The following is a 41762-nucleotide window of genomic DNA, read 5'->3' on the forward strand; positions in this document are numbered from 1 at the left end:
AAGAGCCGCTGACCTGCGTGTACAGGTCAGCGGCTCTTTTGCTTTCAGCCCATGGGGGCACCCACGGGGGCACGGTGGCGCGTCACCCCTCCTACCGAAGGAGAGACATGGCATCGATCGAGGAGCGCGTCAGCAGCAAGGGCGTCAAGAGCTGGCGGATCGTCTGGCGCGAAGGCGGCGCCCGCACCGGCGCCCGCGACAGTGAAACCTGCTACGACCGGCGCACGGCTCGCCGCTTCAAGGGCCTGGTGGAGGCGGCGGGCGACCGCCGACCCGAGGGCTACCCGAAGGGCTGCCACGGCATGGGCATCGGCGAGCGTGCCCCCCAGGAGGACGCCGCCGCCCCGCCGGCTCCCAGCATCCCCACGCTCACCGCGGTGGTCGAGGCCTGCTTCGCGCAGAACAAGAAGGCCGACGCCCGCCAAGTCGCCGACTATCGGCGGCTGTACGTCAATCACGTCCAGGCCGCGATCGTCACCCTGCCCGACGGGCGGAAGGTCGGCCCGCTCGGCGGCCTGACCATCGACCAGATCGACGAGGACGTGCTCCAGGCGTGGGTCACCTGGATGGGCAGCCGAACCTACGCCTGGCGGGGCCAGAAGCGCCGCTACAGCCCGAAGACGATTCACAACATCCACGGCTCTGTGATCGCGCCCGCGCTCGCCTACGCCGTGCGCAAGCACAAGGAGCACATGCCGTCCAACCCGTGCCTGGACGTTCGGCTGCCGAAGCTGGTCGGCCGGAGCGTGTCCCTGGACCAGGTACCCACCGGCGAGGAGATCCAGGTGTGGATCGCACTCGCCTACCAGGTGTCCGCCCTCGCCGGGGACATCGTCACCCTGGCCATGGGCACCGGCCTGCGGTGGGCGGAGATGACCGCGCTGCGCCCCTGTGACGTCGACCTGGAGCGGCGGCTCCTCACCGTCGCCGGGGCGATCAAAGAGGACGCGGCCACGCGGCGGCCGTACCGCGCCACCTACGGCAAGAGCGACAAGGCCCTGCGGACGATCCGCATCCCTGCCAGCGTCGTGATGATGCTCACCCGGCGGCTGCGCGGCGTCGACCCTAAGTCGAAGGAGCTGATCTTCCGTGGTGCGCGCGGCGGCATCCTGAACTCCTCCGGTTGGAGCCAGACCCACTGGCGGAAGGTCGTGGCGCTGGCCGAGGAGCACGCGCTGGAGACGGCGGCGACTCCGCACAAGTTCCGCCACGCGCACGCCACCGAGCTCCTGGCCGCCAACGTGAGCCTGGACACGGTGTCTAAGCGGCTCGGCCACGCGAGCATCGCCGTGACGAGCGACATCTACGGGCACCTGACCCCGGAGGCCGACCAGCGGGCCGTCGACGTCGTCGACCAGGTGATGAGCGGCCGGTCGGCCTAGTCCACGTCGAGGACGTAGACGAACTCGACACGATCCCCCGGCGCGACGATGTCCGTGGTCTCCACTGGCCGATCCTCGGCGAAGTAGGTCCTGCGGAGGACGGTGACGATCGCGCCGGGAGCGATCCCGAGGTCCCGGGCCTCCTCCACCGTCGCGCCGCGAGAGTGCAGCCCCTCGCGGCGGCGCGTGATCTCGATGCCGATCAGCCGCATGCGGTTCTTCACTCCGCGGCCGGCGTGCGGGCCGTCTTCGGGCAGCGCGATCGGCGTGCCCCGGGTCAGCTCGTACGGCTCGTAGGACACGGCGCGCTGCACCGGTAGCCCGTCGGCGGTGTACACGTAGACGGTCCGCATGACCGGGTCGCCCTCGGCGATCGCCAGGCGCTGCGCGAGGTCGGCCGAGGCGACGTCGGTACGGGAGTGCACCCGCCAGCTCGGCGTCTTGCCCTGCGCTTCCATGTCGCCGGCGAACGGGCTGCCGCCGCGCACCTCCCGGTACCACGCCCGGGACAGCTGCAGCCGCTCCGGCGGCGGCAGCACGTACGCACCCGCGCCGGGCCGCGACTCGACCAGGCCCTCGGCCACGAGGATCTGCAGGACGCGCGTGGCCACCGGCGGCGCCACCTCGTAGTGCCTGGAGAGTTCGGCACGAGATGGGATCTTCGCGCCGGGCGGGAACTCGCCGGCCTTGATCCGCCGACGCAAATCGTCGGCGATCTGGAGGTATCGGGCTTTGCTCTCCACGCTGCTCCTGCTCCCCGGGGGGCGAATCGTCCGTACAGCTTGACCGGCTAGCCCTTCGTGAGACAAGCTGCATATTCAGGAGACAGTGATGTCAGTGCGTCTCCTTGAGTGGTCAGTACAGGCTATGTGTCCGAGGACGGTGGTCGTGGACTACCCCATGGCGATGCCGCCAGTGCCCGCCGCGGCTACGGCTGCGCGGCTGCTGGCGCGCGACGTCGTCACCCGGGCCATCGGGCCGGACAGCGCTGCGGAGGCCGAGCTCGCCGTCAGCGAGATGGTCACCGCCGCTCTCGCCGGTGTCGACGGGGCACCGGACGGGCCGCCCGTACGCCTGGCCATCCATGTGGATGGCGCGCACGTGGCCGTCGAGGTCGGCGTCGACGTCGCCGAAGACGCCCGCCTTGAGCAGGTGGCCGGCTACGGCATGCAGCTCCTCAGCGCGGCCGCGCCGCAGATCGAGATGCGCGTCGACGAGTCGGGGATCACCCGCCGGATCGAGATCGGGGAACCCGGCAGCACCCACACATAAATCGGGCCCGGAAGGCGCTGGAGACGCCGTACCGGGCCCTTGATCAGGAAGTAGGTCCTGACCCGATGAACAACCCTAGCGCCCCCATCGCGGCGGCCGCCCCCGTCCGATGGGCCGACGGCACCACCCGCCGCACCCGGGTCCGTCACACCGCCGGACGCCCGCCCTTGCCGCTCGGCTGCCGCTGGTGCGGGCACCCGCCGTACGCCCACGAGGCCGACAGCGTGCCGTCGCGCCCCCGCCACGTGTACGAGCCGCCCACGACCGCGCAGATGCGCCGCCGCGCCGACGTCCGGCGCGGCCTCGGCCTCGTCGGGCGGTTCCCCGCGCCGGTGCCGGCCCGCTGCGTTCGCCCGCCGATGCTGCCGATCGAGGCCGCCGCCGCCCGCGCCGTGCAGGCCGCCCGCCCCGCCGCCTCGCCGCCGGGACGTCGGCAGCCGTACAACGCACCACTGCTGAGGGGAGTGGCCTGACATGAACCTGGACATCTACACCGACCTCGAGCACCGCCGCGAACTCGAGCACGACTTCCCCGAGTGGGGTGTGTGGCGGGCGACGGACTCGCTGGGCGAGTCGGGCGACTGGTACGCATCCCGCCGGAAGAGGATCAGCCCCGAGCAGCTGCGCGCCGGGCTGTGGGCGACGGTGCACGCCGCCTCGCCGGAGCAGCTGCGGGAGCTGCTCGCCGAGCAGACCGAGAAGGCGTCGAGGGCTGCGAAGTGAGCGCGCCGGCGATCCCCATCCCCTACGTCCTGGCCTACGCCGACGAGGCCGTGCCGCAGCCGCTCATCTTCACGGAGCCCGGCCTGTCCGGCGAGGTGCGGCTGGAGTTCATCGACCCGCGCCCATCCGACCGCATCAACGGCGTCCTGCGCGTCCGGGTCCGCACCAACATGCGCGGTGCCGTGCGGTGGCGGAAGCTGAACGCCCGCCGGCAGTGGGAGTGCCTGCGCAAGAACCTGTGCCAGGTGTGCAAGCGGCCCGCGACCGACGCCGACGGGCGTCTGCCGTGGCTGCTCACGGAGAAGGTCTACCAGCCGATCGCCGATGACCGGTACGGCACGACGGCACCGCCGACCTGCCGTGAGTGCATCCCGCTCTCGCTGGCCCACTGCCCCCAGCTCAACGGTGCCCCCACGCTGTGCACCGCGGCGTATGCCGAACCGGTCGGCGTGCTCGGCGACCTGTATCGGTGTGGCCCGCGAGGTGAGGCGTTCTTGGCTCGGGAGAACGTCTACGCGGATTGGGGCGCGGCCGCGCTGCCCCGGATCCTGGCTCGGCTCGCGGTCGTCGAGCTCCGCGATATGGAACCAGAGCCGCTTCCCTGAGCCGCCCGCCTGCGTTCGTCGGCCCACGTAGCGCAGGCGGGTCACCCTGCCGGGGCGGGTCAATTAGGTCTGTCCTCCCCGGCAGGGCTCCATATTTATTTGTGTCAACTTTTCGCGTCTGTCACGCGTCCCCCTTTGACGCTGTCGAATTCCGATTTACCCGAAACGGGACATTCATGAGCGATGCATTCTTACGCGACCGGAGCGCCCAGCACAGGCAGACCGGCGGCTCGGGCATAGCAATCCTCGCGCTGGTCCTCGCGGTCATCGCGCTGGCGGGCTCGGCACTGTCCGTGGTGCTCGTGCTCAACGGGGGCGCCCAGGCGCAGCCGGAGGCCTCCGCCACCGCGAAAGCCGCCATGGAGGAGACCGTCCGGTCGCGCCCGTCGCCGAGCCCGAAGCCTACGCAGCCTCGTAACCAAGCCGGGGCTCGGGCTGCCGCGCAGCAGATCTTCGACCTGTACTCCGCCGGCTCCTACGGCGCGTATTGGGACCACTGGTCGCGGGCCACTCAGCAGGTCGTCTCTCGCGAGGACTACGTGCGCAGATTCAAGCTGTGCAAGCCAGTCGTCGAGGGTCTGCGGTTCCAGGTATCCAGCGTCACCGTGGCCGGCGCACACGCGAAGGTGGTCGTCGCCCGGTCGATCATGACGTTCACGCACGATTTCGTGTACGAGGACGGCCAGTGGCGGTTCGTGCCCTCAGAGGACGTGCAGAAGGACTATCGAACCAAGAGCATCGACCAGCTCGTGAGCGAGGACCGCGCTCAAAGCCTATGCGGGTGAGCGGCAACTACTGATCACTATGACATCGCGCCGTCCACTTCCTGGGAATCCAGGCTGCCAGACGTCGCGTCTTACTCCCCCCAACTCCCAGACCCTGGAGCCTCTCATGGGTATCCGTATCGGCGGCAGCATCGGCCCGATCAGCGTCTCCAAGCGCATCGGCGGAGGTCGCAAAGGAAAGAGCGACCCCGTCCTCGCTGCCGTCATTTCCGTTTTCGCGATTGCCGCCCTGCCGTACGCGCTGACCCGTTGGCTGGTGGGCCACTTCGGAGGAAGCGACTCCTTCGGCAACATCATCGGATGGCTCGTCGAGGTCCCTTGGCTGGGGCTCCTGCTGTTCGTGCTCGTCCGCATGGCGAAGGCGAAGCGGCGCCGCTGGTAACGGCGGCGGAGCGCGAGCGCTCAGGTCAATGCGCGAGGCCCGGGCCCCGCCTCCGCCGGGAGCTCCCGGAGCCCGCGATGGGCGAGCACGCGCTGGCCATGGTCGCCTGAGACGCGAAAAGGCGCCCCCTCCCCCGGGGAAGCGGGGAGGGGGCGGTGGCGCTCTCGGCGAGGGACTCGAACCCTGCGTTCCGCCGCGGCGGGGAGCGGCGGTCCTGCCTGTTGGATGACGAGAGCACCCGAGGGCCGTGCGGGGGACCCTCAGCTCAGGGGGAGCGGCCGCTCCTCGGACTTGGCCGCGTTCGGGACCACGAACGTGATGCCGAGCGCGCCGAGCACGGCCAGGCCGATGGTGACCCACTCGCCGGTCTCGATCACGCTGTCGCCCATCGCGGTGACGAGCGCGGCGATACCGGCCGAGGCCGCGGCGACGATGGCCTTGGCCATCCTGCCAATGATCATTGCCCCTCCTTCGGGGGGATGGGCCCGCCGTACGCCGGCGGGACGAGCGGAGGTCAGCCCTGGCCGGGCTGCTTGGTGGTGGGGTCGGCGTCGCGGCGGAGCTCGGCGACCTCCTCGCGCAGCGCCTGCAGCTCCTTGAGCACCTGGCCGAGGCGGGTGTAGCTGCCCTTGCCGTACGCCCACGCCTGCCTGATGAAGGTGCGCGGGTCGAGCTTCTGGCCGACGTCGAGCAGCTGCTCCCTCGCGGCCCACACGTCCTTAGTGACGGTGCCGGTCAGCCTGTCGTAGACGGCGTCGGCGATCTCCTTGGGAGACGGCATGTCCTCTCCTTCGTAGTCGGGGTTCCAGAACCCGGCGATCACGCTCGGGCCGCGAACTCGGCGCTTGCAGGCGTCGCCGGTGTTGCCCTCGATCGTCTGCACCCTGCCGTCGCCGAGGTTGACCTCACCGACGCCGACGTGGTCGATATCGCCGATGCGGTCGGTGCCTTCCCAGGCCATGAAGACGATCGCGCCCGGCTTGAGGTGCCGGCGGATGTTCTCGGCCGTCCCCGGGTACCACCGGCCGAGTGCCTGCCCGTCCAGCGCGTGCGTCACCGTGTAGGCCCGATCGCCCTGCGGCAGCACCGCCGCGGCGTTGCCCGAGTGGCGGCCCCAGTACGTGATGCTCATGTCGCACCAGGCCGCGTCGCGGTACTCCGGCCCGTTGCGGGAGGCGTACTCGCGGGTGATGTAGTTCGGGCGGCCGACCAGCCCCAGCGACTTGCGGGCGGTCGCGAGCATCTTCGTGGCGCTCACTGGCCACCACCCGCGCCGGAGCCGTCACCGCGGTAGATCCCGTCGCTGTCCGGCTCGCCGTACAAGGCGCGGAGGACCTCCTCCTCGTCCGACTCCGTCGGGCCCGCGCCCGTCTGCGGCTCCGGGGGCATGGGGTGAGTCATTCAGGTCACGACCTCTCTCGCTCGTGCCGGTCCTTGCGGTAGTCGAGGAACGTGGCCAGCAGCAGGATCAGCAGCCAGTCCGCGGCCGCGCCCAACCCGACGATGATCACGGTGTCGACGGTGCCGGTGTATTTCGGCGTCCAGCCGTTGGTGGCCAGCAGCAGCGCGGAACGCAGGTACACCAGCCAGATCACGCTGACCAAGCCGTTCACGATCAGCGACGGGCGCCGGATCGGCCATGCCGGGCGGAACCTCACCAGGAACCACGAGGTGGGGATAAGCCCGCCGGCGAGGATGGCCCACCAGGTCACCGCGATGAGCGTCATCCTGACTCCCTGATCACCTGACGAATCAACAGTTCGGCGAATCCGTTGCTCGCGTTCAGCTCGCGCAGCACGTCGACGAGCTGCCGCTCAGTCCGCTTGTGCTGCTCCTGAGCCCGCCGCAGCCCCGCCTCCGCCGCGATGCGGGCCTGGCGGGACTGTTCCGCCTCGGCCGCGATCTCCGGTCGTACAGCACGTCGTCTCCGCAGGAACCACCTCATCGCCGCGCCTCCGGCTGGTTACGCTCTCGCAGGTCTTGCAGCAGGTGCGCGGTCGTACGGGCGGCCTCGACGGCGGCCGCGTTCGCGCCGGCGGTCTCCAGCCGGTATACCTCGCGATCGGCCTCTCGCGCTGCTCGCTCGTCGGCGAGGGCCTGGCGGAGGTAGGTAATCTCGCGGTCCGCGCGGTCCATGCTCGGTTTCGGGGCGATCCAGCCGAGGACGAACAGCAGGAGGGCCACCCCAACCGCGCCTCCCTGGACGAGCACGTCTACCAGGGTTGCCCCGTCCACTCACGTCCCCCTCGGTTGTGTGGTCCGCCTGGCGGATGCCAGAGCGGGGGGCGCCGCCCGCTGTTTCCCCACTGACCCATCGCGATCGACAGACGCAGTCAGCGGGCGGCACGTTCATCGGGATCACTCAGATCGTGATCCGGCCGGCGCTCGTGACGGTCTCGCCGACCCGTAGCCACACGCTGACCTGGCGGCCGGACGGGGCGGGCGGGCGGATCTTCGCCACGCGTTCCGTGCCGACGTAGTCCAGATAGGCCGGCCGCCAGTCCTCCTCGGCCGGGCGCTGGGCGACGGCGATGTGCACGGTGGCGAGGTCGTGCCCGGAGTACGGGACGACGAGCCAGCCGTCGCGGATCTCGGTACGCATGCAGGCCCCTCAGAGGATGGTGATGACGTCGATCTTGCGGATGATGTCCTCGGTCGCGGTCTGGAGGAGCACGAACCGCTGCCAGTCCCCGGGGCCGAGCTCGACGTCGCCGTTCTTCGGCCCGATCAGCGACAAGACGTCAACCTTCCCCGCCTCGGCGAGCTCGTCCGGCGGCTGGGCGGTGCCGTCGGCCACCTGCACCGCGGTGAACTCGTCGACCTCGGGCACCACGTTGGGGTCGAGCGAGTGGTAGACGCCCACCGTGGTGATGTCCGCCACCTTGCCCCGGGTGATCGTGATCTGGTTGGCGAACCATTCGGTGCCGGTGCGGTAGATCTCCGCCACGTCACGCTCCTCTGCTGATCCGGGTGGGCCCAACGGTCGTGCTCGTGCGGGTGTCGCCCACCTCGGCGGAGGATCGGGTGGGGCCGACGGTCACGCGCTCGCCCGCACGGGTCGGGCCCACGGTGGCCAACTCGAGCACGCGCGTCGGGCCGACCTCGACGGTGATGTCGACGACCAGGCGGGCGCCCGTCGCGTGGACGGACACCTCGGCGGCCGACCCGCCCTTGAAGGCCGGGATCCCGGCTCCGGTGGCCGCCGTCTGTACGGCCGCCGACGAGCCGCCCACGACGGCCACGGCGCCGTCCCCGGCTGCGGCAACCGCCACCACGGCGATGGAGCCGCCGCCGACGTCGCCCTGCGCGCCGCCGCCGGTCGCGGTCACCGCGATGGTGGCCGAGGATCCGCCGGCGAACGCCGGACGGCCTGAGCCTTCGGTGGCCACCGCCACTTCGGCGGCCGACCCGCTCTCAGCTGCGGGGAAGCCTGCGCCTTCGGTGGCCACCGCCGCGGCGGTCGTCGAGCCGTCGGCGATGCCGGCCAGGCCCGCGCCGGACGCAGCCGCGGTCACTGTCTCTTCGGCGCCGGATGCCGGGCCGGGAGCACCAGCACCTTCGGCGGCCACGGTGACGGTTTCCTCGGATCCGCCTCCGGTGCCCTCGGTGAGGCCGCCGCCGGTCGCTGCGACCATGACTTCGGTCTCGGACCCGCCGGCGTATCCAGCCGCCCCATCACCGGCCGCGGACACCGTGACGGTCGTCTCGGAGCCGTCGGCGAATCCGGCCGTGCCGTCGCCCGTGGCGTCGACGTCGACAGCAGCTTGGTCGCCGCCGGAGAGCCCGGGGCTGCCATCCGCCGTGGCGGTGGTGGCCACCGTGGCGGTCTCGCCTCCGGCGAGGGCTACCACGCCGTTCCCGCTGGCGGCGACGGCGATCGTGACGTCCTGGCCGCCGGCTGCTGCTGGTGCGCCGTCGCCGGTCGAGGTGGTGGTGATGGTGACGGCCTGGCCGCCGCTGACGGCCGCCGTACCCCCGCCGCTGACGGCGGCGGTGATCGAGGCCTGCGCACCGCCCTGGCCGCCCGGGACGCCTCCCGCTGAGACGGCAGCGGTGACGGTCGCAGCGGCGCCGCCCTGGCCACCTGGTGCGCCACCCGCCGACGCCGTGGTGGTGACGGTCGCAGCCGCACCACCCTGCCCGCCGGGGGCGCCCGCACCGGTGGTGGCCACCGTGACGCCGGCGGCCTGGCCGCCGCTGGTGGCAGGTTTACCCACACCGGTCGGGGCCGCGGCGACGGTGGCCGCCGACCCGCCCGAGAATGCGACTAGGCCCTCAGGCCCAAGCCACCCGGTGTCGGCGGCGGCGAGGTCGTCGAGCCAGATGTTGACCGCGTCCTGTACGTAGCTGTCCGCGTACGCATCGCACCAGTCCCACGGGATTACTCCCGCCGGGTGGGATGCGCTGCCGGTCACACTGGTGGTGACCGTGGTGCTGTCCACGCTGTTGTAGAACCGGGCCTCCGTGGTGCTGGTCGTCCCGTTGTCGGCGCGGAGCTCCAAGCGGCACCACGTACCCAACGGGACCGTGATGTTCGCGGTGGCGGCAGTGGTCCAGGTGCTGGTGGAGCCGACGTAGTGGGCCAGCACCAGCGTTGGCGTCCCGGACGCGGGCACGTCGACGCTGGCCTTCCACTGGTAGTAGTCGGCGCCCTCCTGGGTTCCGAGGTCGATGCTGACGCGCTCGCGACCGGTGGGCGGGAGCTTGCCGATCCGGAAGTCCAGCCTGTAGTACAGGGATCCGTTGAGGGCTTCGGTCTCCCACGCCAGTGTCAGTGTGGAGTAGGCGACGCACGCCGCGCTGCGGGTCCCATGCGCCGCCTGAGCAGTGCTGTACGTCGCGGACTGGGTGAAGTAGAACGCGTTACCGCTGGCCCCGCCCGAGTTGCTGGCGCTGATCGCAACGTTGTTGGTCCCGCCCTCGAACGAGTTTTTCAGCAGCACAGGCTACGGCCCTACGCGGCGGTGTGGTTGATGGCCGTCGACGCGGCGAGCAGCGTGTACGTCCCCGCGCTGCTGAACGACTGGCTCGTGAGGTCGGCGCCGCCGTAGTTCGTCCCGGACGTCAACGCCGAGTAGCCGCGCCACCCGGCGACCGTCGCACCGCTGGGGACGTCGAAGACCAGGTCGGCGTTCGGCTTGATCGTCCCGCTGGACGAGGCGGTCCAGGTGATGGCCTTCCGGGCGTATGAGCCTCCGGTGAGTTCGACGCCGGATCCGTTGACGAGGCCGATGTGCGTGATCGCCGTGCGGCCGGCCCCGGCGATGGCGTCGAGGTAGGCGGTGGTCATGGCCATGGTGTTCCTCCAAGGTGAGTGGTTGTCATCCCATGAGCCCGGCGGCCCGCATGGCGTTCTGCAGGTCTCTCACGGTGTCGTGCAGGCGGGCGCAGTCCGCGCGGAGCTGCGTGTACGCGCTCGCGGACGCGAAGTCACCCGTCTGGGTGCTGGGCGAGGTGAAGTTCGCGGGGTTCGCCACGTCGGCCATCGGGATCGTGACCGTCTTGTTGGCCGAGGTCTTCACCGTGAACTTGCCGCCGCCGGAGTAGAGGCGGACGCCCGACCCGGGCGCGGCGGGCGACGCCTCCGGCAGGTCGAAATACTCCGACGCCTTGTTGACCTTGATGGGGGCGACACCACGGGCGATGGTGTTGAGCCGATCGACCGCGTCCTGCAGGCCCTTGACGATCCGCTGCTGCTCGGCGGGGAACTTGTCCACCATCAGACGTGCGCCTCCTCCAGGATCAACTGGGCCTCTTCCCGGCCGGTCGTACGGGAGACCGGGGTGATGCCGACGCCGATCAGCCGCTGGGACTGGTCGAACCCCGCACCCCCGTTGATGCGCGGGTGCCACTCGTTGACCATGACCCGGCGCACGTAGTCCCCCAGACTCGTCGGCGACAAGGTCGGTTTCCCACCCAGCGCGACCGTGCAGGAGTACACCCGCACCGCACCGCCCAGGGCGGCGATCCACCGCTGGGCGTAGAAGTCCAGCTCCGGTTTCCACGTCGACTCGCCGGGATGATCGACCACCTGGCCGTAGCGGGGCCAGCCGGCCGCCAGATGAGCCGTCGCGCTCAGCCAGTCGGACACGACCGGGGTGCTGCCCTCCGAGGCGTCCTCGACTTCCGGTGTGCCGCCGCGGACCATGACCCGGGTGCCGCCGCGCAACGCGTCGATCTCCTCCGACCAGTCGAGGATGTCCCCGCCGTGCGGCGAGTCGACGAACACGTGCTCGCGGTCGCCCTCGATCGTGGGGGCGCCCCACTCCCAGCGCCGTTCGATCCCGCCGTGCTGCCCCACGGTCGGGGTGACCAGCCATTCGAACGAGGGGTACGTCTGCGAGTAGCCGCGCAACGCGTCGCCGTAGGTGGTGGCGTCCGCGGCCTTGACCGCGAGGTTCCGTGGGTCGCCGGCAGTCCCCGGGGCGAGGGTCAGACCGATGTTGGCTCCCGGCCTGCTCATCATGTTGTTGAGCAGGCTGCGGGCGCACGAGATCTGGTCGCCCTCGTATTCCAGGTCCTGCTCGACGGGGACGTGGCTGAGGTAGGCCTCAAGGGTGCTGCCGCGGAGCTGGATCTGAATGCCGCCGCGGCGAGACCGTTGGATCATCGCCCCGGTGATCCAGTACTCCCCCCACAAGTCCCCGGCCCGCCAGACGTGCACGACGATCCGGCCGGGGCCGCTGGTCAGGTCCGAGGCGTGGCGGGGGATGATCTCGGCGACCTGGTCGGCCACCCGGCGGTTGGGGATCGCCAGGGTGCCGCCGAACGCGCCGGCCTCGCCGATCCTTCTGTCGAAGGTGACGTCGCGGGGGTAGATGTCCCCGCGGTAGGCGCCCGAGAGTAGGTCGTGGACGGTGTACCGGTAGAGGGCGCTGCCCCGGGCCGGGCTGAAAGTGGGGAACGACGGCGGGGTGGGCGTGGACTCATCCGTGGTGGCACTGGGCACGATGATCGTGAACCCGTGCATGCCCGTCGCCGACCGGTTGATCCGGAACGTCACCGACCCGACCGAGGCGGACGTGACGAGCGACTTCGATACCACCACCGTTGAGACGGCGCCGACGACCTGCTGCGTCGACCGCGTGCTGTACCCGGACGGGGTGGGCCAAGAGACGGACCCGTCCGGGTCCCACGCGACGGCGACGCGGATGTCCACGCCGGACCCTGAGGGCGGGGACGCGGCCGGGGTGGTGACCTCTTTGAGGTCGAACGTGGGCGGCAGGGCAGTGTCGCCGTCGTTCCGGACGACGGCGAGGCTCTGGTGCCCGCCCTTGATGGACAGCATCACCACGGTGGCCGCGCCCGCGCCCTGCTGCACGGTGTACGAGCCCGACTCGCTGCTGCCCACGGTCTTGCGGTAGATCTTCGTGCCGCCGCCGAGCCCGAAAATCCGGTCGTCATTTCGGGAGCCGATTGTCTGCCACCCGCTGCCCTGGATCCGCATGTCGGACAGAGAGCCCGCGTTGGTGGAGTGGATGCACAGCAGGACGTCGCCGGACGAGGACGACGGGCGCGAGATGCTCACGCTGCTCGCGTTCGTGACGGTCGTGCCTGTGGCGTCCCGGATGCTGGCGACCACGCGCGATCACCCCCGGGTGGTTAAAGGTAGGAGTGGCGCCAGAGCATGGTCGCGGCCGGTGCGCCGCCGCCCGAGCTTCCGTAACCGACCTGCGACTGCCCGGACGGCAGGACCAGGTCGGGGATCGGCACCGAGTTGCCGGCCAGTGTGTCCATCACCGGTTCCTCGCCGACCACGGCGGTGCCGTAGTAGGTGTCGACGAGCAGCGTCTCGCCGGCGTTCAGGTGGAGGTCGAACTCCAACGCTCTCTCGTCGAGGCGGCCGGCCTCGGTGTGCCGGACGAAGATCGTGGGGCCCGTGGCGGGGCCGGGCATGCGGATCGTCGGGTATGCCGGGGCGTTCCCCACGTTGGTGACGGACTGCCAGACACCGTCGGCGATGACCGCGTTGGCCAGGTCCCGCGACTGCAGGATCGGATCGCTGAGGGTCCATTGGATGGTGAGCTGCGCGTGCCCCAGCCGCACGAGTTTGTCGATGGGGATGGATCGGCGGGCGACCTTGCCGTAGCCGACGAGGATGTCGTCCAGGACCCGGATCGCGAGCGGCAGCTCGGTGTCGTCGTCGAGGATCCGGGTCGCGGCCTTCAGCTCGTTGATCACCGCTTGCATGTTCTCGCGGCGGGCCCGCACCAGCGCGGTGTAGGTGACGTGCCGTTCCTGGGTGAGGTCGCGCCCGGCATACGCGCCGTGCCGGGACGGGTGGGCGACGTTCCCGCCATCGAGGTCGGGTAGGTCCCACCAGCCGTCGAGGGTCAGCCACCGGTATTCGGTCGTCGAGCCGAGGAGGAAGCCGTTCCACTCGATCTGCCCCGTCCGGTCGATCTGGTCGCCGGGGTTGACCGGTACGCCGATCGCCGGGGCCGGGATCACCGCGGCGGCGACCAGCGGATCCGGGGTGAGGTAGACGTTCGCGAATGCGTCCACCGTTGGGCTGGGGATCACCGCGGTGGCGACCACCACGCCCGGGTTGACCGCCGTTGTGAGGGCCCCCGTATGGATGCTGGGGGCGGGGATCACCGCGGTGGCGGCCACCACGCCCGGGGCGATGGTGCTGCCGATCGACAGGGCGGGCGAGGGGATGACGGCTGAGGCGGACACCGCGCCGGGGGTGAGCGTGGCGTCAAGGATGTTGCCGGGGCCGAGCCAGCCCACGTCTGACAACGCGATGTCGTCTACCCAGACGTTGGTGCTGCTCTGGTAAGTGTCGGCGGATGCCCCGAAGTAGTTCCAGCCGAAGACCGACGCATGAGAGGTGCTGGCGGTCACGCTGTCGGTGATCGTCGTGCCGTCCATCTGGTTGTACCATCGCGCCTCCGCCGTACTGGTCGGCGCGCTGTTGTCCGCCCTGAGCTCCAATCGGCACCAGGTGGAGTTCGGGAGGGTGATGCTTTTGCTGCCAAGAGTGACGAACCCGCCCGATGTGCTGTAGTGGCCCAGTTCGAGATGTGCGGTGCCGTTCGTGTGCATGACGACGCGTGTCGACCACTCGTACGAGGTGCCGGTGTTCGGTGTCCCCACGTAAAGGGACACGTACGTGTCGTCAATGGTGGGCCGGGTGATCCGGAAGTTGAGCCGCGAGTAAAGGCTCCCGTTGGGCACCGCGAAGGACTGCCACTCCAGGTTCATCGTGGCGTCGGGGGCGCACGCCGCTGAGAAGCTCCCATGCGCCGCCTGCGCGCTCGAATATGTCCCGTTCCCCGCGAAGCTGAACGCGTTCCCCGATGCTCCGCCGGAGTTGGCGACGGTGATCGCCTGACCGTTTACCCCGCCTTCGAGGGTGTTCCGCAGCAGCACCAGCCCACCTCCGAGGGGTTACGGGACGAGGTTCATCAAGGCGATCCCCGACGAATGCCAGGTGATCAGAAACGTCCCGTCCTGAGTCGATTTCGGAGCACCCCACCACAGGCCGAGCCACAACCGGTTCGACTTCGCCGAGGCGTAGATGATGCCGCCCTCGCTGGTGATGGTGGACAGGTCCAACTGGACGTTGTCGGCGTCGAACGCCATGACCCCGGCCGAGCCCACCAAGGTGGGACTGGCCAGCGTGACACCGCCGGCGGTGTAGCCCGCACCCGACGACTCGCCGGAGGCCCACGGAGCGGTGCCGTACGCGGTGTCGGTGTCGAAGTTCGGGGTCACGCTCGACCCCCACAGGGCGAGCTTCATGCCGGACAGCAGGTTGATCCCGAGCGCCGCGGCCCCCCACTGGCCGACCTGCGTCGCAACGAAATACCCGGACTTGGACCACGCCATCAGGACTCCCCTTCACCTTCGCGACGGCGGCCAGACCGGGCGGCCCGGGCCCGGGGCTCCCGCGCCGGGGGCGCTGCTGGGAGCTCGTTGGCCGCCGCCTCCTGCGCGCCCGCCCGCAACCACCCCCGCAGCTCGTACATCGACTGCTGCGCCTCCTCGTAGGCGGCCAGCGTCTCCGGTGTCGGGTCGGCCTCGTACGCCTCCTGCGCCGCGGTGAGCTTCTCTTGCTCGGCGCCGCACAGCTCCAGGATCTCGGCCTGATCCCGCAGCAGAGCCGCCTCCAGGCGTGCCCGTCCCTCGCCACTCACGGCACGATCACCTGCCCGCTGCCCGTGCCGATGCCGACGACGGCCGGGGCGTGGATGTGCACGTCCTGGTGCTCCCCGCCGCGCTCGTCGGTGCGCTGGGTGGTGACGGCGATCGCGCCGGACTCGGTCCGCTCGGTCACGATCCGGCGGCGCCGCCCGTCCTCGTCGAGCGGCTCCCGCGTCCGCGGCACGCTGCGGTCACCGCGGATCTGGATGCCCTTCCGGCGCAACCACGCGCCGTAGGTGATCCCCAGCGAGGGATCGAAACTGGACATGCTGAAACCACCTTCCGTGGTCGGGGGACGAAGGTCAGCCGCGGGCGCGGTACTTGAATGCGAACTCGGCGCCGATCCGGCCGACGTCGGCCTGCTCCCGGATGACCGCGTTCGGCATGTTGACGACCACACCGCCGGGGCCGGCCCCGTACACCTGGCCGTGGCCCTGGCCGTACTCCGCGCCGTACGCCGGCGCCGAGCTCGGCCCGGCCATGGCGCCGGGCACCAGGCCGGGAACGCGGGACGCGGTCGCGGCGGCCTTACCGACGACTCCGGCGACGGCGGACACGGTCGCCTGCTGCTGGCCGAGGACGCCCTGGATGTAGCCGAGCATCGTGTTGTCGCCGATCGACATGAACACACGCGAGGGGGACTTGACGCCGAGTTGCTTCTTGGCGGCGTCAACGACGGCCTTGGCGATCTTGGCCATCATGGACTCGACTTCCGTGAGTTTCCCCTGCAGGCCCTTGAGGAAGCCGTCGCCCGCCTTCTTGCCCACGTCATACAGGGCGTCCGCCGAGGTCTTGCCCATCTGCTTGGACACCTTGTTGATCTGGCCCTGCGCCTTGTTGATCGCCTTGAGTTCGGCCCCGTCAGCGCCGACCAGCATCTCCGCCAGCGACAGACCCTTCTCAGGTCCGGCGTTGATGATCTGGGACAAGGTCGTCTTGTTCAGCCCGCGCTCGGCCAAGACCTTGATGTCGTTCGCGAACTTCTTGATCTGGGTCAGCTTCTCGTTGAGCCCGCTGATCATGTCCTGCGCGCCGTCGCCCTTTTCGAGCCCCAGGTCGGCCACGCTCGCGAAGTCCACCATTTGCTTGGCGATGTCGTTCGCGTACTTCTTGGCGTCGGCGATGCGCTTGATGATCTCCTCGCGCTTGTCCGCCAAGTCGTGCAGGTGGTCGTTGTTGCGCTTGATCCAGTCGACCAGGGGATCGGGCGCGTTCTTGATATCGACCGCGAACGCGTCCTTCATGAGCTTCGCGAATGCTTTGGCGGTCATCTGGGCGCGGGGCTGCTGCTGCAGCATGCCCTGGACGAATCCGGTGACGGTGTCGCCGCCGATGGCCATGAACACCCGGCTTGGGCTGTGGGAGTCGAGGGCCTGCTTCACCCAGTCGGGGACCATTCCGCCGAAGAAGGACGTCACCTTCCCCTTGATCCAGCCGCCCATGGATTGCAGGCCGTTCCAGAATCCGGTGACGATGTCCTTGCCGGTCTTTACTAGCCAGGCCTTCGCGTTTTTCACCGCGCCGAGGACGTCATCCTTCAGGCCCGAGAAATACTTTCCGGCGAGGGACAGTTTCTCGGAAATTCCATCGGTGAATTTGCCTAGCGCGCCGAGGGTCATCGAATTCAGGGTGTCCCACAGGCCGGAGCCGATTGAGAGAATTCCGCTCTTGAATTTCTCCCAGTCGCCGGTCAGCAGCCCGACCGCGGTGTCCCAGATGCCCTTGACCAGTTTCCAGCCGCCGGAGAACTGGCTGGTGACCCCGTCGATCAGCATGCCCGCGCCGTCGAGGATCTGCGATCCCCACTGGTCCCAGAACGCGCGGACGTCGGTGAGGATCCCCTTGACGTCCTCGGCCGCCCCGCCGATCTTCCCCGACCACTCGTCGATCTTGCCCTTGTGGTCCTCGATCCACTGGCCGATGGAGCCGAACACCTCGGAGAACAGGCCCTTGACCTCTTCTAGGGCGGGGCCGACCTTCTCGCCCAGCCCGGCAAGGTCGAACTTGTTGGCGAACTCCTCCACCTTCGGCAGGACGGTCCCGCCGAGGAAGTCCACGAGGTTCTGCTGCAAGCCCCTCTTGAAGGACTCCAGCTTGTTCGCCGCGGTGTCGTGCAGCTGGTCGCCGGCCGACTTGGCCGCCCCGCCGACCTTGCCGATCTCCTGGCCCGCCTTGGACAGGTCGAGCTTGTCGATGGACTTGGCCATGTCCTCGGCCTTGGTGCCGAACAAGGCGACGGCGAGCTGGTAGCGCTCGGTGGGGTCCTTGACCTCGCGCAGCCTCTGCAGGATGGTGCCGAAGGCGTCGTGCGCCTTCTTGCCGCCCGCGCTGAAGGCGTCGGCCATGGTGTGAGCGTTGAGTCCGAGCTTCTGCAGGGCGGGGACCGCGTTGGTGTCCATGCCGCGGACCCGGATGTTGATCTCCTTCAACGCGTCGGCCACGGTATCGCTGTCCCTCGCGCCCGCCTTGAGGCCCTGCGACATCAGGCCGAGGGCTTCCTTGGCGTTCAGGCCGAGGTCGCGGAACTGGGTGCCGTACTCGTTGAAGGTGTCGAGGAGGTCCTCGGACTTGTTGACGCCGTTTTGGGCGCCCTTGACCAGGATGTCGAACGCTTCCTTCGCCGACTTGGCGAGGCCGGTGCGGAGCATCTGAGACACGGCCCGGGTGACGCCGCCGACGTCCTCATCCATGACCGTGGCGGTGTCCATGGCCCTTTCCGCCATGGTCTTGAGGGTGTTCTCGGACGCGCCCCGCATCCCGTCGATGTGCTGCACCACCGCGCGGATCGCGTCGGTGACCTCGCTCAGGTTCTCGCCGTAGCCGGCGGCGTATGCCTTCCCGGCGGCGCCGCCGAGCCGCTTCATCTCCGGCTCGGTCGCGCCGACCTGAGCGAAGAGCTTGGCCTTGGCCTCTTGGGCGTCCATGGCGCCTTCGAGGCCCTTCATCAGCAGGGCGCCGATCGCCGCGCCGGCCGCTGCCCAGCCCAAGCCCTTGAGCGTGGACATGAAGCCGTCGCCGATGCCGGACAACTTGGCCTTACCGCCGTCGCCTACGCCGTCGGTGAAGCCGCGCGAGGCGTCCTCGCCGCCCTTGCGGGCTTTGTCGTCGAGCCCGTCGTACGCGTCGTCGATCGCCTTATCGAGCTCGTCGGCGAACCGGTCTGCCTCGTCGAGCATGGACTTGAGCCCGTCGTCGAGGGCGCGCTCCAGCTTGTCGAGATCCTTGATGGCCGCAGCAGGGTCGAGCCCGTCAGTGATGTCGGCCTCGATCTGCGAGAGGGCCCGGGAGACGGTGCCCTCGATCGACGACATGCTGCTGCTCGTTGAGGACTGCAGCCGGTCAAGGCCTCGCCCGGCGTTCTGCAGCCCGCCGGCGAACCCCTTGTCTTCGAGGTCGATGTAGCCGACCAGCTCGCCGAGTGACAGCGCCACGAGGCCACCTCCCTCACAGGGTGCCGATGAACGACTGCGCCGCCTCGCCGGACAGCTCAACGGGCTGGGAGGAGACGACCCGTCGCCACATGGACTCCGGGGACAGGCCGATCAGGAGGACGGAGAACCGCCTCCAGCTCATCCCGGCCCGCAGCGCGGGCATGAGGTCGAGGCCGTACTCCCGCTGGAAGTCGGCCTCGATCAGCGCCCAGTAGCGGACGATTTGGCCTATGCCCCCGTCGCCGGGGGCTGGGCTTCCCCCTCGCCGTCCCCGCCGTCGTCCTTGGCGAGGTCGTACGCCTTCATGCACCAGTCGACGACGTCCTTGAGGCTGGTGATGCCGATGCCGTCGGCCAAGATCTGGTCGTACCCGGCCGGGGTGAGCAGGCCCTTGAGGATCTGCTCGATGAAGGTCAGGCCATCCTCGCCGGATCGGGCCGCCCGCTTCTGGCGGGCGAGGAGGATGAGCACGCTGGCCGGGACGTCCGGCGGCATCGTGTAGACCTTGCCCTTGATCTTGGCGTACTTGGGCCGGTGCTCGGCCCAAGCCGCGTCGAAGTCCTGGTCGAGGTCGCCGTCGAACTCGTCGGCGTCGACCCACGTCGGCTCGGTCACACGCCGCCCCCGCCACCGGTTGCGACCGCCGCGGTGGTCGTCTTACCCGACTTGGTGATCGTGGCGGACCAGCTCGACTTGTCGTTGGTCGCGCCGCCCTGCTCACCGAGGCTGAACGTGCACGGCCAGATGCGCCACTGCGTGTCCATCGGGTGACGGAACCTCACACGGCCGAGGGAGTCGTAGCCCAGCTTGTCCTCGCCGCACATCTCCTCGACGCGGGCCCGGCCGGGCGGCAGCGCACCGGTCGAGTCGTCCTTCATGAGCAGGCCCTCCAACGCGAGGCTGGCGCCACGCTGCATGACCTCCTGCTCGTACGACCCTTCCGAGTCGTTGTCCGTGACGTCGGCGGTCTCTTCGTTTTCGCCGGGGTTGACGGTGATGTTCTGCAGGTTCTCGACCCGCAACCAGGTGTCGGCGGTGTCGTCCTCGACCTCGACGATCATGTCTCTCGCGTTGATTCGCCTCTTTGCCATGGTCAGCGCCTCCTACGCGCGTTGGGGTGTCTCGTGATCGATGTCGAAGCGGGCGTTGACGACGTACTCGTGCCGCCCGTTCTGATCGGTGCCGATGTAGGCCGGCCCGCCGCCGCCGCAGATGGCCAGCTGTAGCCAGGTGCCGTCGGGGGTGAGCTCTCGCATGCCCAGGCCGTGCAGGGCGTCGTACACGGCCTGCGCGTCGGCCTCCGCCTCGCGGGAGTCGGCCGCGCTGCCCCGGCATCGAATCTGGATGCTGGGCTGATCCCACGGGTTGAGGGAGTCGGACTCGGCCCCGCCGTACCGGGCGACCGCCATGCACCGATCCGGCGCCGTGGGCAGCCGCGTGGTGAAGATGGTTCCGCCGGCCGCCCCGTCCGCCTGGTAGGTGCCGAGGCCGAGCTCGGCGAGCAGCGCGGCGACCTCCTCGAGGAGGGTCAGGGTCATCGCAGGCTCCGGCGGACCTCGGCGGCCACGATGTCGAGCATCGTGCCCCGCTCCTCGTTCATGGGGTCTTCGAGGTACTTCGCCTTGCGGCCCTCGTCGTGTTTCCAGGTCAGCTCTTCGTGCTGCCGCACGGCGTACGGGCCGTCATAGCTCACCGCGGCGCGCAGCTGCCCCTCGTCCACGCTGGCCACGCCGGACCGTTCGAGGGTGCCCTCCTCGATGGGCACCTGCTCGCGGGACACCTCCAAGAGGTGCTCGGCGGCCTTCTTCAGCCCGAGCACGGCGCCCTTCCGCTGCGCTTTCGCGATGGCGCCGACGTTCAGTTTCAAGCTGGCACGCTGCGGCACGGCGTCACCTCCTATGCGAGGTTCACTTCGAGGTGGTCCGGCACGGGCAGGCCGCCGCCGTCGCGCCGTGAGCTGGCCAGCACCGTGGTGGTGCGGTCGTTCACGGTGACCCTGCTGCCGACCGGGCACACGGTGGCCAGCGGCATGAACACCGTGGTGCTGGAGACGACCTCCGCCCCCTCGTTGTCGCGGACGAGGCTGCGTTTCTCGTCGACGAAGCACCGCACCTCGACCGGATCCCCGAACGCGGGCCCGAAAGGTCCCTCGCCGGTCAGCGGCTCGACCGAGACGGTGTGCACGAGGAGGAACGCGGGGATGGCGCCCATCACCAGCTCCTCAGCGGTGTGCCGAGAAGGCCGGCCTCCTCGAGGGCGAGGCGCGCCTGCGGGGCCAGGTCCTCGGCTGCCGGTCGGTCGCCGCCAGAGCCTCCGCTCTTGCGGCCGCCGAGCGTCACGGAGCCGATCGACACGTTGTCGTACTGGGGGGTCGCCCCCGTGCCGGTTTCCCCGCCCTCAGACCACGCGGCGACCTGCTCGCAGGTGGCCTCGCGCAGCGCGTCGATGACCTTCTGGTCGGTCGGCTGGCCGTCGTCGTCGACGTCGTACACCGCGGTGCGGATCGCCCGGGCGATGACGCGTGAGGCGCGGACGAGCCGCAGCTCGGCGTCATCGGGGACCGGGTCGAGGTAGTCGATCAGGTCATCGGCGGTGGCGTACGCCATGGCGACCTCCCCTCGGGTGCGCGGGCGGGCGGACCTCCGACGCCCACCCGCGCACGCTCACTGGCCCGGGCTGGGCTTGCGGGCGGCGGCCGGCTTGTCGGTCTTCGCCTCCTGCTGGCCGCCGGACTCCTCGATCTTGTAGTCGTGCCGCTCGAAGTACGCCCGCGACGTCTCCGGCAGGTCGTCGACGCTGGCCCGGCCCTTCACGAAGGAGACGCCGGCGACCTCGCCGGTGTAGTCCTCGTTCGGCGCGGTGATGTTGACGCTCACGTGATGACTCCTCTTGTCCGTAGGGCCGCGAGCAGGGTGTTGAAGTCGGCCACCAGCTCGTCCACGTCGGTGGCGGTGGAGTCGGCGACCGTTTCCGCGGCGCCGGCCATCAGGCGGTCGCCGCTGCTGAGGTCGGCGAGGACGTCGTCGAGCGGCTGCGGCCCGTCGTCGGTGGCGACGGTGATGGCGGGGGCGGCCGCGACGTTGCGCACCTCACCGTCGGGTGTGTCGTTCACTGGACCTTGATGTTGCGGAGGACGGCCGCCGCCTTCGTCGACTTGAGCGCGACGGCGACGGGGCCGAGCTCGACCTCGCCGGTCTTGACCGCGCCCGCGCTGTTGAAGTCCGGCAGCCACTGGCGCACCAGCTGGCCGCCGACGGTGGACACGCCGTGGAACCCGTCGAGGCCGACCCTGAAGGCGTACAGGTCGGTCAGGCCCGTGGTGGACGAGCCGCCGACGGTCCTCGTGCTGATCGGGATGATCGGGTTGTTGGACCCGGCCTTGTTGCCGGGGTCGGCGAAGATGATTCCGCCGTAGGTCTCCCGCTCGATCGGGCGGCCGCCGGCGCCGATCAGCCCGTCGATCGGGTCGCGGGTGTACATCCCGGAGCGGCGGGCGATCGCACGGACCTTGGCCAGGGCCTTGGTGTTGCCGAGGATGACGGTCGGGGTGCCGTCCATGATCGACAGGAACTCGTCGAGGACGTCGAGCGCCGCGAAGGCGGTGTCGTTGCCGCTGGCGATGGACGTCCAGTCGGTCGTCTTGGCGGCGTTGAACTCGGTGGAGCTGCCCGTGAGGGCCTTGTCCAGGCCGTCGAAGGCGTTCGCGTCGCTCGCGGTGTCACCGTTGATCACGGTGTCCTGGAACAGCGTCTGCGCCGCCTTGATCTTCTGCGTCATGTTCAGCGACACGGTGCCGGACGCGGCCGGGCCGATCTGCGCGATCACGCGGTCCACCTGGAACGACCCACCGAGGACGGCCAGGTCCACGGTGTAGCGCTGGGTGGTGACGTTCTGCGGCGTGTACTCGGTGTTGAGCTGGCGGAACGCGGCGGTCGGCTGGGTGACCAGGCGCCGGTACCCGTAGGTGAGGGTGGCGCCGCCCCCGGCCGGGTTGACGGCGTCATCGAAGATCAGCGCGTCGAGGACGGCGCTGCCCTTGCGGAACTCGTCGATGACGGCCACGTCGATGTCGTCGACGGCGTTGTTCTTGGCCTCGGCCAGGGACACAGCCATGGCGGTTTCCTACCTTCCGAGTCGGGCCGCGATGGCGGCCTCCAGAGAGTTGGGTCTGGGCGGTGGAGGTGTGGTGCCCATGGGCGCCCCGGAGGCCGGCGGAGGTGCCGGGGTCGGGGCTGCGGACTGCTGGGCGGCCATCCACGGGTTCGCCTGCAAGATCTCGTTGATCTTCGCGGCGAGCTGCGTGTTGAAGTCCGGCGCGGCCGGGTCGAGCTCGGCGGCCGCGGCCTGGAACGGCAGCGACTGCAGCAGCGCGTGCCCGTTCACGCCGAGCGTGGGCGCGGCCGCGAACGCGTGCTGTGCGACCACCGCGGTGCGCGCGGCGACCCGCCGGTTGGCGTTCTCCTGTCGGAGGTCGGCGATCTCCTTCTGCGCCCACTGGGGGAGGCGGGAGACGTCCCGGGTGCCGTCGTCGGCCGGTGGTGCGGCCTGCGCGGGCGGCTGGGGGATCGGGGGGACCGGGGGCGGCGGTGTCCAGGACGGAGGTGCGGGCGCCTGGCTCGCGGGATCGGTGGACTGCGGCGCGGCCGTGGGAGCGGGCGTGGTCGCGGGCGCCTGGCCCTGCGGTGCCTGCTGCTGGCTCGGGTCGGACGCCGGCGCGGCGGGCGCCGGTGCGCCTTCGCCGGATCCGCCTGCCATGAGGCGGATGGGGCCTCGGCTGGTGTAGCCGATGATCGCCCCGGGCGTCGTCGACGGGATGAACAGGGACATGCGGACCCTCCAGGGGACTCGCGGGGGTGGTCGCTCGGCGCCTGGCCGAGCTGGGGTGGTGCTGGGGCTCGCACCAGGCGAGCCCATTTCGGTGATGCAGGACGCCACATTTCGGGCGTCCCTCCGGACGGAACCGGACGATTTGGAACGGTGCGCGGCGTAGTGTCCGGCGCATGCCTCCGACTCAGCAGCCGCAGCAGTGGCCACCGCAGCAGCCGTACGCCGCCCCGCCGCCTCAGCAGTGGGGGCCGCCACCCGTGCCGCCGCGGCCGCCGGCGAAGAAGACCAGCCCGCTGACGGTGGTGATCGTCGTCGCGGCCGTGCTCGTCCTGGCCGTCATCGCCACCGTGGCGAAGGTGGCCACCGAGGACGCGCCGGCGCCGAAGGCGAGCGCGACGGCGGCCGCGGTGCCCTCACCGGACGCTGAGCAGCGCGCCGCCTACCTGGCCGCGCTCGAGCGGATCGATCCGGGCCTGGTGGCCAACGAGGACCGCGCGATCCGCCGAGCGTCACGGGTGTGCGAGCGGATCCACAACCCGGCCGGCGGCATGAGCTTGGAGCGGTACACGGTCGAGGAGTTGTCCGGCGGGAACGCGTCGATCACCACGGCGCAGGCCCGTCAGGTCATCAAGGCCGTCAAGGCGTGGTGCCCAGCTCCATGACCTGCTCGGCGAGGCGGTGGAACTCGTCCTCGGCCTCGACGGGCGGGTTCACGTCGAGGTAGTGCTGCTGATAGTCCGAGCCTTCCTTGCGACCCTCCGGGCGGAATGCCGCCTGGTCGAGGTGCCTGCGTTCCCAGTCGGTGTGCAGGTCGGCGAGCTCGGCCAGGCGGGCGATCCGCTCGGCCGAGGGCCTCGTCGGTTTCACCGGAGCCATTTCACTCCCTGCCAGTCCGAGCCCAGCATGTACGCCTTGCCGAGCCAGCTGGTCGCGCCGTCGGTGCGGCCGACTTGGCTCATCTCGTACGGCGTGGGGTACCGCTCGCTGCCGAACGGTTCCTCCCTCGCCCTGCGCAGGATATCCCGGGCGGCCGCCGCGGCAGGGTCGTTACGGTGCTCGTCGAGGAACTCCTCGAAGCCCTCGAACATCGCCTCGGCCGTCTCCTCGTCCGCCCAGTCGAAGCCGTGCCGGGCCCAGGTGTAGCCGCCGACGTCGATGTCGGCGTGCACCTGGATCCGCTCGACGCCGGACTGGCGATACCAGCGTTCGAGGTAGGCGTTGAACTCGCTGGCGAAGCCCTGGCCCCTGACGCTCTTGTGGAGGGTCAGGAGCGAGTGCTCGACCCACAGGGTGCCGGTCTCGCCGTCGCGGAAGAACACCCGCTCGACGGCGCCCACCTCGCGGCCGGCGGCGTCCTTGATGGCGGAGGAGATGATGACCGAGTCGTCGCCGAGCCGCCGCAGCATCCCCATGCCTTCGGGCTCGACGCGTAGACCGGCGTGCTCAGTGCGGAAGACCTTGTAGAACGCCTCTTGTACCCGGGCCCGCTCCTCGGCCGACACGTTGCGGGTGTCGGTGGGGATGAGGTCGCCGATGCGCGGCCGGTTGGCCTCGCGCCGGGCCCGCTCCTCTGCCGCCTTGCGGGCGCGGGCGACTGCGGCCTCGGCGTCGCGTCGCGCCTTGGCTGCCGCCTCCTCGGCTTCGCGTCGGGCTCGCGCTGCGTCCTCGGCCGCGCGCTGCTGCGCGGCCAGGTCGTCAAGCGAGGCCTGCCCAGACGCGGCGCGCGGCCGCGCCGGGGGCTGCTCCGGCACGGACGCGGCCGCGGACCGGGGGGCTGGCCCGCCGTCGAGGGTGGGCTGCACCGGGGGCTGCAGGTCGCCGACGGGTCCGCCGGGCGGGCCGCCGGCCTTCGGCAGGTTGCCGGCGCCGATCTGCTCGCGATACCTGAGCCGCTTGAGCTTGGGGTTCTCGGCCAGGTGGGCGCGTAGCTTGGCCTGCGCCGCCCTGACCTTCCGGTTGGCTTCCTTCTTCGCCTCGGGGGTGAGCGCGCCCTCGGCTTGTTCTTTCGCGGCGCGGATCTCCCGCTCGAGGGCGCGTTGCTTCTGCCTCGCCTTGTCGCCCTCCGGGTCCTCCGTGTTCGTCGGAATCTTCGTGATCCCGGCCTGGTAGGCGGACACGCTGTGCCTGCAGTTGGGGTGCTGGAACCCGGCGGCCCGGGCCTCGTCGAGCGTGGCCACGACGTCGACTTCGACCATGACGCCGTCGCGGGTGGCGTGCTCCACCTGCACCTTGCCGACCTGGCCGCCGAGGGACAGGATCTTGCCCTCGTACGGCCGGCACTTCGAGCACTCCTGCGGAGCGTTGGACACGATGACCAGGTCCATGCCGATGCTCTGCAGCCGGTCGGTCTGCCCCTGGACGGCGGCGCGCTGGATGTTGGTGCGGCCGAGCATCTCCACATAGGAGGAGAGCCGCCAGACGCGGCCGGCCCGGTCCGTGAAGTTGACGATCCCGCGGTCGATCAGCCGCTGCCACGCGGCTTGTGACGCCTCACGCCTGGTGTACGCACCGGACGCGATGCGGGCGGCCGTGCCCGCCTGCACCGCGCGGTACGCGTCCACAGGAGCCCGCAAGATGTTGCCGTCCACCCGGCCGAGGTCGCGGTGCAGCGCCGCGGCGATGTTCTCGATCACCGCGGCGTTGGGCAGCTGCTCGGCGATCGCCTGCCGGGACGCCTGGCCGATGCCGGAGCGGGGGAACCACCTCTCGGGGAGGTCGGCCAGCGCGGCGCCCTGGCCGTGGCGGTAGGCGTCGGCGACGGCCTGTCGGATCACCTTCGCCCGGGTCGCCTGCAGGGCGGCGAGGATCGTCTGCGCCGAGCGGCGCAGCGCCTGGACGGCGTCGAGCTTCGCCTCCTGGAACGGCGACGGCAGCGGCGGATCCTGCCGGAGGCGCTGGGCGACGGATTTGACGAGCGCGGTCTCGACCTCGCGGTAGAGGTCGGCGATGGTGCTGGTGATCTGGTCGACGAGGTCCTGGTCGACGGCCACGACGACCCCCTCGAACTATAAAGCGAGAGTTTATAGTTGGCCCCTGACCAGGCATTACTCCCCGGGCGGGCCGTCCTGCCCGTCGGCCGGCGGCGCGTTCGGATCCTCAGCCGGATCCGGGCGCAGCGCGAACGGGTCGGGGACCGGCTGCGGCCGCTGATCGGCGATCCGCGCCACCTCGGCCATGATTTCCGTCTCGTCCCAGTCCTGGTGCAGCAGGCGGACGAGCGTCTCGTCCGAGGCGGCCTCGGCCTGCCGCATGAGGTTCGCGGTCTGGGCGAGCTGCATGAGGTCCGGCGAGACACTGTCGCCGAACACGATGGTCGGCCGCTCCGGCACGATCTTCGACCCGAACAGCTTGTTGTCGAGCTGCAGCAGCGTCTCGACGGAGCTGGCCAGCTCGGGCGCCGTGTACAAGGCTTTCTTTCCGCGGGTGACGAGGCTGCGGCGTTCTTTCGCGGCGACCTCGGTCGCGGTGATCGCCACGTCGCCGCTCAGCCCGAAGGACTGCGCCGAGTAGCCGGTCGCGCGGAGGATGGCGGAGAGGAGCTCGGCTTGGGTGTCGCGGTGCTCTTGCACGCGGATCGCGAACTGCGTGGCCGTGATGTTGATGCCCTCGCCCGGCAGCGCGCTGTCGATCGCCTCGTACACCTCGCGGTCGAGGCTGAACGCCCCGCCCTGGCCCGGGCCGAGGTTCTGCACGTACTCCTTCGGGACGACCAGCCGGCCCTTGCCGATACGAATGTCGCGCATCCATGACGACCAGGTCTCGTCGACGGCGTCCATGAGGCCGAGCACGGCGCCGGTGAAGTCGGACCGGCCGAGCGGCGCGCCGGCGGGCACCCTGCGCCAGTCCCGGTTGGGCCTCATGTTCGGGATGTAGTTCGCCGTCGCCTGCTTGAGGCCGGTCTCGATCGCGGGCTGCAGTCGCTCGGTCTCCGGGTGCGCGGTGAGTGGCAGTTGGTCGCCGAGCTCGCCCGGGTTGCCCCGGTACAAGCCGTTGTAGATCCACCCGGGTTCGTGGCGTTCGAGGTGCAGCAGGCACTTGCCCTTGTCGTCCTGCTCGATGATCCGCCAGAACGTGACGGCCCACAGTCGGCCCCACCGCCACTCGGGCACGGCGGCGTCGGCGTGCACCGTGCCGAGCCAGGGCCGTTCGGCGATGTCGCGGTCCCACACGGTCCGCAGGTAGTAGCCGCCGAGTGCCGCGCCGACCTCCGCGCCCTCCAACAGGGTGGCTTGGAGGCCTTCCTCGACGAGCTCCTCGATCCGCTTCTGCGTCTCGGGGTTCTCGACGGTCATGGTCGGAGGCTCGGAGAAGAGCAGGTCCGACGACATGGTGGCGAGGTCGCTCGCGATCGGCACGTGCAGCTTCGTGCGGCGCTCACCCTCGGGGGTGGGCTGCCCCCACCAGAACCGGGCGGCCGCGCCGAGCAGGCCGCCGCGGTACTGCGAGGGCCGGTTCGCGGGGCGGGTCTTGTCGGCCTGGCTGCGGTAGATCGTGGTGAGCTGGTCGGCGTCGCCGCGATACCAGGCGTCGAGGACCTCGTATTGGGCGTAGATGTCGGCGAGCGGTTTGGGCGGCCAGTTGCCGCCGCTGGGCAGCGGCATCAGTCCTCCTACCTGCGACGATGCGGACTACTAACATTTCGGCGAGCCATTCCCGGACAATTGAAGGGTCCAGTAATTCGAGCCGAGAAAGGCTTCCGGAAATGCTCAAGTTCGAAATTCTGTGGAGGTCGCCCCGCCGACGGGAGACGGTCGAGGCGGAGCGTGTGGTGCCTGAGCGCGGGTTCCACGTCTTCTACGTCGGCAACGACGTCGTGAAGAGCGTCCGCAGCGCCCTGGTCGAGGGCGTCACGCGTCTGCCGTAGCGCTCCCGCTGTTCTCCGGCTCGCTGTCGCCGGCGGTGTCCTCGACGGCGGCGGCGAGCTGGTGGAACAGCTCGGCGACGAGGGGGCGGGCGTTCGCGCGCAGGCTCTCGATGTCGACGGCGGCGAGGCTGTGCATCGGGCCGTCACCGACCTGGCCGTAGATCGTGAGGATCGCCTTAGCCATCAGAGCGGGTTGCCGTCCTCGTCGATCTCGTCGGCGTGCGCGATCAGCCACAACGGCGAGTAAGACCCCGTCTCGTACAGGTGCGGCGATTCCCCGAGCGCGTAGAACGCGCCGGACTGGCCGTGCCAGCCGACCTGACGGAGATCGAGCCGCCACCTACGTCCATCGGGCGAGGTGTTGATAACGGTCTTGGTCTCCCCAGGCTCAGACTGGCGCCGGTACGGGCGACGGTCCTCGGGCTTGGGCATGAAGGTCTCCCGGAAGGGGTCGAGGGTTGGGCACGAGAAGCCGACTTCCCGCAAGCTACTGACGAGTCAGGCGGCGGTGAGCTCGGGTTCGGCGAGCTGTCCGTGCCAGATCGCCCGGGTGGTGCGGATGCCGTACCTGAGGGCGTCGGCGCCGTGGTCGTTGACCTTGATCGGCTTGTCCTCGCCTTTCTCGGCCGAGGCGGGATCCCACGCGTACGAGGGGATCTCGGCGATCAGCTCGGGGCACTGGTCGGACACGAGGAGCCGGCCGGTGGCGAACAGTGAGGCGACGTCGCGGATGCCGTCGACGACCTCGTTGTCGGCGAGCACGGACGACCAGCCGTCGCGGTGCAGCTGCACGCGGAAGCTCGCGGCCGAGGGGTCGATGACGGTGTACGCGGGCCGGATGCCGAGGCCTTCGGCCCACGCGCGGACCTGCGCGGAGTACTCGGCGTCTGTGAGCGATCGGCGCTGTTTCTTGGAGTCCCAGCGCCACTCGTGCGCCACGTACAGCCGCCTGTCCACGCCGAGGCCGATCAGCAGGGCGTGGAACGGGTTCGTGGTGCCGTAGTCCATGCTCATGACGATCCACCGGGTGATGCCGGGCAGCTCGTCGACGACGTGCCGCGCGGGATCCCACGATTCGTAGATCACGCCTTCGGCGAGGACCCACTCGCCGAGGATCAGCCGGCGGTGCCAGAGTCCGGTGAACTCGGCGGACACCGCGGCGACGTACTCGGCGGTGAGGTTGGGGTTGTCGGCCAGCTGGAACGAGAAGCGGTGGAGGTTGAGCCGGTCGTCGCCGTGGTGGCGGTGGAGCTGGCCGTCGCGGTCGAGGTGGAGCGCGGCCCGGTCGAGGTAGTTCTTCTTGAGCCAGTGCTGTGGGCCGTCGGGGTTCGTGGTGGCAAACAGCTGCGCGCCCGGGATGGAGAGCCGGGTGAGCAGCATGACCCAGAACGACTCGGGCATCGTCGAGGCCTCGTCGACGTACGCCCCGACCAGGCTGAGACCTCGGATCTTGTCTGAGCTGCCCTCGTTGTAGGCGCCGGCGATGTACACCTTGCGGCCGAGGAGGTGGAGCTCTCCGGCGCCGGCGGCCAGGCGGCACCGCTGCTTGCCGAGCATCTCGATCAGGGGGTCGATGATGTTCCGCTTGAGGGTGCGCTCGGTCTTGCCGACCATGAGCAGCGGCCCGGGCGGCGCGGTGCGGACGAACTTGAGCCACCGCATGAGGCTGCTGATCGTCTTCGACGAGCGGACCGAGCCGTCCCAGATGTTCAGGCGCGCGGTGGACAGCTCGAACGAGGCGCGCTGCTTGCCGACGAGCGGGTTGATGATCACTGCCCTGTGATCCCTCTCAACCAGGCGTCGACGGCGGCCAGGCCTTCGGGGTCGCGGTCCATGTCGACGAGGGCGCGGTGCTTGTCGACGAGGATGCCGTAGGAGACGGCGGCGTCGCGGGCGGAGGCCTCGGGGAGCGCGGCGAGCGCGCGGCGGAGCGCGGCCCGGGCGGCGGCGAGTGACTCGGCGGCCAGGGTGGCGCGTTCGCTGGCGGCGTCGGCTTGGGCGGCCTCGGTCGCGCGTTTCGTGGCTGACCGGTCAAAGGCGTGGGTCAGCCCGGCGGCTCTGGCGATGTTGGTGACGGTGCCGGCGCTGACGCCGTGCTCGCGGGCGATGACGTTGCGGGCGTGGCCGGCCTTGATGTCGTCGAGGATGGCGGCGCGCTTGTCGGGGTCGAGGGGGCGCGGCACATGCTCACCCCCTGGACATGACGAAGCCCCGCGCGGTGGCGGGGCTCTGACCTGCGGGCATAGGTGTCTCCGCAGGGTTTCAGCGTGACAGGTTCGGATGATCTTCGCAAATGTGCTGGTCAGGGGCGGTTTCGGGGACTGCGGGCGGCCCGCGCGGGGGCGGGCCGGTGGTCAGCGGCGGGGGTCGGTGACGCCGTTGTTCTCGATGGCGAACTCGACGGCGTCGGTGGTGAGCTCCTTGGCGTCCCAGAGGTCGATGACGAGGTCGTTCATGCCGTCCTGGCGGGCCATCTCCCAGAGGTGCTCGATGAGGTCGTAGGCGCGGGCGGGGTTGTCGATGGCGTTGACGATCTGGGCGGTGAGCTGCTCGCGGGTCATGGTGTCCTCCCTGGTCTCGGTGGCTAGCCACCACGCTAGCACGCCCATCGACAGGTGGCAAGCCACCGTGGGAGGATGGGCCCATGCCCAACGTGCACCGCCTCCCCGCGAAGGCCTTCCGCCCCCAGCCCGACGAGCACGCGCAGGCGATGGCCCTGCTCAGGGAGCGCGGCCTGACCATGGACGCGCTGCTGCAGGCCTGCCAGCGCGCCCTCATCGCCGACCCTGACGGCGCGCTCGCCGCCCTCGCCCCGCACTGGCCGGGCAAGGGCGACGAGGACGCGGCCGAGTAGGTCACCGCCGCGCCCGGATGGTCCGGCAGGACCCGTGCGCGCACTCGGCGCACGCGGGCCCGGCCGGGATGGGCAGCACGCCGGCCGCCAGGTCGAGCACGTCGCCGACGCGGTACAGCGGCCGCCCGCGCGCGTCGCGGCCGCGGGCGAGCAGGCACCCGCGGTGTGCCCACTGCCGGATCCGCTCGGGCGTGACGGGCCTGCCGAGGTTGGTCACGGCCCGGGCGATCTCCGTCGCGGTCCCCAGGACGGCCTCAGCCTCGCCGAGGAGCCACTGGCGGCGCTGGTGCACCCGGTAGGTCGCCCCGCACGCCCTGCAGGTCACCTGAGCCGCGCCGGGGGGCGCGTACAGGTCGGCGCCGCAGGGCGCGCCGTGGTGTTCGCCGGCGCACGGGCCGACGTACACGTGGTCGCCGGGCGGCCAGACGACGGCCTCGGCGTTGACGATCGCCGCGGTGAGCTCATCGACGGCGTCGGGGCCTTCGGGCATGTGCCGGAGGGTCTCGGCGCGGCTGGCGAGCCAGCCGGCCATGGCGGGCAGCGTGTCGGCCGGTGGGTTGCGCGCCGTGATGAGCCTGCAGGAGCCGTGCAGACACCCGGTGCGGCAGGTCGGGCCGATCGGGCGCAGGTCGCCCTCCAGGACGCGCACCCACCCGACGAGCGTGCTGCGCAGCACGTACAGCGCCTCAGAGGCGGCGTAGCCGTACGGCAAGGGCTGCTCGGCGCCGCCGCGGCCGCCGCCCCCGCCGAGCTTGGCCTGTCGGGCGAGCGCGGTGTCGAGCTCGTCAGCGAGGCCTCCGCCGGTGAGGCGGACGAGGTGCTCGTGCAGGCCGGAGGCGCAGCCGGGGCAGACGTAGGCGTTGTCGGGGACGGGGCGGCCGCAGCAGCCGCAGCGGACGAGGACGGCCATGGTCAAGCCTCACCGTCCGCGGCGGGGGCGCGGCGGCCGAGGGCCTGCTCGACGAGTGCGCGGCCGCGCCGGTTGGTGTCGCCGTTGTCGCGCTCACCGAGCGGGGGCACCGGCGGCACGGGCTTGGCCGCGGGCGTCGACGGCGGCAGGTAGTCGCGGGGCCGTTCCCGGAGGGCCCGGGTGATGTAGGCGATGGGCTTGTCGACGTCGCGGCCGTCGAGGAGCTGCCGGCGGACGCGGGCCGCCCATTCGGGCGGCACGGTCCGGCCGGTCAGGTCCTGCAGGAGGTCGGTGATCTTCTGGTCGATCCGCTGGGTCTGGTCGTCGTCGTCGTCTTCGTGCGCGGTGCGGCGCGTAGACGACGACTTAGACACAGACTCAGACATAGACACAGACATAGACACCGACGGACTTTGGTCGGATTCCGCCTGGATTCCGTCCGGAGTCGGGTCGGATTCCGCCCGGACAATTCCGGGCCTGGCCTGCGGCTTCGCGCTTCTCTCAGCGGTTTTTGCGTTCTTGGCGCGGTCTCTGCGCTTGCGTTCCCGCTCGCGTTCTTGGTCGGCCTCAACGCGTGCTCTGGTCAGGTTGCGAGGGCTCCACTGGTGGAATTTGTAGCCTCCCCGGCAGCGCTTCCACAGCCCGCGGCGCACCAGCTCGTCGGCTGCCTCCTCCGGCGTCCTGGACAGCAACGCGAGCACGTGATCGGCGATGAAGCCGTCAGACAGCTTCGCCGCGGAGTACGAGCCAGCGCGCACCCAGAGCGCCGTGGCGGCATCGGACATCCCGATGGCCTTGGGGTGGTCGTAGAAGTCGGGGTCAACCTGGAACCTGACGGGCATCTATGTGTTCCGTTTCCCAGTTGGTCAGGCGGTGTGTGAGCAAGGTGGAGGCCCCGCCCGGCGCGGGTCTGGTCGGCCGGGCGGGGCTCGGGGTCGTCTACGTGTGGTCGTGGCTCCTACTCGTGCCGGGGGAGGGCCTGCCGGGCGGCGAGGTATTCGTCTGTGGGCGGGCGGCCGGAGCTGTAGTTGGGGTGGCGCCAGGCGCCGATCACGTCGCCGGGCCGGGAGTTGGCCTCGGCCGCGACCTTGGGGAAGAGGGTGAGGATCCGCGGCCAGGGCCAGCCCTGGTGTTCGAGGTGGCGGAGGACCTGGAGGATGTCGCCTTGCCGCCAGTCGGGGCGGGTGTGGGACAGCAGGCTCAGCAGCTCGTTGGTCGCGCGGCGCGGCTCACTCGGCATCGGACGGTTCCCCCTTCCACTGGTGGTCGGTGCAGGCGCTCCAGAACGCGCGCACGTCCGTGGCGGTGCCGTGGCTGGCCCGGGCGCCGTTGCCGAAGGTGCACTTCGGGTAGCCCCAGGCGTTGTTCTGCCGTAAGGCGCAGTTGCCGCAGCGGCGGCCGGGCGCCTGCCGGTCGTTGTACGGCGCGGCCTCCGGGTGTAGACGCAGCGGCCGGGTGAGCACGACGGTCAGCGGGTGACGGCCGGCGGCGAGGAGTGCCGCCTGCCGTTTCGTCCGGCGCACGCCCTCCGACTCCTTCGGGGCGGGCGGCGCGGCCGGCTGCTCGACGTCGAACAGGGCGGGCAGCTCACCCATCGGTGTTCCCGAGCGCGGCGGTGAGCGCGGCCGCGAGCTCCTCGGCGATCGCCGCGTCCTCCCGCCGGCGCTTCTCGTCCAGCTCCCGCAGCCCGACCGCGCCGAGCAGCGCGTAAGCGTGCGCCTCCTCCTCGAGGGCCAGGCGCACCATCACGGGCATGCCCGGGTTCGCGGCCAGCACGAGAGCGAGCTCCCGCGGGAGATCCTCGCTGTCGATCACGCGCTGCTCGTCGACGCCGTTGACGAGCAGCCGCCAGTAGCGGTCGTCGTTCACGGTCGGGATGATCTGCAGGTCCGCGTAGTAGAGCGCGTCGCTGACGACGCCCGCGTTGACGCCGGCCCCGTCCAGGGCGTTGCGGGTGGCGTCGTGCAGCTGCTGCAGGGTGGTGATCGGCATCAGTCGTCCCCCTCCGCCACCATCTGCGGCAGCAGGTTGAGCTGCCGCTTGGCGTCCTCGGCCGAGTGGATCTCGTCGAGGGTGCCGCGCGCCGTCCTCAGCTGATACATCGCCCGCTGGGCGCGGCGCAGGTGGTCCTCCTGGTCGCGCGTGGCGATCTCCAGCCCCGTGATCCGCAGGTACGCGGCCGGGGCCGCCTCGACGTCGGGGGTGACGTCGACGCGCTTCACGCTGGTGAGCTCGACGATCGCGACGACGTTGTTGCCGAGCTTGCCGAGGCGGGCCTCGTACGGCTCCAGCAGGCGCCTGATGGCCTTCGTCAGCTTGCTGTCGAGCTTGATGTCCGGCATCAGTCGCCGTCCTTTCCGGTTGTCTGCGGCCAGGTGTGGCCAAGCTGGTCGTCGTGGTCGCCGTCGTGGCCGCGCTCGCGCTCGCACCAGCTGGCGCCCTTCGGGCCGGCCTCGTCCGCGCAGGGCTGGACGATGCCGTGCTCACGGAAGGCCGCGACGATGGAGGGGTCGTGGTCGAACTCGCCGAGGCTCTCGCCTTCGGTGTCCCAGCCGCGCCCCTGCAGGGCCTTGATGAGGGCGCTGCAGACGCGGCGCTTGATCTCCGGGGCGGCGCCCGCGTTGATCAGCGCTCGCGCGACGGGGTCGAAGACGTCTCCGGCGGATGCCCAGCCCATCAGAGGGTCACCGCCCCTTCCGTGATGTCGTTGATGCGCTGCATGAGGCGGGTGTTGGTCTCCTGCGTGCGGAGCATCTCCTCCCGCTCGCCGAACGGCGTGCCGTCGCGCAGCTGTCGGGTCAGAGACGCGATGCGGGCCTCGTACCGCTCGGCCTGCTCCTTCAACGCCCGGTCAGCCTGCGCCAGGTCCTCACGCAAGAGGCCGGCGTGCTGGTGGAGCTGGTCGATCAGCACCTGGCAGCCGCAGGGGTCTTCGTCCTCGTCCGCCGTCGCGTCCACCAGCGGGGCGGCCTCCGCCCACTGCCACGGCCATTTCATGAGACTCTCCAGATCTGGATTACGGCGCCCGGCCGGTCGAGGGCGAGCGGGTGCCCGGGGTAGAACTTGCGGACTCGGCCGTCGACGACCTGCGAGTCGTCGGCCCATACGGAGGCCTGCGTCAGCGCGTCGCCGATCGCGCGGCCGTGGTGGTCCCAGTCGCCGGAACTCCTGGTGACTGGGAGGGCCCGGGGCGAGGCGAGCGGCGGCAGGGTGACGGTCATCAGGACCACGTACGCGCCCTTGAGGTGCCCGTGGTCCTTACGAGGCACCCCACAGGTCACGCACGGCCCGGAGCGGCCCTTGCGCTCCCTGGTGGGCGGCTGGTGCTCGTGCGTGCCGAGGACCTCCATCGCGGCGTCCCGGATCGCGTTGCGCCACGGCCGCAGCTGCTTGTCGTTGGCGTAGTAGCCGCGGCCGGCAGGGTTGTAGGAGATCCGCCCCTGCCCGGCTGGTGTGCCGTACGCGGTGATCGTGACGAGCGGGGCCCCGGAGGGCGCGGGGTAGGCCGCGCCCTCCGAGGTCACGAGGTCGAGCTGCCTCACGTGCCGCTCCCGCCCGGGATGACCGTGAGGGGCGGCCGGTCGGCCGGCTCGGTCACGCCGAGCTGCTCCATGAAGCCGTGGAGCTCGGCCGCAGCCATGCGGTAGTTGCCCGCGTGGCCGATCCGGTTCCAGGAGGTGGCCAGGCCGAGCGCCCCGATCCGGAGGCGGGTGGCGTAGTCGAGCGCAGCGCTGCGCTCGTTCACCGCCTCGGCGACCTGGGTAAGCAGGTCGGCGATGGTGCGGGACCTCGCGCCGATCTCGGCCGCCTGGTCGGCGATGATCCGGCGGAGGTCCTCAACCTCGGCGTGGTGGTCGAGGAGCAGCTGCGCGCGGGACTTACCGAAGAAGCCCATCAGAACGGCACCTCGCTTCCGATGGGGAAGAGCGGCAGCGGTCGACGCGGGCCCGTCTGCTGGGTGATGATGACGACGCTGTTGCCGTAGCCGAAGTGCAGGCGGCGGGCGATCTGGCAGCCGGTGCACTTGCACTGCAAGCGCTCGTCCCAGCGGCCGTCGGCGCTTTCGACCCACGTGGCGTGGCCGGTCAGCATCTCCTCGAACGCCCGGCGCACCTCGTCCAGCTCGGCCCGGTACTCGGCGCGCTCCTCGGCGAAGCCTGCTTCGCGGCAGTCGCAGGCGGTGCGGTGGTCGACGCACGCGGCGTACCGGGGGTCGAGGCTGTTCTTCGGCAGCGGTACCGCGAGCGGGATCTCCACCAGGTTGCGGTACGGCCCGAACCTGACGACGTGCCGGAGTGCGATCTCGGTGGACGTCATTGGCCCTCGCCGCCCTTCACCCCAGCGACCTCGCGCCACGCCTTCCAGTCCTCGATCGGTAGGCCGCCGACGCTCACGTCGTCGCCAACGTGTTCGTGGTCGTTGAGTGCGGTCGCGGCGGCCAGGGCGAGCGTCGCGCGCACCTGAGCGGCAGCAAGCAGGTAACGTTCCTGAGTGCTGCCGATCCTCTCGCGAGCCGCGCTTTCCAGCAGCGCCTCAGCCTGGGCGTAGTTCTCCGGGCCGGTCACCGGTCCTCGCTCTCCGGGTCGTCGACGACCTCCGCGTCCACCGGCTCGTCGCCGTCGGGCGCGTCCTCGTCGGCCTCCGGATCCACCGCGGCGTCGCGGATATCCGCCAGCAACTCGCCGAGCCGCACATCCGGATCCGGGCCCGCGTTGATCACCCGCTCCAACGTGTCGATCAGCACGGCCGCCTCGTCCTTCGTCAGGTCGCCGGACGAGTTGAGCTCGCGGTTGACGATCGTCGACGACGCGCGCAACCGGTCGGCGCGGTCGCTCCAGCCGATCTGGTTGAACAGGGCGTGGATCTTCCGCGACTGCGGCCGCGTCAACGGCTCCGGCGCGGCCGCCGGCGGCCGCTGCGGCTCCTCGGCCTCCGGCGCCGACGGCATGCCGGGCAGCGTGTCCTCGAACCCGGGCTCGCCCGGCAGCGGCGGCTCCGGCACCTGCGCGCGCGGCGCCTCCCTCGCCTCGGCCGGGGACACCGCGGTGACGCCCTCCGCCGCGGGCTCCGGCTCGGGAGCGGGCGGCGGGGTGGCGGCCGCCGTTCGGCGCCGCGCCGTACGCCGCTTCGTCGGCTGCTGCTCGGCCGCCTCGTCGACCACGCCCGCGTAGTCGCCGGCGTCGTCCTCCGCCTCTTCCGTGACGGCCATACCAGCGACCACGTCGGGAAAGACGATGTCGCACAGTTCGCCAGTCGCACGGGCCTGGAGCATCCGGCGCGGGTACTTCTGCCAGGTGTTCTTGCCTGCCAGCCCGGCCCGCTTGGCGTCGTCCATGGTCCACTCGACGGTCGTCCACGCCTGCTCGCCGCGGCGGCGCCCCCTGACCCGGCAGCGGGTGATGGTGTTCTCCTCGTAGACCAGGTCATGACCGGCGGCGAGGACGCGGGCGCGCATCAGCTTCGCCGACATGGTCGGCCTGCCCTCGACGACGTACATGTGCTGCAGCGACGTCATGGGCCCGATGCCGACCTCACGACCGGCCAGAATGGCGGCCGCGGTCGCGGCGTAGTTGCCGCGCAGCCCCTTGGGGACGAAGTCGGTGTCGTGGATAGTTTCGGCCAGTCGGACGATGTCGGTGATGACGTCCTTCCAGCCGTCGACGACGTCGCGCTGGGGAGCGACGGTGCCGGCCTCGCGCACGGCGATCTCGCTGCTGGTCACGCTGCAACCTCCGAAGGGGGCAGAAGGGCGTCGCCCTTGTAGTCGCGGCACTCCTTCGAGGCCTGGGCGACCTGGGCGATGTACAGGAACTGGCGGAACACCTCAGGTCCCGCCTCGAAGGGGTAGAGGTCGTATCCGTCGGCGCGGAGCCACACCACGCCAACCTCGTCGACCTCCGGCATGGGGATCTGGCGGCCCTCGTCGTCGAGATAGAAGTCGGCGAACCGGTAGGCGCTGAGCTGGAACGCCATGTCCCCGTACGGGCCCTTGGCGTTGGTCTTCCAGTCCAGGAGCCAGCGCTTCCCATCGGCCAGGTCAGCGACCAGGTCCGGCGACCCGCCGTACCGGTAGCGCCGGGAGAAGATGGGCCGCTCGACGAGCACCTGCTCCGCCTGCCACTCGTCCAGGAAGCGGACGCAGGACTCGACGTGACCGGCGAGCTCGTCGGGCACGTCGACCTCTTCGCCGCGGGTGAGAGCCTCGGCGAGCTTGTGCACGCGGGTGCCGCGCACGCCCGCCGCGTCGCGGACGGCGGTGTGCGCCTTCGCGAGGCGCTTGAGCCGCTCGGACGGGGTGAGGCCGGCGATCTCGTCCCAGTTGTCGACGGCGTGCGCCGCGACGGTGTCGGCCGCCCAGTTGATCAGCCCGGACTTGGGGAAGCCGTCGCCGATCAGCGTGGTGACGCCGGGGATCTTCTCGCCGTCGAGGAGGTAGGAGTGTCCGCGGCCGTGGTTGCGCCGCTTGGTCTCGCCGCTCACAGGGCCCTCAGTCCCTCGACGACCCGCAGGAGGACGCCGGTGTCGACGCCGGACGGCTGCCGGTAGCCGGTGGGGGCGGCGTGCCGCGGGGCCGGGATCGGCTCGACGCGCAGGTTGGCGATCCGGGCGTTGGCGGCCGCCCGGGCGGCGCGCTGCGCAGCGGTCGGCGGCTCGTACGCGTGGCCCGGGCGGGCGGGCACCCAGAACAGCGAGTGGGTGCTCTCGACGTGGCCGCACCAGCGGCAGCCGTCCAGCAGCCGCCGCACTCCGTCGGGCCAGCGGATCAGCGAACGCCTCAGGCCGGTGCGAGGGTCGATCGTCAGGTAGCTCACCGCCACCTCCTCGGCTGGTCGCGCCACACCGCGCTGGTGTCGGTGGCCTTGCGGAGGACGGTGGTGCGGTACCAGCACGGCGCGCCGTCGCCGAAGTCGACGTGCACGATGGGCGCGCCGCTGCGGAGGACGGCGTGCGCGGCCTGGGCACCGTTGAGCAACTCGGCGGCGATCGGGTCGCGCGGCGGGCAGGCCACGATGGTTCCGGTGCGCCGCGTGCTGCTGTGCTGCACCTTGAGGTTTAGCGGCCAGAGGTTGGCCAGGTGGAGGATCAACGGTCTCCTTCTTCGAGAATCAGAGCGATCTGGCGGCGGGCGACCGTGATCCGGTCGGCGTCGGTGTCGCCGGTGCGCAGGTCACCGAGCCAGGAGGTGTGCTCGGCGATGGTGGGGTCGGCGGCCGCGGCCTGCTCGGCGCGGGCGGCCCGGGCGGTGCGGGAGAACGCGAGGGTGAGCAGGTGCGGGAGCTGGCGGCCGGCCATCAGTCCTCCAGGGGGTGGCGGGACTCGCCGGTCTCGACCGGGTCCTCGACGCCGAGCGCGTCGGGCGTCAGGACGCGGGCGGTGCGCCGGGCCCGCTCGGCGTCGATGCGGGCGGCCCGCTGGAGCGCGTCGTCGCGCAGCTCGCTCACGAGCGCGGCGCGGGCGCGGCGCAGCTCGGCGATCGTCGCGTCGATGTGCGCCACGGTGTCGTGCCCGATGGCGACGTACGGGCGGGCGCCAACGCTGGACCGGGAGATCCACAGGCAGTTGTCGCGGAGGGCGAGGTTCAGCTTCACCACGGCGGCGGTGAGGGTGTCGTGGACGCTCACGCGTTCTCACCGCAGGTCTGTGCGGTGCGGTGGTCGGCTAGCCACTCGCAGCGCGCCATGTCGAGGTACGCGGCGAGCTCGGAGCGCGGGGGAGGCACCAGGAGCTCCTCGTAGGAGAGAATGGGCATGCGAGTTGTCCCTTCGGGGATTTGGCCCCCGCAGCCGCCGGAATCGGCTGCCGGGGGCTTCTTTCTTCTTCAGGAGAGGCCGAGCATTTTCCGCAGGTCGGCGGTGGGGATCATGATCAGCTTGCCGACGCGGATGTTCGGGATGTCGCCGGTGTGCACGGCCTTGTAGGCGGCAGCCCGGGACAGGCCGAAGATGCGACCCATCTCGGGGACCGTGAGCATGGGCTGGACCTCGGGGTCAGGCACCGGCATGCGGGGCTGGCGAGTCTTCTGGCGAGTGCGCGTGGCGGTGGCCATTTCGGGGGTCACTTTCTGTTCGTGGGGGCGGGCTCGCGGAGGAGCGCGCCGAGTTCGACGTGCAGCTCGCCGGCGAGGCGCTCGGCGAGGGTCAGAGACGGGCTCTTGACCTCGCGCTCGACCTTGGACAGGTAGGGCGCGGTGACGCCGACCCTCTTGGAGAGCGCGGCGATGGTCAGCCGTTGGGCGCGCCGGATCGCACGGATCGCGCGGCCGTTCTGGGTGACCGTAATCACGGGTGGCACGGAGACAAACTAGGACTGGAGTCATATCTAGTCAACTTGAGTCCCTCGTGTTAGGACTCATTTAGAGCGGTTCTGACTGGCATCGCCAAAGGGGTAAGGCGCGTGTAACCTGCGGAGATATCGAGTCACAATGAGTCTTGACGGAGTCCTAATGAGTCCGCGACGATCGCGGCATCGTCAAGCTGTACGTACGGGCCTACCTGTACACACAGGCGCGACGGGCGAGGGAGAGAACCATGTCTGGGTCCGCAGACGACTGGAAGCGCCTGGGAGAGCAGCTAGTCGCCAGGCGGGTTGAGCTCAACTCTGACTGGAGCAACCGCAGCAAGTTCACGCACGACACCGGCGTGGATTACCGGGTTGTCTACGACCTGGAGAGGGCCAAGCGGACGAATTTCTCCGGAGCGATGATCCGGCGCCTGGAGAAGGCGTATCAGCTACGCGCCGGCGCGATCCCAGCGATCCTCGGCGGGGACGACATCGCGCTGTGGGGGAACGAAGTAAACGAGCGCAGGGCGCGCGAGGCCCGCGAGCAGCTGCACACGCGCTCAGTCATGGAGGGCGAGTTCGAGGTGTTCCTGGCGGAGGCGAAGGACGCGATCCGACACCTCCCCCCGGAGCAACGCGAGGAGGCGGAGCGTACGACGATCCGGTTGCTGCGGGGAATGCTGCGCGACATGGGGGCCAACATCTAGCGACCGCGTAGCGACGTTCGAAGATCGTAATGTCTTCGTTGCCTCGGTCTTTTGTTCGAGATGTTGACCCTGTGATGTTGTCGGGGCCAGTATGCGATTTCCAGGATGCCCGGTTTGGGGTAGGTGCGCATTGGCTGTCGAGAACATGCACGATCGACTCAGGGTGGCAGTGGCCGAGAGCAGCGAGTTGCCTGAACCGGAACGCTTCGCCTGGGGGCGGGCCGGGGACTTCCTGGCCATCGTGCATGCGCCGGGCTATGACCGGCGGATCATCGCAGCCGTGGCGGCCGCCGAGTTCGATCCGGCTGACTTCGCGTGCATCCGCGAGGCGCTCGGCCTGGGGCCGGCGCCCGCTCCTGTTGACCTCGTTCGCGCGTCCCTCGACGGTCTCAACTGACCCTGGATCGCTCCAAGAGTGGGGACGCGCCGACACTCAAGATCGACGGTGCCCCCACGTGGGGGCACGGCGCGTAACTTCTAGTTCCATCTGGTCTCGTTGCGTCTTGTTGCGTCTACGCATGCCCAGCTACGATGCCCATCCACCCAGATCAGCATGGGGATAGAGGTCGGGTTCAAATCCCACCTCCACCG

At 70.4% G+C, this 41762-nt stretch carries 70 protein-coding genes and 1 tRNA gene; 12 read left to right on the forward strand and 59 right to left on the reverse strand.

Annotated features, from left to right (window positions below):
- The first annotated feature begins 107 nt into the window (after positions 1–107).
- Entirely contained in the window at positions 108–1382 is a 1275-nt protein-coding gene (locus ACQEVJ_RS46045; RefSeq protein ID WP_433112407.1) for a tyrosine-type recombinase/integrase, read from the forward strand.
- On the opposite strand, the gene ACQEVJ_RS46050 is transcribed toward ACQEVJ_RS46045, so the two are convergent.
- The gene (locus ACQEVJ_RS46050; RefSeq protein ID WP_433112410.1) at positions 1379–2125 is read right to left on the reverse strand and encodes a GntR family transcriptional regulator; all 747 of its coding nucleotides are present in this window, start codon (positions 2123–2125) and stop codon (positions 1379–1381) included. The genes ACQEVJ_RS46045 and ACQEVJ_RS46050 overlap by 4 nt on opposite strands.
- Positions 2126–2270: 145 nt before the next feature.
- On the opposite strand from ACQEVJ_RS46050, the gene ACQEVJ_RS46055 reads away from it, so the two are divergent.
- The 6 genes from ACQEVJ_RS46055 (at position 2271) to ACQEVJ_RS46080 (ending at position 5149) form a co-directional block, all read left to right on the forward strand.
- Positions 2271–2654, forward strand: a complete 384-nt coding sequence (locus tag ACQEVJ_RS46055; RefSeq protein ID WP_433112413.1) for a hypothetical protein — start codon at positions 2271–2273, stop codon at positions 2652–2654.
- Positions 2655–2719: 65 nt separating this feature from the next.
- A complete protein-coding gene (locus ACQEVJ_RS46060; RefSeq protein WP_433112416.1) occupies positions 2720–3127 on the forward strand; it encodes a hypothetical protein in 408 nt (135 codons plus the stop codon).
- A gap of 1 nt (position 3128) precedes the next feature.
- A complete protein-coding gene (locus ACQEVJ_RS46065; protein WP_433112419.1) occupies positions 3129–3377 on the forward strand; it encodes a hypothetical protein in 249 nt (82 codons plus the stop codon).
- Positions 3374–3982, forward strand: a complete 609-nt coding sequence (locus ACQEVJ_RS46070; protein WP_433112422.1) for a hypothetical protein — start codon at positions 3374–3376, stop codon at positions 3980–3982. Before ACQEVJ_RS46065 ends, ACQEVJ_RS46070 begins: the two co-directional genes overlap by 4 nt.
- 176 nt (positions 3983–4158) lie before the next feature.
- Positions 4159–4767, forward strand: coding sequence for a hypothetical protein (locus tag ACQEVJ_RS46075; protein ID WP_433112425.1), 609 nt, complete (start codon positions 4159–4161; stop codon positions 4765–4767).
- A 106-nt stretch (positions 4768–4873) separates the two neighbouring features.
- The gene (locus ACQEVJ_RS46080) at positions 4874–5149 is read left to right on the forward strand and encodes a hypothetical protein (RefSeq protein WP_433112427.1); all 276 of its coding nucleotides are present in this window, start codon (positions 4874–4876) and stop codon (positions 5147–5149) included.
- Positions 5150–5305: 156 nt separating this feature from the next.
- Here ACQEVJ_RS46080 and ACQEVJ_RS46085 read toward each other — a convergent pair.
- The 29 genes from ACQEVJ_RS46085 to ACQEVJ_RS46225 form a co-directional block, all read right to left on the reverse strand.
- Positions 5306–5385 (reverse strand) — tRNA-Gly (locus ACQEVJ_RS46085).
- 24 nt (positions 5386–5409) lie between these two features.
- A complete protein-coding gene (locus ACQEVJ_RS46090; RefSeq protein ID WP_433112430.1) occupies positions 5410–5610 on the reverse strand; it encodes a hypothetical protein in 201 nt (66 codons plus the stop codon).
- 53 nt (positions 5611–5663) lie between these two features.
- Entirely contained in the window at positions 5664–6407 is a 744-nt protein-coding gene (locus ACQEVJ_RS46095; RefSeq protein WP_433112433.1) for a CHAP domain-containing protein, read from the reverse strand.
- Positions 6404–6550, reverse strand: coding sequence for a hypothetical protein (locus tag ACQEVJ_RS46100; protein ID WP_433112436.1), 147 nt, complete (start codon positions 6548–6550; stop codon positions 6404–6406). The genes ACQEVJ_RS46095 and ACQEVJ_RS46100 overlap by 4 nt, the downstream gene beginning before the upstream one ends.
- A 5-nt stretch (positions 6551–6555) precedes the next feature.
- A complete protein-coding gene (locus ACQEVJ_RS46105; RefSeq protein WP_433112439.1) occupies positions 6556–6876 on the reverse strand; it encodes a hypothetical protein in 321 nt (106 codons plus the stop codon).
- Positions 6873–7094, reverse strand: coding sequence for a DUF7620 family protein (locus ACQEVJ_RS46110; protein ID WP_433112442.1), 222 nt, complete (start codon positions 7092–7094; stop codon positions 6873–6875). Before ACQEVJ_RS46110 ends, ACQEVJ_RS46105 begins: the two co-directional genes overlap by 4 nt.
- Positions 7091–7384, reverse strand: coding sequence for a hypothetical protein (locus ACQEVJ_RS46115; RefSeq protein ID WP_433112445.1), 294 nt, complete (start codon positions 7382–7384; stop codon positions 7091–7093). The genes ACQEVJ_RS46110 and ACQEVJ_RS46115 overlap by 4 nt, the downstream gene beginning before the upstream one ends.
- Before the next feature lie 127 nt (positions 7385–7511).
- Positions 7512–7751 (reverse strand): hypothetical protein, encoded by a 240-nt coding sequence (locus tag ACQEVJ_RS46120; RefSeq protein ID WP_433112448.1) that lies wholly within the window; start codon positions 7749–7751, stop codon positions 7512–7514.
- A 9-nt stretch (positions 7752–7760) separates the two neighbouring features.
- Positions 7761–8096, reverse strand: coding sequence for a hypothetical protein (locus ACQEVJ_RS46125; protein ID WP_433112451.1), 336 nt, complete (start codon positions 8094–8096; stop codon positions 7761–7763).
- 1 nt (position 8097) lies between these two features.
- Positions 8098–10092 (reverse strand): hypothetical protein, encoded by a 1995-nt coding sequence (locus tag ACQEVJ_RS46130; RefSeq protein ID WP_433112454.1) that lies wholly within the window; start codon positions 10090–10092, stop codon positions 8098–8100.
- An 11-nt stretch (positions 10093–10103) separates the two neighbouring features.
- Positions 10104–10445: a phage tail fiber protein gene (locus ACQEVJ_RS46135; protein ID WP_433112457.1), complete on the reverse strand. Its 342-nt coding sequence runs from the start codon at positions 10443–10445 to the stop codon at positions 10104–10106.
- Between the two features lie 25 nt (positions 10446–10470).
- Positions 10471–10869: a hypothetical protein gene (locus ACQEVJ_RS46140; protein ID WP_433112460.1), complete on the reverse strand. Its 399-nt coding sequence runs from the start codon at positions 10867–10869 to the stop codon at positions 10471–10473.
- The gene (locus tag ACQEVJ_RS46145) at positions 10869–12731 is read right to left on the reverse strand and encodes a hypothetical protein (RefSeq protein ID WP_433112463.1); all 1863 of its coding nucleotides are present in this window, start codon (positions 12729–12731) and stop codon (positions 10869–10871) included. The genes ACQEVJ_RS46140 and ACQEVJ_RS46145 overlap by 1 nt, the downstream gene beginning before the upstream one ends.
- Before the next feature lie 20 nt (positions 12732–12751).
- On the reverse strand, positions 12752–14524 hold the full coding sequence (locus ACQEVJ_RS46150; protein WP_433112466.1) for a hypothetical protein: 1773 nt from the start codon (positions 14522–14524) through the stop codon (positions 12752–12754).
- An 18-nt stretch (positions 14525–14542) separates the two neighbouring features.
- A complete protein-coding gene (locus ACQEVJ_RS46155; protein ID WP_433112469.1) occupies positions 14543–14983 on the reverse strand; it encodes a hypothetical protein in 441 nt (146 codons plus the stop codon).
- Positions 14983–15291 carry a hypothetical protein gene (locus tag ACQEVJ_RS46160; RefSeq protein WP_433112472.1) on the reverse strand — a complete coding sequence of 103 codons (309 nt, stop codon included), beginning with the start codon at positions 15289–15291 and terminating at the stop codon, positions 14983–14985. The genes ACQEVJ_RS46155 and ACQEVJ_RS46160 overlap by 1 nt, the downstream gene beginning before the upstream one ends.
- Positions 15288–15566 carry a hypothetical protein gene (locus ACQEVJ_RS46165; protein ID WP_433112475.1) on the reverse strand — a complete coding sequence of 93 codons (279 nt, stop codon included), beginning with the start codon at positions 15564–15566 and terminating at the stop codon, positions 15288–15290. The genes ACQEVJ_RS46160 and ACQEVJ_RS46165 overlap by 4 nt, the downstream gene beginning before the upstream one ends.
- A gap of 34 nt (positions 15567–15600) precedes the next feature.
- Complete coding sequence (locus tag ACQEVJ_RS46170; RefSeq protein WP_433112477.1) at positions 15601–18729, reverse strand: phage tail tape measure protein; 3129 nt, start codon at positions 18727–18729, stop codon at positions 15601–15603.
- A gap of 13 nt (positions 18730–18742) precedes the next feature.
- Complete coding sequence (locus tag ACQEVJ_RS46175) at positions 18743–18892, reverse strand: hypothetical protein (protein ID WP_433112480.1); 150 nt, start codon at positions 18890–18892, stop codon at positions 18743–18745.
- 65 nt (positions 18893–18957) lie between these two features.
- Positions 18958–19344: a hypothetical protein gene (locus tag ACQEVJ_RS46180; RefSeq protein ID WP_433112483.1), complete on the reverse strand. Its 387-nt coding sequence runs from the start codon at positions 19342–19344 to the stop codon at positions 18958–18960.
- Complete coding sequence (locus tag ACQEVJ_RS46185; protein WP_433112486.1) at positions 19341–19820, reverse strand: phage tail tube protein; 480 nt, start codon at positions 19818–19820, stop codon at positions 19341–19343. Before ACQEVJ_RS46185 ends, ACQEVJ_RS46180 begins: the two co-directional genes overlap by 4 nt.
- A gap of 12 nt (positions 19821–19832) precedes the next feature.
- Positions 19833–20267, reverse strand: a complete 435-nt coding sequence (locus tag ACQEVJ_RS46190) for a minor capsid protein (protein ID WP_433113449.1) — start codon at positions 20265–20267, stop codon at positions 19833–19835.
- Entirely contained in the window at positions 20264–20596 is a 333-nt protein-coding gene (locus ACQEVJ_RS46195) for a hypothetical protein (protein WP_433113452.1), read from the reverse strand. Before ACQEVJ_RS46195 ends, ACQEVJ_RS46190 begins: the two co-directional genes overlap by 4 nt.
- Positions 20597–20625: 29 nt before the next feature.
- On the reverse strand, positions 20626–20940 hold the full coding sequence (locus ACQEVJ_RS46200) for a hypothetical protein (protein ID WP_433113454.1): 315 nt from the start codon (positions 20938–20940) through the stop codon (positions 20626–20628).
- Positions 20940–21335, reverse strand: coding sequence for a hypothetical protein (locus ACQEVJ_RS46205; RefSeq protein ID WP_433113457.1), 396 nt, complete (start codon positions 21333–21335; stop codon positions 20940–20942). Before ACQEVJ_RS46205 ends, ACQEVJ_RS46200 begins: the two co-directional genes overlap by 1 nt.
- 57 nt (positions 21336–21392) lie before the next feature.
- Positions 21393–21605: a hypothetical protein gene (locus tag ACQEVJ_RS46210; protein WP_433095790.1), complete on the reverse strand. Its 213-nt coding sequence runs from the start codon at positions 21603–21605 to the stop codon at positions 21393–21395.
- On the reverse strand, positions 21602–21841 hold the full coding sequence (locus tag ACQEVJ_RS46215) for a head fiber protein (protein WP_433095792.1): 240 nt from the start codon (positions 21839–21841) through the stop codon (positions 21602–21604). The genes ACQEVJ_RS46210 and ACQEVJ_RS46215 overlap by 4 nt, the downstream gene beginning before the upstream one ends.
- On the reverse strand, positions 21838–22842 hold the full coding sequence (locus ACQEVJ_RS46220; RefSeq protein ID WP_433095794.1) for a major capsid protein: 1005 nt from the start codon (positions 22840–22842) through the stop codon (positions 21838–21840). The genes ACQEVJ_RS46215 and ACQEVJ_RS46220 overlap by 4 nt, the downstream gene beginning before the upstream one ends.
- Positions 22843–22851: 9 nt before the next feature.
- Positions 22852–23556, reverse strand: coding sequence for a hypothetical protein (locus tag ACQEVJ_RS46225; protein ID WP_433095796.1), 705 nt, complete (start codon positions 23554–23556; stop codon positions 22852–22854).
- 173 nt (positions 23557–23729) lie between these two features.
- On the opposite strand from ACQEVJ_RS46225, the gene ACQEVJ_RS46230 reads away from it, so the two are divergent.
- Positions 23730–24218 (forward strand): DUF732 domain-containing protein, encoded by a 489-nt coding sequence (locus ACQEVJ_RS46230; protein WP_433095798.1) that lies wholly within the window; start codon positions 23730–23732, stop codon positions 24216–24218.
- On the opposite strand, the gene ACQEVJ_RS46235 is transcribed toward ACQEVJ_RS46230, so the two are convergent.
- Genes ACQEVJ_RS46235 through ACQEVJ_RS46245 form a run of 3 tightly spaced genes read right to left on the reverse strand, consistent with a single transcriptional unit; the run spans position 24193 to position 28157 of the window.
- Entirely contained in the window at positions 24193–24423 is a 231-nt protein-coding gene (locus tag ACQEVJ_RS46235) for a hypothetical protein (protein ID WP_433095800.1), read from the reverse strand. The two genes, ACQEVJ_RS46230 and ACQEVJ_RS46235, sit on opposite strands and share 26 nt — an antisense overlap.
- Entirely contained in the window at positions 24420–26546 is a 2127-nt protein-coding gene (locus tag ACQEVJ_RS46240) for a phage minor capsid protein (RefSeq protein WP_433095802.1), read from the reverse strand. The genes ACQEVJ_RS46235 and ACQEVJ_RS46240 overlap by 4 nt, the downstream gene beginning before the upstream one ends.
- Positions 26547–26600: 54 nt before the next feature.
- Entirely contained in the window at positions 26601–28157 is a 1557-nt protein-coding gene (locus ACQEVJ_RS46245; RefSeq protein WP_433095804.1) for a hypothetical protein, read from the reverse strand.
- A 101-nt stretch (positions 28158–28258) separates the two neighbouring features.
- Between ACQEVJ_RS46245 and ACQEVJ_RS46250 the strand changes: the two genes are divergently transcribed.
- A complete protein-coding gene (locus ACQEVJ_RS46250; RefSeq protein ID WP_433095806.1) occupies positions 28259–28420 on the forward strand; it encodes a hypothetical protein in 162 nt (53 codons plus the stop codon).
- Here ACQEVJ_RS46250 and ACQEVJ_RS46255 read toward each other — a convergent pair.
- The 5 genes from ACQEVJ_RS46255 to ACQEVJ_RS46275 form a co-directional block, all read right to left on the reverse strand.
- Complete coding sequence (locus ACQEVJ_RS46255; protein ID WP_433095808.1) at positions 28404–28604, reverse strand: hypothetical protein; 201 nt, start codon at positions 28602–28604, stop codon at positions 28404–28406. The genes ACQEVJ_RS46250 and ACQEVJ_RS46255 overlap by 17 nt on opposite strands.
- Positions 28604–28852 (reverse strand): hypothetical protein, encoded by a 249-nt coding sequence (locus tag ACQEVJ_RS46260; protein ID WP_433095810.1) that lies wholly within the window; start codon positions 28850–28852, stop codon positions 28604–28606. The genes ACQEVJ_RS46255 and ACQEVJ_RS46260 overlap by 1 nt, the downstream gene beginning before the upstream one ends.
- Before the next feature lie 66 nt (positions 28853–28918).
- Positions 28919–30193: a PBSX family phage terminase large subunit gene (locus ACQEVJ_RS46265; protein WP_433095812.1), complete on the reverse strand. Its 1275-nt coding sequence runs from the start codon at positions 30191–30193 to the stop codon at positions 28919–28921.
- On the reverse strand, positions 30190–30603 hold the full coding sequence (locus ACQEVJ_RS46270) for a hypothetical protein (protein ID WP_433095814.1): 414 nt from the start codon (positions 30601–30603) through the stop codon (positions 30190–30192). Before ACQEVJ_RS46270 ends, ACQEVJ_RS46265 begins: the two co-directional genes overlap by 4 nt.
- Positions 30604–30774: 171 nt before the next feature.
- Positions 30775–30981 (reverse strand): hypothetical protein, encoded by a 207-nt coding sequence (locus ACQEVJ_RS46275; protein ID WP_433095816.1) that lies wholly within the window; start codon positions 30979–30981, stop codon positions 30775–30777.
- Between the two features lie 83 nt (positions 30982–31064).
- Between ACQEVJ_RS46275 and ACQEVJ_RS46280 the strand changes: the two genes are divergently transcribed.
- Complete coding sequence (locus ACQEVJ_RS46280; protein ID WP_433095818.1) at positions 31065–31274, forward strand: hypothetical protein; 210 nt, start codon at positions 31065–31067, stop codon at positions 31272–31274.
- A gap of 1 nt (position 31275) precedes the next feature.
- On the opposite strand, the gene ACQEVJ_RS46285 is transcribed toward ACQEVJ_RS46280, so the two are convergent.
- The 21 genes from ACQEVJ_RS46285 to ACQEVJ_RS46385 form a co-directional block, all read right to left on the reverse strand.
- Entirely contained in the window at positions 31276–32184 is a 909-nt protein-coding gene (locus ACQEVJ_RS46285) for a hypothetical protein (protein WP_433095819.1), read from the reverse strand.
- Between the two features lie 2 nt (positions 32185–32186).
- Positions 32187–32570: a hypothetical protein gene (locus ACQEVJ_RS46290; RefSeq protein WP_433095821.1), complete on the reverse strand. Its 384-nt coding sequence runs from the start codon at positions 32568–32570 to the stop codon at positions 32187–32189.
- A gap of 572 nt (positions 32571–33142) precedes the next feature.
- Positions 33143–33424 carry a hypothetical protein gene (locus tag ACQEVJ_RS46295; RefSeq protein WP_433095823.1) on the reverse strand — a complete coding sequence of 94 codons (282 nt, stop codon included), beginning with the start codon at positions 33422–33424 and terminating at the stop codon, positions 33143–33145.
- Positions 33414–33779 carry a hypothetical protein gene (locus ACQEVJ_RS46300; RefSeq protein ID WP_433095825.1) on the reverse strand — a complete coding sequence of 122 codons (366 nt, stop codon included), beginning with the start codon at positions 33777–33779 and terminating at the stop codon, positions 33414–33416. The genes ACQEVJ_RS46295 and ACQEVJ_RS46300 overlap by 11 nt, the downstream gene beginning before the upstream one ends.
- Positions 33772–34176, reverse strand: a complete 405-nt coding sequence (locus ACQEVJ_RS46305) for a hypothetical protein (protein WP_433095827.1) — start codon at positions 34174–34176, stop codon at positions 33772–33774. The genes ACQEVJ_RS46300 and ACQEVJ_RS46305 overlap by 8 nt, the downstream gene beginning before the upstream one ends.
- Complete coding sequence (locus ACQEVJ_RS46310) at positions 34176–34526, reverse strand: hypothetical protein (RefSeq protein ID WP_433095829.1); 351 nt, start codon at positions 34524–34526, stop codon at positions 34176–34178. The genes ACQEVJ_RS46305 and ACQEVJ_RS46310 overlap by 1 nt, the downstream gene beginning before the upstream one ends.
- Positions 34526–34861 (reverse strand): hypothetical protein, encoded by a 336-nt coding sequence (locus ACQEVJ_RS46315; RefSeq protein WP_433095831.1) that lies wholly within the window; start codon positions 34859–34861, stop codon positions 34526–34528. Before ACQEVJ_RS46315 ends, ACQEVJ_RS46310 begins: the two co-directional genes overlap by 1 nt.
- Positions 34861–35181, reverse strand: coding sequence for a hypothetical protein (locus tag ACQEVJ_RS46320; RefSeq protein WP_433095833.1), 321 nt, complete (start codon positions 35179–35181; stop codon positions 34861–34863). Before ACQEVJ_RS46320 ends, ACQEVJ_RS46315 begins: the two co-directional genes overlap by 1 nt.
- Complete coding sequence (locus ACQEVJ_RS46325) at positions 35178–35726, reverse strand: RusA family crossover junction endodeoxyribonuclease (protein ID WP_433095835.1); 549 nt, start codon at positions 35724–35726, stop codon at positions 35178–35180. The genes ACQEVJ_RS46320 and ACQEVJ_RS46325 overlap by 4 nt, the downstream gene beginning before the upstream one ends.
- Positions 35723–36079: a hypothetical protein gene (locus ACQEVJ_RS46330; RefSeq protein ID WP_433095837.1), complete on the reverse strand. Its 357-nt coding sequence runs from the start codon at positions 36077–36079 to the stop codon at positions 35723–35725. Before ACQEVJ_RS46330 ends, ACQEVJ_RS46325 begins: the two co-directional genes overlap by 4 nt.
- Entirely contained in the window at positions 36079–36501 is a 423-nt protein-coding gene (locus ACQEVJ_RS46335; RefSeq protein ID WP_433095839.1) for a hypothetical protein, read from the reverse strand. Before ACQEVJ_RS46335 ends, ACQEVJ_RS46330 begins: the two co-directional genes overlap by 1 nt.
- The gene (locus tag ACQEVJ_RS46340; RefSeq protein ID WP_433095841.1) at positions 36498–36749 is read right to left on the reverse strand and encodes a hypothetical protein; all 252 of its coding nucleotides are present in this window, start codon (positions 36747–36749) and stop codon (positions 36498–36500) included. Before ACQEVJ_RS46340 ends, ACQEVJ_RS46335 begins: the two co-directional genes overlap by 4 nt.
- Positions 36746–37906: a hypothetical protein gene (locus ACQEVJ_RS46345; RefSeq protein ID WP_433095843.1), complete on the reverse strand. Its 1161-nt coding sequence runs from the start codon at positions 37904–37906 to the stop codon at positions 36746–36748. Before ACQEVJ_RS46345 ends, ACQEVJ_RS46340 begins: the two co-directional genes overlap by 4 nt.
- Positions 37903–38664: a hypothetical protein gene (locus ACQEVJ_RS46350; protein ID WP_433095845.1), complete on the reverse strand. Its 762-nt coding sequence runs from the start codon at positions 38662–38664 to the stop codon at positions 37903–37905. Before ACQEVJ_RS46350 ends, ACQEVJ_RS46345 begins: the two co-directional genes overlap by 4 nt.
- The gene (locus ACQEVJ_RS46355) at positions 38661–38996 is read right to left on the reverse strand and encodes a hypothetical protein (protein WP_433095847.1); all 336 of its coding nucleotides are present in this window, start codon (positions 38994–38996) and stop codon (positions 38661–38663) included. The genes ACQEVJ_RS46350 and ACQEVJ_RS46355 overlap by 4 nt, the downstream gene beginning before the upstream one ends.
- Complete coding sequence (locus ACQEVJ_RS46360) at positions 38993–39271, reverse strand: hypothetical protein (RefSeq protein WP_433095849.1); 279 nt, start codon at positions 39269–39271, stop codon at positions 38993–38995. Before ACQEVJ_RS46360 ends, ACQEVJ_RS46355 begins: the two co-directional genes overlap by 4 nt.
- Entirely contained in the window at positions 39268–39477 is a 210-nt protein-coding gene (locus tag ACQEVJ_RS46365) for a hypothetical protein (protein ID WP_433095851.1), read from the reverse strand. The genes ACQEVJ_RS46360 and ACQEVJ_RS46365 overlap by 4 nt, the downstream gene beginning before the upstream one ends.
- The gene (locus ACQEVJ_RS46370; protein WP_433095853.1) at positions 39477–39806 is read right to left on the reverse strand and encodes a hypothetical protein; all 330 of its coding nucleotides are present in this window, start codon (positions 39804–39806) and stop codon (positions 39477–39479) included. Before ACQEVJ_RS46370 ends, ACQEVJ_RS46365 begins: the two co-directional genes overlap by 1 nt.
- Entirely contained in the window at positions 39803–39934 is a 132-nt protein-coding gene (locus ACQEVJ_RS46375) for a hypothetical protein (RefSeq protein ID WP_433095855.1), read from the reverse strand. The genes ACQEVJ_RS46370 and ACQEVJ_RS46375 overlap by 4 nt, the downstream gene beginning before the upstream one ends.
- Before the next feature lie 69 nt (positions 39935–40003).
- A complete protein-coding gene (locus ACQEVJ_RS46380) occupies positions 40004–40186 on the reverse strand; it encodes a helix-turn-helix domain-containing protein (protein ID WP_433095857.1) in 183 nt (60 codons plus the stop codon).
- Positions 40187–40239: 53 nt separating this feature from the next.
- Entirely contained in the window at positions 40240–40476 is a 237-nt protein-coding gene (locus ACQEVJ_RS46385) for a helix-turn-helix domain-containing protein (protein ID WP_433095859.1), read from the reverse strand.
- 236 nt (positions 40477–40712) lie between these two features.
- Here ACQEVJ_RS46385 and ACQEVJ_RS46390 point away from each other — a divergent pair, with 236 nt between their 5' ends.
- Together ACQEVJ_RS46390 and ACQEVJ_RS46395 are read left to right on the forward strand one after the other, a co-directional pair.
- Positions 40713–41171 (forward strand): hypothetical protein, encoded by a 459-nt coding sequence (locus ACQEVJ_RS46390; RefSeq protein WP_433095861.1) that lies wholly within the window; start codon positions 40713–40715, stop codon positions 41169–41171.
- Between the two features lie 130 nt (positions 41172–41301).
- Positions 41302–41568 (forward strand): hypothetical protein, encoded by a 267-nt coding sequence (locus ACQEVJ_RS46395; protein WP_433095863.1) that lies wholly within the window; start codon positions 41302–41304, stop codon positions 41566–41568.
- Positions 41569–41762 lie beyond the last annotated feature (194 nt).

It is taken from the genome of Microbispora sp. CA-102843 (genome assembly GCF_050936215.1).
Taxonomy (GTDB): domain Bacteria; phylum Actinomycetota; class Actinomycetes; order Streptosporangiales; family Streptosporangiaceae; genus Microbispora.

Coding starts and splice junctions, on each gene's coding strand:
- ACQEVJ_RS46205 (WP_433113457.1), bottom strand. CDS start 21,335: ATGGCGTACGCCACCGCCGATGACCTGATCGACTACCTCGACCCGGTC.
- ACQEVJ_RS46245 (WP_433095804.1), bottom strand. CDS start 28,157: ATGCCGCTGCCCAGCGGCGGCAACTGGCCGCCCAAACCGCTCGCCGAC.
- ACQEVJ_RS46365 (WP_433095851.1), bottom strand. CDS start 39,477: ATGGCCGGCCGCCAGCTCCCGCACCTGCTCACCCTCGCGTTCTCCCGC.
- ACQEVJ_RS46090 (WP_433112430.1), bottom strand. CDS start 5,610: ATGATCATTGGCAGGATGGCCAAGGCCATCGTCGCCGCGGCCTCGGCC.
- ACQEVJ_RS46260 (WP_433095810.1), bottom strand. CDS start 28,852: ATGCCCAAGCCCGAGGACCGTCGCCCGTACCGGCGCCAGTCTGAGCCT.
- ACQEVJ_RS46280 (WP_433095818.1), top strand. CDS start 31,065: ATGCCCAACGTGCACCGCCTCCCCGCGAAGGCCTTCCGCCCCCAGCCC.
- ACQEVJ_RS46045 (WP_433112407.1), top strand. CDS start 108: ATGGCATCGATCGAGGAGCGCGTCAGCAGCAAGGGCGTCAAGAGCTGG.
- ACQEVJ_RS46290 (WP_433095821.1), bottom strand. CDS start 32,570: ATGTCTGAGTCTGTGTCTAAGTCGTCGTCTACGCGCCGCACCGCGCAC.
- ACQEVJ_RS46100 (WP_433112436.1), bottom strand. CDS start 6,550: ATGACTCACCCCATGCCCCCGGAGCCGCAGACGGGCGCGGGCCCGACG.
- ACQEVJ_RS46190 (WP_433113449.1), bottom strand. CDS start 20,267: ATGACCCTGACCCTCCTCGAGGAGGTCGCCGCGCTGCTCGCCGAGCTC.
- ACQEVJ_RS46200 (WP_433113454.1), bottom strand. CDS start 20,940: ATGGGCGCCATCCCCGCGTTCCTCCTCGTGCACACCGTCTCGGTCGAG.
- ACQEVJ_RS46075 (WP_433112425.1), top strand. CDS start 4,159: ATGAGCGATGCATTCTTACGCGACCGGAGCGCCCAGCACAGGCAGACC.
- ACQEVJ_RS46230 (WP_433095798.1), top strand. CDS start 23,730: ATGCCTCCGACTCAGCAGCCGCAGCAGTGGCCACCGCAGCAGCCGTAC.
- ACQEVJ_RS46225 (WP_433095796.1), bottom strand. CDS start 23,556: ATGTCCCTGTTCATCCCGTCGACGACGCCCGGGGCGATCATCGGCTAC.
- ACQEVJ_RS46220 (WP_433095794.1), bottom strand. CDS start 22,842: ATGGCTGTGTCCCTGGCCGAGGCCAAGAACAACGCCGTCGACGACATC.
- ACQEVJ_RS46335 (WP_433095839.1), bottom strand. CDS start 36,501: ATGACGTCCACCGAGATCGCACTCCGGCACGTCGTCAGGTTCGGGCCG.
- ACQEVJ_RS46330 (WP_433095837.1), bottom strand. CDS start 36,079: ATGGGCTTCTTCGGTAAGTCCCGCGCGCAGCTGCTCCTCGACCACCAC.
- ACQEVJ_RS46295 (WP_433095823.1), bottom strand. CDS start 33,424: ATGCCGAGTGAGCCGCGCCGCGCGACCAACGAGCTGCTGAGCCTGCTG.
- ACQEVJ_RS46060 (WP_433112416.1), top strand. CDS start 2,720: ATGAACAACCCTAGCGCCCCCATCGCGGCGGCCGCCCCCGTCCGATGG.
- ACQEVJ_RS46080 (WP_433112427.1), top strand. CDS start 4,874: ATGGGTATCCGTATCGGCGGCAGCATCGGCCCGATCAGCGTCTCCAAG.
- ACQEVJ_RS46275 (WP_433095816.1), bottom strand. CDS start 30,981: ATGACCCGCGAGCAGCTCACCGCCCAGATCGTCAACGCCATCGACAAC.
- ACQEVJ_RS46185 (WP_433112486.1), bottom strand. CDS start 19,820: ATGGCAAAGAGGCGAATCAACGCGAGAGACATGATCGTCGAGGTCGAG.
- ACQEVJ_RS46380 (WP_433095857.1), bottom strand. CDS start 40,186: ATGCCGGTGCCTGACCCCGAGGTCCAGCCCATGCTCACGGTCCCCGAG.
- ACQEVJ_RS46310 (WP_433095829.1), bottom strand. CDS start 34,526: ATGCCGGACATCAAGCTCGACAGCAAGCTGACGAAGGCCATCAGGCGC.
- ACQEVJ_RS46320 (WP_433095833.1), bottom strand. CDS start 35,181: ATGAAATGGCCGTGGCAGTGGGCGGAGGCCGCCCCGCTGGTGGACGCG.
- ACQEVJ_RS46165 (WP_433112475.1), bottom strand. CDS start 15,566: ATGTCCAGTTTCGATCCCTCGCTGGGGATCACCTACGGCGCGTGGTTG.
- ACQEVJ_RS46255 (WP_433095808.1), bottom strand. CDS start 28,604: ATGGCTAAGGCGATCCTCACGATCTACGGCCAGGTCGGTGACGGCCCG.
- ACQEVJ_RS46105 (WP_433112439.1), bottom strand. CDS start 6,876: ATGACGCTCATCGCGGTGACCTGGTGGGCCATCCTCGCCGGCGGGCTT.
- ACQEVJ_RS46135 (WP_433112457.1), bottom strand. CDS start 10,445: ATGGCCATGACCACCGCCTACCTCGACGCCATCGCCGGGGCCGGCCGC.
- ACQEVJ_RS46305 (WP_433095827.1), bottom strand. CDS start 34,176: ATGCCGATCACCACCCTGCAGCAGCTGCACGACGCCACCCGCAACGCC.
- ACQEVJ_RS46175 (WP_433112480.1), bottom strand. CDS start 18,892: ATGCCCGCGCTGCGGGCCGGGATGAGCTGGAGGCGGTTCTCCGTCCTC.
- ACQEVJ_RS46065 (WP_433112419.1), top strand. CDS start 3,129: ATGAACCTGGACATCTACACCGACCTCGAGCACCGCCGCGAACTCGAG.
- ACQEVJ_RS46120 (WP_433112448.1), bottom strand. CDS start 7,751: ATGCGTACCGAGATCCGCGACGGCTGGCTCGTCGTCCCGTACTCCGGG.
- ACQEVJ_RS46390 (WP_433095861.1), top strand. CDS start 40,713: ATGTCTGGGTCCGCAGACGACTGGAAGCGCCTGGGAGAGCAGCTAGTC.
- ACQEVJ_RS46375 (WP_433095855.1), bottom strand. CDS start 39,934: ATGCCCATTCTCTCCTACGAGGAGCTCCTGGTGCCTCCCCCGCGCTCC.
- ACQEVJ_RS46250 (WP_433095806.1), top strand. CDS start 28,259: ATGCTCAAGTTCGAAATTCTGTGGAGGTCGCCCCGCCGACGGGAGACG.
- ACQEVJ_RS46285 (WP_433095819.1), bottom strand. CDS start 32,184: ATGGCCGTCCTCGTCCGCTGCGGCTGCTGCGGCCGCCCCGTCCCCGAC.
- ACQEVJ_RS46140 (WP_433112460.1), bottom strand. CDS start 10,869: ATGGTGGACAAGTTCCCCGCCGAGCAGCAGCGGATCGTCAAGGGCCTG.
- ACQEVJ_RS46315 (WP_433095831.1), bottom strand. CDS start 34,861: ATGGGCTGGGCATCCGCCGGAGACGTCTTCGACCCCGTCGCGCGAGCG.
- ACQEVJ_RS46155 (WP_433112469.1), bottom strand. CDS start 14,983: ATGGCGTGGTCCAAGTCCGGGTATTTCGTTGCGACGCAGGTCGGCCAG.
- ACQEVJ_RS46300 (WP_433095825.1), bottom strand. CDS start 33,779: ATGGGTGAGCTGCCCGCCCTGTTCGACGTCGAGCAGCCGGCCGCGCCG.
- ACQEVJ_RS46110 (WP_433112442.1), bottom strand. CDS start 7,094: ATGAGGTGGTTCCTGCGGAGACGACGTGCTGTACGACCGGAGATCGCG.